Raw genomic sequence first — 57,671 nt, forward strand, 5'->3', positions numbered from 1 at the left:
GGTGCAGCAGCGGCTGGCGCTTCAGCTTTGGCAGCAGGTGCTGGCGCAGCCTGGGCCGGTGCCGCAGGCGCCGCAGCGCCCGCCACTTTCAGCTTGAGGATGAAATCGCCAGTGCCGACTTCGTCATCCAGCTTCACCGCAATGCTTTCCACCACACCGGCGGCTGGCGATGGAATTTCCATGCTGGCCTTGTCGGATTCGAGGGTGATCAGCGATTGATCCGCTTCAACGGTGTCGCCCGCCTTGACCAGAATCTCGATGATTTTGGCTTTGCCCGACGAACCGATGTCCGGGACATGAATGTCCTGAACAGTCGAGCTTGCAGGTGCAGCAGCCGGGGCCGCTGCGGCCTCGGCGGCAGGTGCGGCAGCTGGCTTTTCAGCAGCGGCCGCAGGGGCAGCAGCAGGGGCTGCAGCTTCAGGCGCTGCAGCAGCACCTTCGGCTTCCAGCTCCAGCAATTCGTCGCCTTCTTTCAAACGGTCGCCCAGCTTTACTTTCAGGCTTTTGACGATGCCGGCCTTGGGAGCAGGGATTTCCATGCTCGCCTTGTCCGATTCGAGCGTCAGAATGCTCTGATCCGCTTCGACGCGATCGCCAACTTTTACAAACAGTTCGATGACTTCACCGTCACCGCTGCCGATGTCAGGTACTCGAATGAGTTCGCTCACAAATATTCTCCTCAGCAGTCCAGTGGGTTGCGTTTTTCCGGGTTGATACCGAACTTGACGATGGCTTCCGCAACCACCTTAGGTTCGATGTCGCCACGGTCAGCCAGTGCTTCCAGGGCTGCCAACACCACGAAGTGACGGTCTACTTCGAAGAAGTGACGCAGTTTTTTGCGGCTATCGCTGCGGCCGAAACCGTCAGTGCCCAGCACTTTGAATTCCTTGACCGGTACCCACTGGCGAATCTGTTCAGCGAACAGTTTCATGTAGTCGGTAGAGGCGATGACTGGACCTTTACGGCCTGTCAGGCACTCTTCAACGTAGCTCAGCTGAGGCTTCTGGCCAGGGTGCAGGCGGTTGTGACGCTCAACGGCCAGGCCGTCACGGCGCAGTTCGTTGAAGCTGGTCACGCTCCATACGTCAGCGCCGATGTTGAATTGTTCACGCAGGATGATGGCCGCTTCACGTACTTCACGCAGGATGGTGCCGGAGCCCATCAGCTGCACGTGGTGCGCCGCTTCCTTGGTGTCTTCTTCAAGCAGGTACATACCTTTGACGATGCCTTCTTCAACACCGGCCGGCATGGCTGGCTGCTGGTAAGACTCGTTCATCACGGTGATGTAATAGAAGACGTCCTGTTGCTCTTCGGTCATCTTCTTCATGCCGTCCTGAATGATCACCGCCAGCTCATAGCCGTAGGTCGGATCGAAGGTGCGGCAGTTCGGGATGGTGGCGGCCAGGATGTGGCTGTGACCGTCTTCGTGTTGCAGGCCTTCACCGTTGAGCGTTGTACGCCCGGCGGTGCCGCCGATCAGGAAGCCACGGGTACGGCTGTCGCCAGCGGCCCAGGCCAGGTCACCAATACGCTGGAAGCCGAACATCGAGTAGAAGATGTAGAACGGCAGCATCGGCTGGTTGTGGTTGGAGTACGAAGTACCGGCCGCGATGAAGGAGCTCATGGCGCCTGCTTCGTTGATGCCTTCTTCGAGAATCTGACCTTTTTTGTCTTCCTTGTAGAACATCACCTGGTCTTTATCGACTGGCTCGTAGAGCTGGCCAACGGACGAGTAGATGCCCAACTGACGGAACATGCCTTCCATACCGAAGGTACGGGCTTCGTCCGGGATGATCGGAACGATGCGTTGGCCGATGTCCTTGTCCTTCACCAGCTGTGCCAGGATGCGCACAAATGCCATGGTGGTGGAAATTTCGCGGTCGCCTGAACCGTCAAGGATGGCCTTGAGGGTGTCCAGTGGCGGGGTCGGAATGCTCAGGCTCTTGGCGCGACGCTGAGGCACGAAACCGCCCAGTGCTGTACGACGCTCCATCAAGTAGCGCGCTTCAGCGCTGCCTTCTTCTGGTTTGAAGAACGGCAGGTTTTCGATTTCGTCGTCTTTGACCGGAATGTCGAAGCGGTCGCGGAACAGCTTCAGGCTTTCAACATCAACCTTCTTGGTGTTGTGCGCAGTGTTTTTCGCTTCGCCGGCGCCGGTGCCATAACCTTTGATGGTCTTGGCCAGAATGACGGTTGGCTGGTCTTTGTGATTGACCGCTTCGTGGTACGCCGCGTAGACCTTGTACGGGTCGTGGCCGCCACGGTTGAGTTTCCAGATTTCGTCGTCGGACAGGTCCGCAACCATCGCCTTGAGTTCTGGCGTGTTGAAAAAGTGTTCACGCACGAATGCGCCATCTTTGGCCTTGTAGTTCTGGTACTCGCCGTCGATGACTTCGTCCATGCGACGTTGCAGGATGCCGTCGACGTCTTTGGCCAGCAGAGGGTCCCAGAAACGGCCCCAGATGACTTTGGTCACGTTCCACTGAGCACCGCGGAACACACCTTCGAGTTCCTGGATGATCTTGCCGTTGCCGCGAACCGGGCCGTCAAGGCGCTGCAGGTTGCAGTTGATGACGAAGATCAGGTTGTCGAGGTTTTCGCGGCCTGCCAAGGAGATGGCACCCAGGGATTCCGGCTCGTCGCACTCGCCGTCGCCCAGGAAACACCAGACTTTTTGCTTGCCGGCTGGAATGTAACCGCGCGCTTCCAGGTACTTCATGAAGCGAGCCTGGTAGATCGCCTGGATCGGGCCAAGGCCCATCGACACGGTCGGGAACTGCCAGAAATCAGGCATCAGCCAAGGGTGCGGGTAAGACGACAAACCGTGACCGTCGACTTCCTGACGGAAGTTGTTCATCTGGTCTTCGGTGATACGGCCTTCCATGAACGCACGGGCGTAAACGCCTGGAGAGGTGTGGCCCTGGAAGTAGATCAGGTCACCGCCGTGTTCTTCGGTCGGGGCCTGGAAGAAGTAGTTGAAGCCGATGTCATACAAGGTTGCGCTGGAAGCGAAGCTGGAGATGTGACCGCCCAGGTCAGAATCTTTCAGGTTCGTGCGCATAACCATCGCCATCGCGTTCCAACGTACCAGCGAGCGAATGCGGCGTTCCATGAACAGGTCGCCAGGCATGCGTGCTTCGTGGGTAACGGGGATCGTGTTGCGGTATGGCGTGGTGATGGCGTACGGCAGTTGCGAACCGGTGCGGGTAGCGAGCTCACCCATACGGGTCATCAGGTAATGAGCGCGTTCTTCGCCTTCTTTGTCGAGAACCGATTCCAGGGCGTCCAGCCATTCCTGGGTTTCGACGGGATCGAGGTCTTGCATGGCTTGCTCCAGGGCGGAAAGGCTTCCAGAATCGGTTGCCTGAGTTTGCGACTGGCCTTGTGGGCAGACGACATAAATTCTTGGATCGCCGAAAGGTTGTTTTCCGGCGTTGTGTAGTTTTACTACAAATCGTCGGCCATTTCAGCCTTTCGAGTGTGCAGGTCAGTAGTAAAACTACACGAAGTGCTCTGCTGGCGGTCTGTTGCGTTGTGGGAAAAATCGTTAATGTTGGTGAGATATTGACTTGAAAGCCTTTGGCGTAGATTTTTGCTGCCAATAAAAATCAAAATTAAGCTATTTACAACCTTTGTTGGACAGTCGGGTTTAACCGCTGTTTCTTCCTGTCACCGTACCCGGCAACCCTGTCGCCGATCAAGGATAGACCATGAGCCTTCCCTCGCTAGTCCCCATTCCCAGCCTTTTGTCGCCGTTCGCCAGCCGTGCAGAGCACGCATGGCGAACGGCGGTCGCTGACCTTGTGGACGGGCACGGGCTGGATGACTGGTCGTCGCAGCGTTGGTCTGACTTTCATCGGGTCAGTGCGGCCAGTGATTTTTTTAGTGAGCACGTATTACGTGACCCGGCGATGTTTCTGGCGCTGGTGAACAGCGGTGAGCTGGATCGCCGTTTTGCCCCCGGTGAACTGTGCGGGCAGATTGGCGCGGCTGTTGAGCAAGCCGTCACAGATGATGAACTGGGCCGTGAGCTGCGCCGTCAGCGTACCCGCCAGCAAATCCGGATTATCTGGCGTGACCTCACCCGTCAGGCCGATTTGATTGAAACCTGCCGCGATCTTTCCGACATGGCGGATGCTTCTATCGATCAGGCCTACCGTTGGTTGTATCAGCGCCATTGCCAGCAATTCGGTACGCCTATGGGGAACCGCAGTGGCGAGCCGCAGCAGATGGTGATTTTGGGCATGGGCAAACTGGGGGCGGTAGAGCTGAACCTGTCGTCGGACATCGACCTGATTTTTGCTTATCCCGAGGGCGGTGAAACGGTGGGTGCCAAGCGCCCGCTGGATAATCAGGAATTTTTTATCCGCCTGGGTCAGCGTCTGATCAAAGCACTGGACCCGATGACGGTCGACGGTTTTGTCTTTCGCGTGGACATGCGCTTGCGCCCGTATGGCTCATCCGGTGCGTTGGTGTTGAGCTTTAACGCGCTGGAACAGTACTACCAGGACCAAGGGCGTGACTGGGAGCGGTACGCCATGATCAAGGCCCGTGTAGTGGCAGGTGATCAGGTGATGGGCGCGCAGTTGCTCGACTTGCTGCGGCCCTTCGTTTATCGGCGCTACCTCGATTTCTCCGCCATCGAAGCGTTGCGCACCATGAAACAGCTGATTCAGCAGGAAGTACGGCGCAAGGGCATGGCCGATAACATCAAGCTGGGGGCGGGCGGGATTCGTGAAGTCGAGTTTATTGCTCAGGCATTTCAGCTGATTCACGGCGGGCGCGACCTCAGCCTGCAACAGCGCCCGCTGCTTAAAGTGCTGAAAATCCTCGAAGGGCAGGGCTATTTGCCCGCCGCCGTGGTGGACGAGTTACGTGAAGGCTACGAGTTCTTGCGTTACACCGAGCACGCGATACAGGCGATTGCCGACCGGCAAACCCAGATGCTGCCCGACTCCGAGCTGGATCAGGCGCGTATCGCCTTCATGATGGGCTTCGACAGTTGGACCGCCTTCCACGAACAGTTGATGGCATGGCGCGGGCGAATCGACTGGCATTTCCGTCAGGTGATTGCCGACCCGGATGAAGACGAAGACATCGATGAAGGTGAGTTGATCGTCGGAGGAGAGTGGTTGCCATTGTGGGAAGAGGCTCAGGATGATGCCGCCGCGTGTGCCCAGCTGGAAGAAGCCGGATTTGCAGATGCGCCCAAGGCCTTGAAACAACTCGCCAGCCTGCGTGCCAGTCCGCAATTGCGCGCCATGCAGCGCTTGGGTCGCGAGCGTCTGGATGCGTTTATTCCGCGTTTGCTGGCCCAGGCGGTGGAGCACGCCAACCCCGATCTGGTGCTGGAGCGCGTATTACCGCTGGTTGAAAAGGTGGCGCGTCGTTCTGCTTATTTAGTGTTGCTGACCGAAAACCCCGATGCACTGCGCCGTTTGCTGACCCTGTGCGCCGCCAGCCCGTGGATTGCCGAGCAGATTACCCGTTTCCCGCTGCTGCTCGACGAACTGCTCAATGAAGGCCGCCTGTTCAAGCCGCCGCTGGCGCCTGAGCTGGCCGCTGAGTTGCGCGAGCGTTTGACCCGCATTCCCGAAGATGACCTTGAGCAGCAAATGGAAGCGCTGCGCAACTTCAAGCTGGCCCACCGTCTGCGGGTGGCCGCCTCGGAAATCGCCGGCAGCCTGCCCTTAATGAAAGTCAGCGATTACCTGACCTGGCTGGCCGAAGCCATTCTGGAGCAAGTACTGGCACTGGCCTGGCGCCAGACAGTGGCCAAGTACGGCACGCCGCTGCGCAGCGACGGCAGCCTGTGCGACCCCGGCTTTATTATTGTCGGCTACGGCAAGGTCGGCGGGATCGAATTGGGGCATGGCTCGGATCTGGATCTGGTGTTTATTCATGACGGTGATCCCAATGCCGAAACCGATGGTGCCAAGCCCATCGACGGGGCGCAGTTCTTCACGCGTCTGGGTCAGCGAATCATTCATCTACTGACCGCGCAAACCAACTCCGGTCAGTTGTATGAAGTGGACATGCGCTTGCGTCCGTCAGGTGCCTCCGGCTTGTTGGTCAGTTCCCTGGGCGCCTTTGAACGTTATCAGGAGAACGAAGCCTGGACCTGGGAGCATCAGGCGTTGGTGCGGGCGCGTGTATTGGTAGGGTGCAAACAGGTCGGTGCCGCGTTCGAGAAGGTCCGTGCCCATGTATTGGGACGTGAACGCGATCTGCCGACGCTGCGTCAGGAAGTCAGCGAGATGCGCGCCAAAATGCGTGACAACCTGGGCACCCGCATTACGTCTGCCGGCACGGCGCAAAATGCCTTCCAGCCCACGGTGCCCTTCGATCTCAAGCAAGACGCCGGAGGTATCGTCGATATTGAATTTATGGTGCAATACGCGGCCCTGGCGTGGTCCAGGGAGCACCCGGCGTTACTGCGCTACACCGACAACATTCGCATTCTGGAAGGGCTGGAGCAGGCCGGGCTGATGCCCGCTGCTGATGCCAGCCTGTTGCGCGAGGCTTACAAAGCCTTTCGCGCCGTCGCCCACCGGCAAGCCTTGCAGAAGGAGGCCGGGGTGGTCACGGGGGATCAATTTGTGCTCGAACGTCAACACGTCCGGCGCATTTGGTCCGAGCTAGGATTGAGCTAGCTTGCTGGCTCACACACAGAGTTAAAGCTGTAAGAACGTATCCGGCGGGTCCATAAGGCCCGTCCAATTTGCCTGAAGCCGTGTGGCGCAGGTGCTGGATTCTTTGAGGAGCGTAATGATGTCGATGGCTGATCGTGATGGTGTGATCTGGTATGACGGCAAGCTGGTGCCGTGGCGCGATGCGACAACCCACGTGCTGACCCATACCTTGCACTACGGCATGGGCGTGTTTGAAGGTGTGCGCGCTTACGAAACCCCGCAAGGCGCGGCGATTTTCCGTTTGCAGGCGCACACTGACCGCCTGTTCGATTCGGCCCACATCATGGGCATGAAGATCCCGTTCAGCAAAGACGAAATCAACGAAGCGACCCGCCTCGCGGTGCGTGAAAACAACCTCGACAGCGCCTACATTCGCCCGATGGTGTTCTACGGATCCGAAGCCATGGGCCTGCGTGCCACCGGTCTGAAGGTTCACGTGATCATCGCGCCTTGGAGCTGGGGTGCCTATATGGGCGCTGAAGCATTGGAAGTCGGGATCAAGGTGCGTACCAGCTCCTTCACTCGCCACCACGTGAACATCTCCATGACCCGCGCCAAAGCCAACGGCCATTACATCAACTCGATGCTGGCCTTGCAGGAAGCGATTTCCGGGGGTGCCGATGAGGCGCTGCTGCTGGACCCGGAAGGCTTCGTGGCCGAAGGGTCGGGCGAGAACGTGTTTTTGGTCAAGGATGGCGTGATCTATACCCCGGACGTGACAGCCTGCCTCAATGGCATCACCCGTAGCACGATCCTCACACTGGCGACCGAGCACGGGTACAAATTTGTAGAAAAACGTATTACCCGCGACGAGGTGTATATCGCCGACGAGGCGTTCTTTACTGGCACCGCCGCTGAAGTGACGCCGATTCGCGAAGTGGACGGTCGTCAAATTGGTATCGGCCGTCGTGGCCCGATTACCGAAAAACTGCAAAAAGCCTACTTTGATCTAGTGACCGGCAAAACATCGAACCACCCAGAGTGGCGTACACTGGTCAAATAAAGCGATATGGCATCACAGCGGGGAGGCGAATGCCTCCCTTGCTTGTTTATGGAAACTTATGAATATTTTGATCGTTGGGCCCAGCTGGGTCGGTGACATGGTGATGGCGCAGACACTGTTCCAGTGCCTGAAACAGCGTCACCCAGAGTGTGCAATTGATGTGCTGGCCCCCGAGTGGAGCCGGCCCATCCTTGAGCGCATGCCTGAAGTGCGTCAGGCCTTGAGCTTTCCGCTCGGCCACGGCGCGCTGGAACTGGCCACGCGGCGCAAGATCGGCAAGTCCCTCAAGGGCCAGTACGATCAAGCCATCCTGCTGCCTAACTCGCTGAAATCGGCCCTTGTGCCGTTTTTCGCCGGGATACCCAAGCGCACCGGCTGGCGCGGCGAATTCCGCTACGGCCTGCTCAATGACGTGCGCACACTCGATAAAACGCGTTACCCGCTGATGATCGAGCGCTTTATGGCGCTGGCCTATGAGCCGGGTGCAGACCTGCCCCGGCCGTATCCGCGCCCGGCCTTGCAAATTGACCCGCAGAGTCGCACCGCCGCCTTGGCCAAGTTTGGGCTGACACTGGATCGCCCAGTGCTGGCGCTGTGCCCCGGTGCCGAGTTTGGCGAGTCCAAGCGCTGGCCGTCCGAGCACTACGCCAAAGTGGCCGAAGAGAAAATTCGTGAAGGCTGGCAAGTGTGGCTGTTTGGTTCGAAAAACGATCACGCCGTGGGTGAAGACATCCGCGCCCGGCTGATTCCCGGCCTGCGTGAAGAGTCGGTGAACCTGAGCGGTGACACCTCGCTGGCCGAGGCCATTGATCTGCTGTCGTGCGCGGACGCTGTAGTGTCCAACGATTCAGGCTTGATGCACGTGACCGCAGCGCTCAATCGCCCGCTGGTGGCGGTCTATGGTTCGACCTCGCCGGGCTTTACCCCGCCCTTGGCCGACAAAGTCGAGATCGTGCGTCTGGGCCTCGAATGCAGCCCGTGCTTTGAGCGCACCTGCCGTTTCGGCCACTACAACTGTTTGCGCGAGCTGATGCCGCAGCCAGTGATAGAAGCCTTGCAGCGCGTGCAGGCGTCGCCGGTAGAGGTTCAATAGTGCGCGTTCTGTTGGTAAAAACCTCGTCCCTTGGGGACGTGATTCATGCGCTGCCGGCGTTGACCGATGCGGCGCGGGCGATTCCGGGCATTACCTTTGACTGGGTCGTGGAAGAGGGCTTTGCCGAGATTCCGACCTGGCACCCGGCGGTGGGTAAAGTGATTCCGGTGGCCATTCGTCGCTGGCGCAAAAATATCTGGCAAACCCTCAAAAGCGGCGAGTGGAAGCGCTTCAAACAGAACCTGCGCGCCGAAAAATACGATTTGGTGATCGACGCTCAAGGCCTGGTCAAAAGCGCCTGGCTGACCCGTTACGTCAACGCGCCGGTGGCCGGGCTGGATAAAAACTCGGCCCGCGAACCCTTGGCCAGTCGCTTTTATCAGCGCCGTTTGGCCGTGGCTCGTGGGCAGCACGCGGTCGAGCGCTTGCGTCAGTTATTTGCCGTTGCGCTGGGTTACGACCTGCCCAAAGGGCTGGGTGATTACGGCCTCGATGTTGAACGCTTGATTGAATTACCGCGCAAGAAACCCTACGTATTGTTTCTGCACGGCACTACGTGGGACACCAAGCATTGGCCCGAAGTGTATTGGCGTGATTTGGCCGTTCGCATGGGGCACTTGGGGGTAGAAGTACGTTTGCCTTGGGGCAACCCAGTAGAAAAAGCCCGCGCCGAGCGCATCGCCAACGGCCTGCCTAACGCCGTGGTGTTGCCCAAGTTGAACCTGGCAGGCGTGGCCAAGGTGCTGGCCAGCGCCAGCGCGTGTGTGGCGGTCGATACCGGGTTGGGGCATTTGGCGGCGGCACTGGATGTGCCGACCATCTCCCTGTTTGGCCCGACCAATCCCGGTTTGACGGGTGCCTATGGCAAGGCGCAAATCCATTTGGCCAGCGATTTTCCGTGTGCGCCGTGCCTGCAAAAGAAATGCACCTACACGCCGACTGCACAGGATCAGCAGCGGTTTGATCTGAAAAACGAGTGGCCTTTGTGCTTCACCCGTTTGAACCCTGAGCGTGTCGCGAGTCGATTAAGCACGTTGTTACTGGCTGAGGAACTGCGCTGATGCAACTGGCTTTTGTGCTGTACAAATATTTCCCGTTTGGCGGGCTGCAACGCGACTTCATGCGCATCGCGCTGGAATGCCAGCAGCGTGGCCATCAAATCCGTGTGTACACGATGATTTGGGAAGGCGACATTCCGCCCGGTTTTGAAGTGCTGGTGGCGCCGGTCAAGGCGTTCCATAACCACACTCGCAACGAGAAAATGCTCGCCTGGATGCAGGCCGATCTGGCCAAGCGTCCGGTCGATCGCCTGATTGGCTTCAATAAAATGCCGGGGCTGGACGTCTACTACGCCGCCGATGGCTGCTTTGAAGACAAGGCGCAGAACCTGCGTCATTCGTTTTACCGCTTCTTCAAGCGCTACAAGCACTTTGCCGAGTACGAGCGGGCGGTGTTCGACAAGGACGCGAAGACTGAAATCCTGATGATTTCCGAAGTCCAGCAGCCGCTGTTTATCAAGCATTACCACACCCCGCTGGAACGCTTTCACTTGCTGCCGCCGGGGATTGCGCTGGACCGCCGTGCGCCGCCGAATGCGGCCGAGATTCGTGCTGAATTCCGTCGCGAATTCAAGCTGGCGGACGACGATTTACTGTTGGTGCAGATCGGTTCGGGGTTCAAGACCAAGGGTGTCGACCGTAGCCTTAAAGCGCTGGCCGCGTTGCCAGCCGAGCTGAAAAAACGTACGCGTTTATTTGTGATTGGTCAGGACGACCCCAAGGTTTTCCAACTGCAAAGCGCGACGCTGGGGCTGGGCGAGCATGTGCAGTTTCTCAAGGGACGCAGCGATATTCCGCGCTTCCTGTTGGGTGCTGACCTGTTGATTCATCCGGCCTACAACGAAAACACCGGCACCGTGCTGCTTGAAGCGTTGGTGGCAGGCTTGCCGGTCTTGGTCAGCGCGGTGTGTGGCTATGCCCATTACATCGCCGATGCTGACGCGGGGCGTGTACTGGACGAACCGTTCGAGCAGTCGCAACTCAACGATTATTTGACCCACATGTTGTCCGATGATGCTGCGCGCGCAGCCTGGAGCCGTAATGGCCTGGCCTACGCGCAGACGGCCGACCTCTATAGCATGCCGCAGCATGCTGCGGATGTGATTCTGGCGGAGCAACACTGATGAAACTGATACTTGCCGAACCGTTCAAAAGCTTGTGGGCCGGACGCGACGCGTTCACCGAAGTCGAGCGTCTGGAGGGCGAGGTGTACCGCGAACTGGAAGGGCGTCGGACCTTGCGGACCGAAGTCGACGGGCGTGGTTATTTTGTAAAAATCCACCGTGGCATTGGCTGGGGCGAAGTGTTTAAGAACCTGCTGTCGGCCAAGTTGCCCGTGCTGGGGGCCGGTCAGGAGTGGCGGGCCATCCAGCGCCTGACTGAAGTCGGCGTGCCGACCATGACCGCCGTCGCGTATGGCGAAAAAGGCAACAACCCGGCGACTCAGCATTCGTTCATCGTCACTGAAGAGCTGGCACCGACGATCAGCCTGGAAGACTTCACCCTCAACTGGGTCAAGCAACCACCGCAGCCCCAGCTCAAGCGCGCGCTGATCGCCGAAGTGGCACGCATGACCGGCATGATGCACCGCGCCGGTGTGAACCATCGCGACTGTTACATCTGTCATTTCCTGCTGCACACCGATAAGCCGGTGACCGCCAACACGCTGCGCCTGTCCATCATTGACCTGCACCGTGCGCAAATTCACCGGGTGATCAGCAACCGCTGGCGTAACAAGGACTTGGCTGCGTTGTATTTCTCGGCACTGGACATTGGCCTGACGCAGCGCGACAAGCTGCGTTTTCTGCGCGGTTATTTCCAGCAGCCGCTGCGCCAGATCCTGCGTGATGAAGCCAACTTGCTGAAATGGCTGGAAGGCAAGGCGAGCAAACTCTACGCCCGCAAACTGCGTCACGGAGATGCACTGTAATGGCAGGTTGGAACCTTGACCCGGCATACAGCGCGCTGGCGGCGGACTTTGGCAGTCTGGATGCCGTGTTTGCCTTGCAAGGCGAGCACCTGACCCGGGATCCGTTGTCTGAAGTGATTCGTGTCGAGCGTGGCGGGGTCAATTACTACGTCAAACGCTACACCGGCGCAGGCAAAGGCTTGCGCCGCTACGTGGGACGCCCACGGGTGAAGTCGGAGTGGCAGAACCTCAAGCGCTTCGCCAAGTGGGGGATTCCCACGGCTGAAGTGGTGGCGTGGGGCCTTGAGCGCAGCGGCTTTGCCTACGCTCGTGGCGCCATGATCACGCGTGAATTACCCAACACCCGCGACTTGTCAGACTTGGCCGATACTCACGATCCGTTGCTCAAGGATCGCGCATGGGTCGATTGCGTCAGTCGTCAATTAGCACATTGCACCAAGACCATGCATGACCACCGCTTCACTCATAACGACTTGAAGTGGCGCAACTTGCTGATCGACGAGCAGCCAAAGCTGTACCTGATCGACTGCCCGAATGGCGATTTCTGGCGCGGCTTCTGGCTCAAGTACCGCATTACCAAAGACCTGGCGTGTTTGGACAAAGTGGCTAAATACCACCTGTCTTACACTCAGCGTTTACGCTTTTATTTCCAATACACCGGGCGCTCGACGCTCAACGCCGCAGACAAGGAACGGGTCCGCCATATCGTGCGTTTTTTTGAGGGCCGGGAATGACTGATTTTGTCGCAGACGCCGACCGCGCCCTGCTGGAACGCAATGGGCTGGCTGATTTTGATGCGCTGTGGAACCTGCAACTCGATGCGGTGGACGAGCCCAACACCAGTGGCGGCGGCTGGAGCCGTGTTTTTCGTCTGGATTGCGAAGGTCAGGGTTTCTACCTCAAACGTCAGAGCAATTACCTGACGCGCACGTTGCACAGCCCGTTGGGCGAGCCGAGTTTTGCCCGCGAGTTTCGCAATATTCAGCGTTATCAGCAGTTAGGCATCCCAGCACTCGAAGCCGCGTTTTTTGGCGAGCGCAAAGTGCCGGGCGAGCGACGGGCGATTCTGATGACCCGTGCGCTGGATGGCTGGAACGACCTTGATTCATTGCTGGCCCAATGGCCGCAACTGACCGAGCAACAGCAGCAGGCCATTGTGTTGGCCTGCGGCCAACTGGCGCGTCAGCTGCACGCGTTGCGTCAGGTTCACGGGTGTTTCTATCCCAAGCATATTTTCTTGCAGGCTGACGGCGACGCCTACCGCGCGCAATTGATCGATCTGGAGAAAACCCGACCTTTGCTGCTGGGTCAGCGCGATCGTGTCAAAGACCTCGAACCGTTATTGCGCCGCGCCCATGTATGGAGCGAGACCGAGGTGCGCGCCTTGCTGGCCGCCTATCTCGATCAACCCCACGACAGCGCTCTGGTGAGCGCCTGGCTAGAGCGTTTGAACGGTCGTCGCACTCATAAGGAAACTCGCTGATGCGCTTATCCGAACTGCAACACGCCGGGCGTTCGCCCGGCTTGCCGCTGAGCATTGAACTGGCAGACGCTGCCGGGCCTGCGCAGTTGCAAATGCTGACCTTGCTGCGCGTGCTGCCGGGTCAGCGGTATGTGGGTGCGGGCGTGTGGCGCGGGCGTACGGTGCTGGCCAAGTTGATGGTCGGCAGCAAAGCAGCGCGTGAGTTCGTGCGTGAACTGGCGGGTGTGCGACTGCTGGCCGAGCAAGGTCTGACCACCCCCAAATTGCTGGCTGACGGCTTGTTGGACGGCGAGGGCGGCTGGCTGTTGTTCGAGTTTCTGGACGGCGCGCAAAGCCTCGATGAAGCCTGGAAGGCGGTGCAGGATTTGCCGGTGCTGGCGGATGAACAGCAAGCGGTGCTGGGGCAAGCCCTGGCGGCGATTGGCCAGATGCACCTCAAGGGCCTATGGCAGGAAGATTTACATCTGGACAACCTGCTGCGTCACAACGGTCAGTTGTACCTGATCGATGGTGCGGGTATTTGTGCTGAGCAGCCGGGTAAACCGCTGTCTCGTGACAAAGTGCTGGAAAACCTCGGGGTGTTTTTTGCGCAACTGCCTAAATCCCTTGAACCGTTCACTGAAGAGTTGCTGGTGCATTACCTACTGAGCAACGGCGAAAACGCGTTGCCACTTGAAGCCCTGCTTAAACAGGTCGACAAAGTCCGCGCCTGGCGGTTGAACGATTTTCTGAACAAAACCGGACGCGATTGCACCCTGTTCAGTGTGCAGAGCGGGCCGTTCGTCTTGCGTGCTGTGCGTCGCGAGGAAGAGGCCGCAATGCTGCCGGTACTGGCCAATGCCGATACCTTGCTGGGCAACAGTCATCTGTACAAAACCGGCGGTACAGCAACCGTGGGCAAGGTTGAGGTCGCGGGGCGCCCGCTGGTGGTGAAACGCTACAACATCAAAGGTTTTGCCCATTGGCTGAACCGCTGTTGGCGGCCGAGCCGGGCCTGGCATTCGTGGCGTGAAGGCAATCGTCTGGCCTTCCTCGGCATCGCCACGCCCAAACCGCTGGCGCTGCTGGAAACACGCTTTTTATGGCTGCGCTGCAAGGCGTTTCTCGTCACTGAATACCTGCCGGGCCCGGACATCATCGAGCGTTTTGCGCCTTATCAAGAGCGCGGTGATGCCCCTGAGTCCGAGTTGCAAGCGCTGGATCAGTTGTTTGCTGACCTGATTCGCGAACGCATCAGCCATGGCGACCTTAAAGGTCACAACGTGTTTTGGGACAACGGCCGCTGGGCGCTGATAGATCTGGACTCGATGTGCCAGCACTCATCCTTGAGCAGCTTCGCCAAGGCCTACGCCCGCGACCGAGCGCGCTTTATGCGCAACTGGCCGGTGGGCAGTGCCCTGTATCAGGTGATTGATCAGCGCTTGCCCAAAGGGATGTGAGGCACAAGGCATCTTGGGGCAGGGGCGCTTAAAAGCTGTACTGCGCCCCGGCGCCCGCATACCAAGAACGGCCCGGTGCCGCCTCGTAATAGCGATTATTGCTGTCGCCGACAATCACCGACCCCACGTATTGGCGATCCAGCAAGTTGTCCAGACGCAGGGTCTGGTGGAAGGTCCAGTGTTCAACCTTCTGTTCAAATTGTGCGCGCCAGTTGAAGACGGTGTAGGCCGGGGCCGCTTTTTTCGTGTTGGTGTCTTCAACGTACACCTTGCTGCGGTACATGCCCTCGAATGCGGTGCTCAACCAGTCAGTGGGCTTCCAGTTCACTTCAGCGAACAAGGTGGTTTGCGGTACGCCGGGCAGGTAGTTGCCTTTGTCTACTTCCTTTCTGTTGGTCCCGGTGCCACTTACGAAGTCGCTGTCATAAGTTGCTTGAAGACGGGTATAGGCCAAAGTTGTTGTCCAGTGCTCGCTCAGTTGGCTTTCGATACCCAGTTCAAAGCCACGACGCAGCGTGCGGCCAGCGTTTTGATAGCTAGTTCTTCCGCCTTCGGAACCTGCAACAACTAATTCATCCTCTGTGGTGATCTGGAAAACAGCGGCATTAATGCGAGTGTTATTAAGTTGTGCTTTAAGGCCAACTTCGTACTGAGTGCTTTCAGAAGGTTTTAGACCGAAGTTAAAACCTTCCTGCCCGCCCGGCGCATAAGCAAGTTCTGCCTGTGTCGGGGTTTCGAAGCCTTTTCCTGCACTAACATACCCATGTAATTCAGGGGTAAAGGCGTACATCACACTGATGGAAGGCGTGGCTTTTTCGTAGCGCTTGGTGCCGCTGGCGTCGCCGTTGCTCAAAAAGTGATCATCGACATCCATTTCCATCGTGCTGTAACGCAAGCCTGTTTGAACTGTCCAGTTATCGATGGCCCAATTGGCTTGTACGAACGGGTCAAGACTACGAGCCGTGTCTACTTCGTCGCGGCGCATCTCGCCTTTCACGCCAAATTGCTCACCATTGTAGTTTTGATAACCGTGTCGATTATCTCGGCTTTGATCGAAGTCTAGGCCGCTGATAATTGTCAGATCTCCCGGTGCACTTGTTATAGGTTGAATCCAATGTACATTGGCCCCGTAGAATTTACGGTCGAACTGCACAACACCTCCACCACGTTCGTTGGCCGGGTTTAATGTTGTGGTGTTACCTATGTACTTGGGTATCGCCAAATACTGAATCACACTCCGCGTGCCGGTATACGCATTGACCTGCAAGGTCGCGTCACCGATGTAGCGTTCGTAGTTCATGCCCAGTTGTTGGTGGTCGATGCTTTTGCGGGTGTTGTAGATCAGCGCGTTGGGCGTCACCGAGCGAGGGTCGGCCTTATACGCTTCCCAACTTTGCCCCAGCGGATCTTGGGTACCGTTCTGCTCAAGGCTGCTGTAAATCAGTGCCAGTTTGCTGTCTTCGTCGGGCTTGAGGTTGAGCTTGGCAAAGGTCTGGTCGCGGCGCGCGGCGCTGTGCTCGCGGTAACCATCGGTGTCCATACGCGAAGCGTCGAGTACAAAGCCCACGTCATCAACCGCACCTTCAGCCGTCAGGTGGTTTTTGCTCATGCCGTCGCTGCCCACCAGGGTTTCGGCGCCAATACGCGGCGGACCTTCGCCGTCACGCGAGAACATTTGGATCACGCCACCCGCGTTGCTGCCGTATAAAGTCGCCGCCGGGCCGCGCAGTACTTCAATGCGCTCAGCGGTGTCGAGGTTAAATGTGGCTGCTTGCCCCTGACCGTCCGGCGTACTGGCGGGAATACCGTCGGCAATCAATTTGATACCGCGCACACCAAATGCCGAACGGGCGCCAAAGCCACGGGATGAAATTTGTAAGTCCTGTGCGTAGTTCTGTCGGTTCTGCACCACCAGTCCTGGTACGCGGGACAGTACCTCGGACGCATTGATGCCGAGCTGGCCGTCCTGAATCTGCTCCTGATTGATGCTGTCGACCGAGTACGGCACATCAAAGCTTGGGCTGGCGCTGCGTGAGCCGGTAATGACGCTAGGGTCGAGTTCCAGCGGCTCGGCAACACTGAGGGTCGTCAGGCAGAAGCCGGGCAGCAGCAGGGCGAGGCGAACAGGTACAAAACATTTCATGGGCGGTTTCAGGATTCCGTGTGAAGCGACCCGTCCGGGCGACGGGTATCAGGCTAGCAGAGGGCGCGCAGTTTAGCGGCTGACGGGGGGATATCCAGCAAAACTAAACGACAAGGACGACTTGGTGTCGTCCTTGGTTAACGAGCAGCGAGCTGAACGGTTATTGCACTTGAATCATGCTGTTGGTGTTCTGCAAGTCACGGATCAACTGCTTCAGTGCGCCGTAGCGTTTCTGGTGAATAGTCGGCCAGCTTGCACGCTCGATGAAAATCAGGCCATCGGCGTCTGTGTGCACGGGAGTGTGAATAATTTCGTGGTTGCTGGCGCGATGAGTCAATTGCGGTCCGGCGGCTGAGTCATTGTCGAGTCGGAAGTAACCAGGGGCTTTAAGCCTGTCATTGATTTGCGCGAGGGTAAGTGCTCGAGGGCGAGGTTTTGTGCCGGGTATATCAACCTCTAGCCAGTAGTCATTCTTTAAAAAGTGGTAGTCGCGCCCCGGGAGATTGGGTGGAACGACTTCACCCAGGGCCTGACGCAAGCCTTGGCTGGTGCCTGGAACTGAATCCGAAACGCGAAGGCCAATAGCGCCTTCAAGTTCTGCCAATCCGGGAATACCTTGAAACGTATTGGCATGGGTGTTGCCGGTTAAGGCAATCCATTTATGGCCACCGGTCCGCGTTTGGTCGGCACGGATAATCTGCGATGCGAAGTAACTGAACATTTCACCGCGATTGAGCCAAGGGGTTTCACTTAGCGTGCCTCTTTCGTGATAACTGGCCGCACAATCAAGGGCTTTGACTTCTATGCCGTGCCGGCGAGCCTGACGCACCAGTTGGCTGAAGTTGTAGCGACTTGATGGGTCAATACCGTGGCCTAAATCCTGATTTGTCAGAAACTCATCCAGCCTCAGAGATATTTTTCCGGTCTTGAAAAAGTCATCCAGCAGGCTCTGGTGCATATCCGTTTGAAGGTGCTCCAGATAAATGACTTTGACGTCGCTTTTGGCAAGTTCAGCCATGTTGTCAATCAGGAGTTTTTTGCCTGATTGGTGGGCGTGAGCTTCCCCTAGAATGATCCCTGGGGAATGTTCGTGGAGGCTTTTAAAGAGGTCTGGGGCAGAAGTATTGCTGGCCAGTTGCGGCCGTGTCACCTGTGGTTTTGCCGGTTTTGATACGAAGAAAGTTTTTGCATCGGCGAGCAGCTTGACTCTCATTTTTTTGAACGCGCGATGAGCAATACTGAGTTGCGAGGTCAAATCTACAAAGTCTCTGTCCCCTATGAATAGGTTTGTGTGATCTCTGATGATGCCGTGAAGTGTTTCCTTGTATTCATCGGGGATGTCGTAATCGCTGTATTTGATCGCGGGTAAGTCGACTGAAGGACTTGCACGATCCAGCGATAAAGGTTCCCAGCGCTTGGCGCCGTCAGCAAGTTTATGTTTGATTTCCCATTGTCCTGCCGTGCGCCGAACTTTGTATTGGGCGCTAATGCCACTGCTCGAACCTGTTGGTCGCTGCAAGTAAAAGTTACGGCCCAGCCAACCCCTATAGACCTCCAGGATCACGTCGTTTTGCTGGATATACAGCTTGTTGTTGACGCGATACAGGCCTTGTTCATCAGGGGGGCTGCGGCTTAGATCAAGGTCGCGAACCTGCGCGCTTTCTATCACCCGTTGAACACTGAGTTTTTGTTTCAGCAGCGGTGTTGTCGGGTCTACATCCCATAGCCCGGCCGAGAGTTCCCGCAAGGGGATGCTGTACGTCGCGTTAGGGTTGCGCGCATCCAGCGCACGCCACAGTTCATCCAGATTATCGTACTGACTGCGGTAGAGATTGCCTCGCGTGTCCTTGGTGTAATAGGCGGCCGGGCGGCTGCCTGAAGGCGCCTGTTCAAACACTCCGACGCCAAATTCATCGCCCGTACGCAGTTGGAGCCCCGTAGCCGGGCGCGTGCTGGCAGCGCCCAGGCTTAACGTGGCTCTGGGCTGACGGATACGCTGGCGTATGGACTTGCTGAAAATCGCCGACCCGGTGAAGTCCGAGGCGCCGTCGGTGAGGTGTGTGATGGACTCCATAAAATGCAGCAATGCTTCGTGTTTTTCGTCACGTTGCAGGGCGTCGATGCCTTGGAGTATCTGATAAATAAAACGTGACAGGACGATGGGGAGTAGCACTCGCGTCGGCAGCACGAACGATACGATATCGATCACCGTCAGGGCGGTGTCTTTAGCGGTATTGAGATTGCTTTCCCAGGTGGAAGTCGATTGCTCGTCGGCATCGTGGATGGCGTGCAAGGCTTCTGTATCGTAGGAGGCTTCAAACAAGTTATGGCCGATGCCCTGAAGTTGCAGGTTGCTGTCGGTCAAGCCTTGTTCCAGCAACGGTTTGATATAGGCCTGTTGAGCCAATGTCACGCGGCGCATTACGTAGGCCCGCCAATGGGGATGTGACAGCTTCTGACCCAACTCATTGCGTGTATTGGCAACCAGAAACCAGCGTTTATCCGGGGCGTCGGGGGTGTAACACAACAGCTCCCTTGAGGCCGTCGAACTGAAAACCAGAACGCCAGGCAATGGCTTGTAACGCATCATCAGAAGATGGGCCTTGACCTGTTCGCCGTTGATCCGTGGGCGCGTGCTTTCAACGGGGTGGGCCAGTGCGGTCTTGACCCATTCTGTTTGCTCGGCGTTTAAGGTGCCGGACAGCGTTGCTTCCAGCAGGTCCAGGTGTAGCTGGGCTTTTTTGACGGCAACATAGCGCTCTTTGCGCCAATGGGCCTGCGCTGAGTTGATCAACAGGTTGTTCAGATTTCTTTTGTAGCTTTCGCCGATATCCAATTGGCGGACCAGTGTTTTGACGTACTGGGAGGCCAAGATGGGATGCGTCCTGCCCGTGCTGTCCTTGACCTGAGCGGTCAGGGTAAAGGTCACATCCCAGATGCCGACGTTGGCCAAGGCCAGCTCACTCAGGCTGCGACGGGTTGTTTGGTAGCTGATCACCGGCCCGGTTTTGTCCAGACTGACACCCGCGGCAAAGCCTGAACCGCTGATCGGATTAAACAGCGGGCCTGTGCGCACAGCTTCTGTGGTGGAGATGTAAATGGTGTCGGGATTAACCTCGATGCCGTGGTCTTTTTTGATCTGTTGTTGGAGCTGAATGCGGGCGTAGCCCAGCAGTGTGTGTTTTTGACCGATTTCGCCAAGGGGCTGAGCGTCGGGTGTCACAGACGCTAATCGCTCGTGGTTCAAGCGTTCGACAGCCAATCGCCACTGGGTTTTTTGTTCGTCAGGTGCGTTTCTTAACCAGCCAGGTAGTTGGCTTTCGAGTAGTCGGGTGTAACGGTTGTTTAAAATATTGGCAGGTTTGAGGGGCAGGCTTGAGTTCAGAAACAGATCCACGTATTCGGACAATTGATCAAGGGTGGTGTCGTATTTGTGTGTGCGCGCGATCGACCACGCATGACGCAGATCGCGCTGTTGTTTTTCGATCAGTTGGGTGCTGTAGAACGTGGCAACCCTTTCGTCCTCGACGGGGCTGTAGTCGACGTGCTCGTGAACCAGAGCGCGGGCGCGGTCCTCTGTTAACAGGCAATCGAACAATAACTCGCGCTGGTAAGGGTCTTTGATTCTGGCGCCTAACTCCTGTGAGAGGGCGGCGATTGAATCGAATGTTTCCAAGCCGACATTTGGGGTGTAAAGCACCACCGAGCGTGGCGTGGCGTCCTTGATGATGAGCTCGTCGTGGAACTCGGCAGACACGGTAGGCAGATGTTTAGTGGTGATTACAAAGGCACCGTGCAAGAAGGTCGGCCTCTGCACAGGGTGGCCATTTAGAACCATTGTGTAGCAGCCATAACTTCCGGGTTGTAAGGGTGGATCCGGTGCGACGGGCGTGGCAAACACATGCTCGACAAGCTCCAGGCCGTTGGCGCTGAATGTGCCGTCTGCATGACGTAAGCGGGCTTCGCAGAGAATCAGATTCACGGCGAACCGCGATAGCCACTCCTTGGGTGTCAGTGCGTTGAAATCTTGATGGGGTGTTTTCCAGAAGTCGCTCAGGGCGTCCCGTACACAACGCTCAGGCGAGCGGGTGGCAAACTCAAGGTATTTTTCTAGCTCGGGTGCGCTGATGGCCGCGGCCAGATCTTCATCCTCCAGTGTGTAGGCGTAGTTATAAACGCGAGTTGCGCCTTGCACAAAGGTCGGGATCTGACCTGTCACAAAGCACTGGTCGATCAAGGCTGTGAGCTTTTGGCTGACGATGGTTGGAGACTGGCCGGGTTCTGGTTGGGCCTCTTCATTGATGTAGAGAAAATCTGTGCAAATGTCTTCAGGTAACTGGGCAAAAAACATCCGTAAACGGTGGTCCAGGGATGTGTCCAGGTTGGGAAGCGCGTTAATGAGAGAGCGCAATTTGGGCTCAGCCACGTTGAGAAAATCCAGGGCGTTAGACATGTGTTTTTCCTGTCAGCTGACGCGAACGTCGGTGTATTCACAGGAAATCTCAAAGCACTCATGCATAGGTCTTATATAAAGCTAGCCTTGAGAATTGTTTGAGAAGGATCGACGGGGCTGGGCTGGGCAAATCGCGCAGGGTCATTCCCGGCGTCTTTACGCTATAATCCCGCCCTTTAGTTGTTTCCCGCTGTAAAGGGAGCACACCATTTTTCTCAGGCGCCCGCCGCCTGCCTGCAACTTTAAGAGGCACAACCTGTGGCATTGACGATTCTTGGCCTGTCCGGCGCCCTGAGCCATGACCCCTCCGCCGCCCTGTATATCGACGGCAAGTTGGTCGCAGCGGCCGAAGAAGAGCGTTTCGTACGCGATAAGCATGCAAAGAACCGCATGCCTTACGAATCTGCAAAGTTTTGCCTTGAGCAAGCTGGCATCAAGCCTTCAGATGTTGATGTCGTGGCCATTCCGTTCGCGCCGATCAGCTTGTTCGGCAAGGCGCGCTGGCACTACGCCAAGCGCTATTGGTACGCCCCGGACCGCGCCCTTGACGCGATCCTGATGGGCAACCGTCGCTACAAGCGCTATCGCAACAAGATTGTGTTCTGCCTTGAGCAACTGGGTTTTGATCCGAAGAAAATCAAGATCGAACCGGTTGAGCATCACCTGGCGCACGCTTCCAGTGCTTACCACTGCTCGGGTTTCAAAGAGAAAACTGCGATTCTGGGCATCGACGGCAAGGGCGAATACGCGACGACCTTCTTCGGTTATGGCGAAAACGGCAAGATCACCAAGCTCAAGGAATTCTTCGATCCTGACTCATTGGGCGGCTTGTACGGCGCTATCACCGAGTTTCTCGGTTTCGAGATGCTCGACGGCGAGTTCAAGGTTATGGGCATGGCGCCGTACGGCGACGCCAGCAAATACGATTTCTCGCGTCTGGCCTCGTTTGAAAACGGCGAACTGGTGATCAACACCGAGTACGCCAACGTCATCGGCCTGCGTCGCTACAAAGAGAACGGCAAGGGCTTCTACTTCTCGCCAAAACTGATCGAGTGGCTGGGGCCAAAGCGCGAAGGCGATATTGCCGACGAGCCATACATCCACTACGCGGCCAGCATGCAAGCGCTGTTTGAAAAACTGTCGCTGCAAATGATTGATTACTACCTGGGCGACATTCTCAAAGAGACGGGCAAGCTGGCTTTTGCCGGTGGTTGCGCGTTGAACGTGAAGCTGAACCAGAAGATCATCGCCCGTCCTGACGTGAAGGAGCTGTTCGTTCAGCCTGCATCCGGTGATGCCGGCACGGCGGTCGGCGCAGCGGCCTATGTGTCGCACGCGCGGGGTGTGCCGGTCGAGAAGATGGAACATGTCTACCTCGGCCCTGCGTACAGCAACGAAGACGTGATCGCTGCGTGTGCCCGTCATCCGGGCAACCCTGCATGGCGCAAAATCAACAACACCCCTGAGAACATCGCCAAGATCATGGTCGACGGTAATCCGGTGGCTTGGTTTCAGGGCCGCATGGAGTTCGGTCCTCGTGCGTTGGGCGGGCGTTCGATCATTGGCTGCCCAAGCAGCTCGGGCGTGGCTGACCGCATCAACGAACAGATCAAGTTCCGCGAGCGCTGGAGGCCTTTCTGCCCGTCGATGCTCGACACCGTGGCCCCGCAGATGATCAAGGTCGATCATCCCGCACCGTTCATGACCTTCACGTTTGAAGTGGCTGAAGAGTGGAAAACCCGCGTGCCCGAGGTTGTGCATGAGGACGGTACGTCCCGTGCCCAGGTGCTCAAGCGCGAATACAATCCGCGCTACTACGACATGATGAAGGCGCTTGAAGTGCTGACCGGCAACGGCGTGTCGCTGAACACCTCGCTCAACCGTCGCGGCGAGCCAATGGTCTGCTCGCCGACCGACGCGTTGAACATGTTCTTCGGTTCCGATCTTCAGTACCTGATCATGGAAGACATTCTGGTCGTTAAAGAAGGTGCGCCGACTTATGAATCGCTCGACTGAGCGTCATGTGCTGCAGTTCTGTCACGGCTATGACGGGCCGTTTCTGGACTGCGCGCGCCAGTACGCCAGCCTGTTTGCAGGCAGCGGGTATCGCGTCACCACGGTCTTTTTGACCGGGGCGGCCGATCCCGAGGTGGCCGAGGGCTGCGCTTCTGACGAAGTGCTGTTTATGGAGTTCAGCTCCAGGGACATTCGTGGCCTGAAGCTCGGTGCGATCCGCAAGCTGCGTAACATCGCAGCCTCGCGGGATTTCAGCTTTTGCATCGCTCATCGCTTTAAGCCGGTGTATGTCGCGTTGTTGGCGACCCGTTTGCCGGTGATTGGCGTGCATCATGCGTTTGGCGACTATCAGCGTCGCAGCCGCAAGCTGTTTGCACATCTGTTTCGCAAACGCTTGAGCCTGCTCGGTGTGTCAAACGCTGTGCGCGATGACATCCGTAAAAGCCTGCCCAAGTGGCCGAAAGGTCGCATCAGCACGCTGTATAACCGCATTGATATCGATGCGGTTCAAGACGGCCAGTTGCCTCGTCATGAGGCCCGCCAAGCGCTGGGTTTGCCTGACGATGCCTTTATCGTCGGTAACGTTGGGCGACTGCACCCGGATAAAGATCAAGCCACGCTGATTCGAGGCTTTGCCAAGGCATTGCCTGCGCTCCCTGAAGGCAGCTTGCTGGCAGTTCTCGGCAAGGGTCGTCTGGAACAGGACCTTAAAGAGCTTGCCAACGAGCTGGGCATCGGTGATCAAGTCAAGTTCCTTGGGCAAGTGCCCGAGGCGCGCCGTTTTTTCCGTGGGTTTGATGTGTTTGCCCTGAGTTCTGACCATGAACCGTTCGGTATGGTGCTGCTGGAAGCGATGGCGGCCGGCGTACCTTTGCTGGCGACTGCCTGCGGCGGGGCAATCGAAGTTGTGGAAGGCGTGGGCATTCTGTTCCCGCTGGGCGATGCCGAACGTTTGGCTCAGGGCCTGCAACATTTGGCGGTGCTCACCGATGAGCAGCGCGAAGACTGCGCCGAGCGTATGTTGGGCCGCCTGCATGAGCGCTTCAGTGATGAAGCCGTTCGCGATGCGTTCTGGCGCTTGCCGCAAGTCACCGACCTAACTGCGGAGTCTTGATGCTCAATCGTTTTCAAGGCTGGCGCGAGCGTGGCTGGAGCGTGATTGACGCTCCAATCTATGCCGATGCCTGGCAGCGTTTTGGTGGCAGTGTTGCCACGCACCCTCTGGTTGTTGAGCGTTTGGCGCATTTGGCCGGGATCCCCGTGCGCTATCTGGCTTGGGAGCAGGGCGGTGAGTTGCAAGCGGCTATCCCGACCTGGGGGCGGGATTTGGCATTGTCCAAGGATGTGCTTAAGCGTCAGGGCAAAAAAGGCCTGTTTGACCTCGGTAACGCCGAGATTATCTTGCCTGCGGCGGCTGATGCTGCCGCGCCGTTACGTCATCGGGGCCGTTATTTGTCGCAGCTCAATGAAGGACGCTTCGGCAATCTGGTGCTGCAAGCCGAGCAATTGGCGATGTCACGCACTCCGGAGGAGCTGTCCAAGAAATTCCGGTACAACCAGCGGCGTGAATTACGGTTGCTGGAAGAAGCTGGTGGCGTGATACGTCCTGTCAGCGAGCTGTCCAGCGTCGAACTGGCGACGATCTACTGCGATCTGTTTTTGCGTCGTTGGGGGTTTGTAGCGACAGGGGCCGAGCGTATGGCCGAGGTGATTGAGTTACTGCGCGAACTGTTGATTGGTTCAGTGATCTACCTCAACGATGCGCCGATAGCCATCCAGCTGGTGTACCGGGTGGAGTCGCCGCAGTGGATCAGCGTCGAATACGTCAACGGTGGTGTAGACCCCGAAACACGAGCCTTCAGCCCCGGTAGCGTGTTGAGCTTTCTCAACACCCAGTCCGCTTGGGAGCAGGCGCGTAGCGTCGACAAGCCTCTGCGTTTCTCGTTCGGTCGTGCCGACCGCGAGTACAAGGAGCGTTGGTGCAACCCGGTGCCTGTTTATCGGGTGTGAGTCGAGGCAACGCAAAACTGGCAGGCGCTGGCGGTCGGCGCCCGTTACGGGACACATTATAAGAGCCATTTCATGAGCCAACCGGTCAGTCGCAAACAACAACTCCTTAAACGTCATCGGCGCTACAAGCGGTTTGGCTTGCTGGTGGCGTTGCTGGTGCTGATCATCTGTGCGGTGCTGCTGCCCTGGTGGGCGACACTGTTAGTGGCGGTGCTGAGCTGGGTCGCGCATGAGGCCTGGTTTGCCGACCATTTGTTCTACTCACCCAAAGATGATTACCAGTACCAGTTTCCTGCGGACAGCCAGCGACCGGGCGTCAGGCTGGAAAAAGGCCGATTGCATGCTGATCTGCCGCTTTGTTTGGTCGGTGACGAAACGATCATTCTTGCACTTAAGATCAAAAGTGGTTGGCTAGGGCGCTTTATCGACCCGTACATAAACCTTGCGGGTGGCGAGGCAAGCGACCAGCAGACCTTCGAACGTGGAGTCAATGGCCTGCGTTATCTGAATTTAAGTGGCAGTGCTTCAGCGCTGAGTGCTGGCGAGTTGCGCCTTCGCGGGCATTTTTGTCGCTTTCAAACCCCGCAGCTTTGGGTTTTTCGCGAGCCTGATTATCGTCAGCAGCGGGTCATGGTTATTGCGCCTCACGCCGACGATGCCGAATTGGCGGCATACGGGTTGTACAGCCAAGCTAAAGACGCCTGGATCGTCACATTGACGGCTGGCGAAATCGAAACTGAGCATTATCAGGACATGGGCCTGGGTCATGTAGAAGCAGCCCGTTTAAAGGGGCGTCTGCGCGCATGGGACAGTTTGGCCGTGCCGCGCTGGGCGGGCGTGCCCGAAACTCAATGCGCACAGTTGGGCTACTTTTGCATGCAACTGCATGCCATGCAGGCAGCGCCAGATGAACCGATCGCGTCACGCGAAGCCGACCTGTGCGATACGCGTCTGTTTCGCCAGTTCAACTCGTTCCCGCTACCCGGCGATGTGGATGGTGCGCCCACCTGGAATAATTTGCTGGCGGACTTGCGTGCATTGATCGTGCAGGCTCGCCCCGAAGTGATCGTTTTACCGCACCCGACACTGGATCCACACCCTGATCATGTCTGCGCACAGGCGGCAGTATTTGAAGCGCTTCAAGGGCTTGAGTGGCAGCCGCTCACCGTCCTGGGGTATGCCAACCATTTGCATGATAATGACCGCTGGCCGATGGGGAGTAGCGGGGAGGGGATCACCTTGCCGCCGGTTTTTGATCCTGAGCAGGTGCTACAGCCCTACAGCGTATCGCTGAACCTCGCCCATCAACGCGACAAAGCCATGGCGTTGGGCATGATGCACGACCTGCAACCACCCGCGCCGTTCAAGCGGCGGCTTCGGCGTTTGTTACAAAAGCTTTTGGCGGGCAGAAAGCCTTCGCCTTACGGCGAAAATGAATTCTTTCGTAAAGCAGTGCGACGCCATGAGCTGTTTTGGCGCCTTTCGGCACCGCAAGGAAAACCATGAAAGTTCTATTTCTAGTACAGAAAGACCAGCGTGCCATTCTGGATCGCTTGTATGAGGGTGTTGCGGCGCATTGCGACTGTGATATCCGTTGGCTGAGCAGTGATGAGCAGCGCCATTTGCGCCGCTATTTTCATCGCGAGGTCGATGTCAGCCGTTACGATCGGATTGTATTTTTTCTGCGCTTCAAACAGGAAATCCGGCAAGTTAGTTTTATTCGCACGTTGCCCAATCTGGTGATTCTTGAGCACGACGCTTACCAGAATTACATCGAATGCAAGTACACCGGCAAGTTCAGTGCGCATTACCGTCAACTGCCTTGGGCCCGAGTCATCAGTTCTGGCTTTATGGTCACTCAACGCCTGCGCGAGGAGGGGTTCGACGCGGTTTTCGTGCCTAAAGGTTACGATCAGACGTTGTTACAGGACTTCGGACGCGAACGCGACATCGAACTGGCCTTTGTCGGCAGCACTAACAGCGTGGCCTACAGTGGCCGTAAAGCCTTGCTTGATGAATTGGCCAGTGTTGAGCCGCTGGTGGTGACACGTACCAAGTCCGGCGATGAATACCGTGACACCCTCAACCGAATCCGTTTTTTTGTCAGTGCGGATGTAGGCATGGGTGAATACATGATCAAGAATTTTGAAGCTATGGCCTGCGGTTGTGTGCTGCTGGCCTTCGATCAGGGCGAAGAAGAAAACCGCGCGCTGGGTTTCGAAGATATGCAAAACGTGGTTTTTTATCGAACCATTCCCCAGTTGCAGGAAAAACTGGCCCGTTTGCGCAGTGACCCGCAGTTAGCCGAGAGCATTGCTCGTCGAGGGCGTGACCTGGCTGTTTCAGGTTACAGCTTCGCACGCATTGGCCAGCGTATCGTTGAGGCGATACAACCGCCTTTACGGAGCCATCCACCCCTGTCCTGGTGGGATCGTGTGCGTTTGAAGTCAGGTTTTTAGGCTCGCCCTACAAGGGCTTCAGTAATGCCTGAAAGGGATTTACCAATTATTACAGGAGAAGGGCGTGCAGTTCAGCCAAGAAAGTGATGTCACCCTGGTCGTGACCAGTTGCGGTCGTTTTGATTTGCTCAAGCTAACGCTCGACAGCTTTGAGCGTTTCAACACTGCCCCGATTCGTGAAGTCATCATCACTGAAGACTCTGGCGACGAGGCTGTACATGCGGTTGTTCCACCCAGCTGGGCCGGACACTGTACGGTCTTGGTCAACAAGCCGAAATTGGGGCAGTTGGCATCTATCGATCTGGCCTACTCTAAAGTAAGCACTGCTTATATTTTTCATTGCGAGGACGACTGGGAGTTCTACCGTCCAGGCTTTGTCGAGGATTCAATCGTCATCCTTGAGCATAAACCGAACGTTTTACAGGTCTGGTTGCGCAGTTATGCCCACGACTTGCGCATTCACAGCCCCTATCTGCATTACGGCAAGCGTGAAGTGGTCGCCGGTGTGGCGTGCTATCCGGTGCTGTCCGATAAGCCTGAATGGCAGAGCTTTTCGCTGAATCCGGGATTGCGTCGTTACAAGGATTACCTTTTGTGCGCGCCCTTTAGCGGTCATGGTGGCGAAAAAGCGCTATCCAAGCGTTATGCAGAACTGAACCTGATAGCCATGGCGCTGGAGGCCGATGCGGTCTTGCACACAGGTTTTGGGACTCATGTCGAAGTGCCTGAAGAACGCCTGCGTAAAGCTCGACGAAGCCGTCGAGAGCGCATAAAACTATTCGGTGCCGTGTTATTGGGTGTGGTGATTGGTATTGTGATCAGCTAAGCCTATGGGGGTTAAGGCCTTGATGTCGAAGCCGCGAGGAAGTGTATGAAAAGTGTCATCAATGTGATGTGGTCTGGAGGGCCTGCCTACGCGTCTGTACACAAGGTTCATCTACAGATTCTCGCGCAGGCAACTCCTGGAACACTGATCAAAACCTGGCTGCTGCAGGACAAGGCAACGGCATGCCTGGGAGTGCTGGGAGAAGTAAAAGCCTGGCATTTGGCGTCTCGATTTTTGAAGGGTCGCGGAGTCTGGATGGTGTCCCGTCCATTACGTAACCGGCTTTTTTACAATGCTTTACTCAAGCATCAAGCCCGACTGGTCTTGCTGGATGGTCTGGGCGTGGCGCGTGCGCTGCTACCTGCCTTGCGTGATTTGCCTCAGGTGCGTGTCGTGGTTGTGTTTCATGGATCAACGCGGCTTGACCGTAAGGATGTGAACCTGTTTCGTCAGTTTGCCCCTGAGCAACTGACGTTATGCGCCGTGTCGCAGACATTGGCGTCCTCGATTGAAGCGACAATGGGACTGGCGGTTGTGCCTCTGCGCTGCATGCTGGACCCGCAAGCCTTCAAGCAACAACTGTTGTCGCGGGAACAGGCGCGCCAAGTGCTGGGGACTGGCGCACGCCATCAGCAGGTGTTCGGCGCAATTGGCCGACTGGTTGAGTCCAAGGGGTTCGATACGTTAATCAAGGCGTTTGCTCAAAGCTTGCAGACCCGCCCTGATCAGTTGTTGCTGATCATCGGTGAAGGACCTGCCCGCACTGCACTGGAAGCCACGGTTAGCGCTCTGGGCCTGCAAGACAAGGTGTTGTTGCCGGGACACATGGCGAACGTAGCCAGCTTGTACCGGGCTTTCGATTGGGTCGTGATTCCGTCACAAGCAGAAGGTTTAGGCTTGGTAGTACAGGAGTCGGTTATCGCGGGAATACCGGTGCTGGCCAGTAATCTGACAGTTTTCCATGAGCAGTTAGGGGACGCGGGTTATTACATACCCGTTGACGATGTTGCTGCCTGGACCAAAGCCATTGATATGACCGCCTCCCTTGTGACAGAAGAAGTAGCATCAAGCCAGTATGCAGCGCTTGATCCGCAAAGCGCATGGCAACGTTTTAGGCTGGCATGCGCTGACGAACTATCAGTCGTTCAATAAAGCGCTTTCAAGTGCCTGAGCAGGAAATTTGTGGCTCAGGTTTTCTCTCTGGATGTAGCGCAAGAAGTGTTGCAGGTTGCGCCGGGCTAATTTTTTAGAGAGCGGCCCCTTGAAAAAGCGCATGTCAGCTACGTCAATCAAGCCCCATTCATGTTGCGGTGTAATCACGATATTGCCCAAGTGTAATGAGCGGAAGTAAACACCGGCGTTGTGCAGCTTGCGTATCAGCTCGATAAGCTTGGGCAGGTTGTCTTCCCAGTCAAAGCCATTTTTCTCTGCAATTTGACGCAGGGTTTCGCCTGGCAGCGGTTCATACAGAACCGCCGTCTTGCCCGGTTCGTCCAACTGATAAAAGGCCAGCACGGTGAGCGTTGGAATGCCAAGTTTCTTCAGCTTGGCGGCGTTATCAATAAAGCGTTTCGAATAAGGCCGTAACAAAGCAGAGGAGAAAAGGCGCTTGCGACGAAACACTTTCACGATATTTCCGTCATTCAGCAGGTAGACTTTCGCGCCGAAGCTGTCGGCCTCAAGAACTTTGGCGCCCTCAATCATTTGATTCAAGGCGGCTTGTGGAAGCCGTGAGCATTGCATCGTTAAACCCTAGCGAGCAGTCAGACCGGCAATGATGCCGAAAAAAACAGGTTTTAACCATGCCAGGGTGGCAGGCGATCGATTTTAGGAGCGGTATTTATGTACGAACGTCGCTGGGCGCAATTCCTTATGACCATAGGTCTATTGTGGTTTATGTTAGCGATTGCATTTGCGCCCACCAATAAGCTGTATCAGCAAGGGTTGGTGGCTTTTCTGTGGTTACCGACGTTGCTTGTAGCGTGGTCGGCGCGTGCCCGCATCGTCGAGGTCTGGAAAGGCCAGCGGGCTTTATGTTTTGGGCTTTTGGGGTTGGCAGCCTGGGCTGTCATCAGCTTGAGTTGGAGTGGTCAGCCTTTAAATGAAGCCAAGCCGCTTGCCTATATCGCTGTGTTTGTTCTGTCATTTCCAATTCTGGCCAATGGTCGCCCAGAACGCATTGTGCGTCTGATGCAGTGGGCTGGCCTTGGGCTCTCCGCCAGTGCATTGATTGCAATCGTTCGTTTTTACTTTATCGATGGAAACGCCTGGGTAGGTCGCCTTGAAGGGCTTGGTCAGTTGTCTCACCCGATTTTGGGCGCTTACGCGATCGGCATCGTAGGCATTTTGATGCTGCACTGGGTGCCTCAGCAGCGCGCGATGCAGGCCTTGTGGTTGGTTGCATTGGGCTTTTTGGGACTTTTTGTTGTGCTGACTCAAAGCCGTGGCGCGGCGCTGGCGCTGCTGCTCACGGTGCTTTGCATGCCATTGTGGCGACCTGATCGGCGTACTGTGACGATTGCAGTGTTGGCACTGATCGGTGCAATGGCTGTGTTCTGGTATATGCAGGCGCTCGTGCTTGAACGCGGGGCATCTTACCGCCCGGAAATATTCATGGGCAGCTTGCAGATGATCAAGGAGCACCCCTGGACAGGATTGGGCCTAGGGACTCACTTTACCGTCTCTGCGGTCGGCATAACCTTTGATCATTCGCATAATTTATTCACCAGTGTGGCAATTGAGCTGGGGTTGCCGGGGTTGTTTTTCTGGTGCATTGCCTGGTTCTCGGTGTTTTTCTATGCGTGGCGTGCCCGGGCCACCTTACTGGGTCAAGGCGTTATAGGCGCTTGGGTTTTCTCGATGCTGGCCATGCAGTTTGATGCGGCCAGTTTGATGGGAACTCCGCGCGCCGAATGGTTCATTACGTGGCTGCCAATAGCCCTTGCGACTCTTTTGTCGGCTAATAAGGCGTGCAGTGGCGCCTGTGATAAAATTTCGCGTTTTCCTTAATTCAGTGAGCTCCACGATGAGTGATGTACCAGCGGAACAGAGTTCAAGTCTGAAAATTTATTTTCGGCTCTTGGGCTATGTCAAACCCTACATCGGCCTATTCCTGCTGAGTATTGTCGGGTTTCTGATTTTCGCTTCGACACAGCCAATGCTTGGCTACATCCTCAAGTATTTCGTCGATGGCCTGTCCAATCCCGATGCAGTGCTGTTCCCGTCTATCCCCTATTTGCGGGATCTGCGACTGTTGCAGGCCGTGCCGATATTGATCGTCCTGATTGCCGCATGGCAAGGTTTTGGATCGTTTCTGGGTAACTACTTTCTGGCCAAGGTGTCGTTGGGGTTGGTGCATGATCTGCGGGTTCAGTTGTTCAATAACCTGCTGACATTGCCCAACCGCTATTTCGACAAGCACAACTCAGGTCATCTGATTTCGCGAATCACCTTCAACGTCACCATGGTGACCGGTGCTGCTACCGATGCCATCAAAGTGGTTATCCGGGAAGGCATGACCGTTATCTTCCTGTTTGCTTCGTTGCTGTGGATGAACTGGCGGTTGACGCTGGTGATGATCGCCATCTTGCCGCTGATCGCAGTCATGGTGAGCACGGCCAGCAAGAAATTTCGCAAGCAGAGCAAGAAAATTCAGGTAGCAATGGGCGATGTGACCCACGTGGCCTCTGAGACCATTCAGGGCTATCGCGTCGTTCGCAGCTTTGGTGGCGAGACTTACGAAGAAAAGCGCTTCCTTCAGGCCAGCCTCAGCAACACTGAAAAGCAACTGCGCATGACACGTACCGGGGCGATATACACCCCGATGCTGCAATTGGTGATTTACATCGCCATGGGCATCCTGATGTTTCTGGTGCTGTACCTGCGCGGTGATGCTTCGGCCGGCGACATGATTGCCTACATCACCTTGGCCGGTTTGTTGCCCAAACCGATTCGCCAGTTGTCGGAAGTCAGTTCGACCATCCAGAAAGGGGTAGCGGGCGCAGAAAGTATCTTCGAGCAGTTGGACGAAGAGCCTGAAGTCGATACCGGCACCATTGTGCGTGACCATGTCACGGGTCGCCTGGATGTGCGTAATCTGAACTTCACCTACCCGGACACCGAACGCCAGGTTCTCAAGGATGTAACCTTCTCGGTTGAACCAGGGCAAATGGTGGCGCTGGTGGGTCGCTCCGGCAGTGGTAAGTCGACACTGGCCAACCTGATCCCGCGCTTCTATCACCACACTTCAGGTGAAATCCTGCTCGACGGCGTGGAGATCGAAGACTATCGCTTGCTTAACCTGCGTCGCCATATTGCGCAGGTAACCCAGAACGTGACCCTTTTCAGCGACACTGTGGCCAATAACATTGCTTATGGCGACTTGGCGGGAGCGCCGCGTGAAGCGATTGAAAAAGCTGCGCGTGATGCCTACGCGATGGACTTTATCGAGCAACTGCCGCAAGGGCTGGATACCCCTGTGGGTGAGAACGGCGTGCTGCTGTCCGGTGGTCAGCGCCAGCGTTTGGCCATTGCGCGAGCCTTGCTTAAAAATGCACCGTTGCTGATTCTCGACGAAGCCACCTCGGCCCTCGATACCGAATCCGAGCGTCATATTCAGGCGGCCCTCGACCATGTCATGAAAGGTCGAACGACGTTGGTGATTGCTCACCGCCTGACGACCATCGAAAAAGCCGATCTGATTCTGGTCATGGATCAGGGTCAGATTGTCGAACGCGGCACTCATGTCGAGTTGATGGCGCTGAGCGGATATTACGCACGTTTGCACTCTATGGGCCTGGATACCCCGCAAGCCGCGGGTGATATGACCTAGGCTCTGTACGCAATGTATCTGCGCTCGGTTATGCGGCGTTGAAAACAGGCTCGGAATGCTCATTTACAACCTGTAAACTCCGCTTCCTCGCCTGTTTTCGCCTTGCCTAACCTTCGCTCGAAAACATTTCGTACAGACCCCTAGGATGTAAACCAGGCCTGTGGGGGCTGACTCCCGCAGGTTTGTTTAAGCTTGGCCGGGCTTTTTAGCCCACCTCTGATTCTCATTCGTTGCGATTAACAGGTGAACTGACCAGCGTTCACCCTGTGTTAATATCGCGCCCCTGTTCATTTTGTATGTGGGTTCTCCATGAAGTTGTCCATGCCGCGATTCGATCAAGCCCCTGTCTTGGTGGTAGGCGATGTCATGCTCGACCGTTATTGGCATGGCGGGACCTCACGGATTTCCCCTGAGGCGCCGGTGCCGGTGGTCAAGGTCGAGCAAATCGAAGACCGCCCGGGCGGTGCTGCCAACGTGGCTCTGAACATCGCTGCTCTGGGCGCACCGGCCTCTCTGGTGGGTGTGACCGGCGACGATGAAGCCGCCAACAGTCTGGCCAACAGCCTTGAAGGTGCCGGTGTTCGTGCACTGTTCCAGCGCATTGCCCATCAGCCAACCATCGTTAAGCTGCGGGTGATGAGCCGTCACCAGCAACTGCTGCGTATCGACTTTGAAGAACCCTTTGCCACCGATGCACTGGCGTTGGGTGCCGAAGTAGAAAACCTGCTGGAAGGCATCAAGGTGCTGGTGCTTTCCGACTACGGCAAAGGTGCACTGAAAAACCATCAGGTTCTGATTCAAGCTGCACGTGCCCGAGGCATCCCCGTGCTCGCAGATCCCAAAGGCAAAGATTTCTCGATCTATCGCGGTGCGAGTCTGATTACACCTAACCTCAGCGAGTTTGAAGCCATAGTCGGTGGTTGTGCCGATGAAGGCGACCTGGTCGCGAAGGGTGCCAAGCTGATGGCAGACCTGGATCTGGGTGCTTTGCTGGTGACTCGCGGCGAATCGGGCATGACCTTGTTGCGCCCAGGCTTTCCTGCCATGCACTTGCCTGCTCGTGCCCGGGAAGTGTTTGACGTGACGGGTGCCGGTGACACGGTGATCTCAACCTTGGCAGCGGCTATTGCTGCCGGAGAAGAGTTGCCTCACGCGGTGGCGTTGGCCAATCTGGCGGCCGGCATTGTGGTGGGCAAGCTGGGTACGGCGGCCATCAGTGCTCCTGAGCTGCGCCGTGCGATTCAGCGTTCAGAAGGTTCGGAGCGCGGCGTAGTCACCCTCGATCAGTTGCTGTTGGCGATTGATGATGCGCGCGCCCACAACGAAAAGATCGTCTTTACCAACGGTTGCTTCGACATTTTGCACGCCGGGCATGTGACGTATCTGGAACAGGCGCGGGCCCAAGGCGATCGCCTGATCGTTGCGGTTAACGACGATGCGTCGGTAAGCCGTCTGAAAGGGCCGGGGCGTCCGATCAACAGTGTTGATCGTCGCATGGCGGTGTTGGCCGGTTTGGGTGCGGTGGATTGGGTGATCAGCTTTCCTGAAGGCACCCCGGAAAACTTGCTGACTCAGGTCAAGCCTGATGTTTTGGTCAAGGGCGGCGATTACGGTATTGACCAGGTGGTCGGTGCGGACATCGTGACGGCTTATGGCGGCATCGTGAAAGTGTTGGGATTGGTTGAAAACAGCTCGACCACGGCTATTGTCGAGAAAATACGCGGTCAGTAAGAGAAAAGCCCCCTCACCCCAACCCTCTCCCGGAGGGAGAGGGGGCTGATTAGTGTTGACCTTGAATCTGCGTGCGGTCAGTCCTACTCCTTGGGTGAGGGGGAGCTGATTAGTGTTGATCTTGAATCTGCGTGCGGTCAGTCCCCTCTCCCTCGGGGAGAGGGTTAGGGTGAGGGGCTTTGGGTCTCAGTACTTTCTTGAATATCTGCCGAGCCTTGCCCGTCAGGCGCCTGAGGCCTGATTCTTTCTCCGGCGCACTCAACCCCTGCTGCTTGAGCCAGTCTTTCCAGCGAATGCGTTCATCGCTGACCACCCAGCCCTCCTGCGGCGCAAAACTTTCAGCCAAATGTATACCGCGTGTATTGACCGGGTGCAGCCTGTCCTTGTGCAAGGTGTAAAGCTCGGCGCTGGGTAATCCGTCAATCAGCGGCATCAAGTAAAGGTCTGGACGCTTGCGATCGAGCCTCGCCACCAGTTGATCACCCTCCAGACGCTCATCGACGTGCAGCAAGCTCAGCGATTTGGCCTCTTTGGGAACCTCCAGCCGCAAGTCGTAAATCAGTTGCAGCGAAGCCGTCGGCAGATGCACATAGGCCCGCGGGCGCTCCAGCAACGTCTGGCTGCCACAACGGACTGCAAGCGCCGCGCCCGACAAGGGTGTCAGTAAAAAGGGCAGGGCCTCGCGATAATGGAGCGCGCTGGCATAAGGTGCAGGCAGCCAGGTTTCCTTGAAACGCCCGCTGAGCCACCCCTCAGGGGTTTCGAGCAAGCACTCTTCAGCGACTTCCTGGATGGCGGTATGCAACGGTAAGTTGATCTCGTGGGCCGGAACATAACCAGAGATCAACTTAAGTACCACGTCGCCCCGGTCCTGACGGCGTTGGCGAACCAGCACCCAATAGTCACGCCCCTGCCAGTTCAACGTCAGGCGGATCGATACCCCGAGATTGGCCAGCTCTACACCAAAGCGCGTGTTGTCTGCCACGTTGACTTGACGGCGTTTGTGCAACGTTTGTGCAAAGTTGAGTGGCATGCCAATGCTTTGATAGCTCAAGCCTTCCGGCGTGGCCTCGACAAACAAAGACAGGGTTTTAAAGTCGTTGGGGTTCTTGCGGATGAGCGAACGCGGCATGTCGGCTCCTTCTTGCGTCGGGGTCGGCCGCGTCGGCGGCATTAGGTTTGGCGCAGAACCTGCGCAACGATCGCCACGTTATGGGCCAGGTGCAACGGGTTAATGGTGCCGACAATAGCACTGGCAACACCCTGATGGCCAAATACCAGTTCAAAGCTGGCTCTCACCGGATCAACACCGGGGCTCAGGCAGACATGCCCGCTGGCCAGCGCTTTTTTGACCAGAATCGCTTTGCCATGGGCAGCGGCATAATCAATCACCGGCTTCTCGGCTTGCTCATTCAGGTTGTACGTGACCATGGCACAGTCACCTGTTTCAAGCGCTTTGAGTCCACCTTCAACAGTTTTCCCCGAGAGGCCGAACCCGCGAATTTTGCCTTCGCGTTTAAGGGCCGCGAGGGTTTCATACACTTCGTGATGCTCAAGAATAGCCAAGTCGTTGCCGTCCGAATGCACCAGTACCAGATCAATGAAGTCTGTTTCGAGACGTTTCAAACTCCGTTCAACCGATAATCGGGTATGGGCTGCGCTGAAGTCATGACTGGACTCGCCGTGGGTAAATTCTTCGCCCACTTTACTGATAATGACCCAGTCCTTGCGCTGGCCGCGTAACAGAGGGCCAAGGCGCTCTTCACTGCGACCATACGCGGGGGCAGTGTCGATCAGGTTAATGCCCAGATCGCGACTGAGCTTGAGCAGCACGCGGGCGTCGTCGTCGTCCGGGATCTGAAAACCGCTGGGGTATTTCACGCCCTGATCGCGACCCAGTTTGACAGTGCCCAGCCCAAGCGGCGACACCATAAGACCGGTGCTGCCCAGTGGACGATGTAAATCGTGCAGCGTTGGCTGACTCATGGCAGCAGTTGCTCCCACGCGGTTTTCGCCAATGGCGGACGAGGCAGTTGTGGCAGGACAGGCGCATTGCCTGGCCGGATGCCGTCCTGCTCCAGCGCTTGCAATACCCGGTCGGAAAAGTCCGGAGCCAGCGCCAGCTTGGTGGGCCAGCCCACCAGCAGGCGGCCCTGATCGGCTATAAACGCATTGTCCGGTCGTACCAGTCCCGATTGTGCAGGCTCGGCACGATTGACTCGCAGTGTGGCCCATTGCGCTTGGCTCAGGTCAACCCACGGCAGCAAGTTGCCCAGTTCCTTTTGGGCGACGGCAATCTGTTCGGCAGGCTCGCGCGCGACGCCCTCGGCTTCGGCAATATCGCCACCCAGATACCACACCCACTCGCCATTGGCCGCAGGATGAGTGGTGACGGTGATGCGCGGTTTTGGTCCGCCACCCAGGCAATGCGCGTAAAGCGGTTTGAGGGTCGGGCCTTTGACCAGCACCATATGCAGAGGGCGAAGCTGTTGTGCAGGAATGCTGATACCGGCGCTGGCCAGCAGCTCGGCATTGCCTGCCCCCGCGCTGAACACGATGCGTTGAGCGTGAATTTCGCGATCATCAATGCGCAGGCCGATCATTTCACCGTCTTCAATCAGGGGCTCGATGGATTGCGCCGCGAGCAGCCCGTCTCCGGCCAGTTCCGCCAGACGCTCAATCAGGCTGGGCACATCGACCACCAGTTCAGCCAAGCGATAAACTTTGCCCTTGAAACGCGGATCTTGCAGGGCTGGCGGCAGTTGATCGCCTTTAACCTGATCGACCCGGCCACGCACGGCCTTGCTGGCAAAAAAGCTGGTGAGGTTGCCCGCCAGTGTGCCGGGCGACCAGAGGTAATGAGCTTGAGAGAGGATGTTGACGCCGCGTAAATCCAGCTCGCCCTCACCGGCAAGGGCTTCACGCCAACGGCGCGGCATATCGGCAATGGCTTCCGATGCGCCTGTCAGCGCGCCATGCAAAGCATATTTTGCTCCGCCATGAATGATGCCCTGAGACTTGACGCTTTGCCCGCCACCCAGGCTGTCGCGCTCGACCACAATCGTGGAAAAACCCTGTTTGCGCAGGCGAGCGTTGAGCCAGAGGCCGGCAACACCAGCGCCGACAATCAGCACGTCGGTGGAAATAACAGATGGCATGGGCGACCTCAGCGTTGAAAGACAAGGCTGGGAGTATACAGCCTGATCCGGACTCTGACGTTCTGTCGGCAGTAAGGCTAGAGGGGTTTAGTGGCCCGCCGTTTTGGAAAATAACTGGATCACTACCACGCCCAGAACGATCAGGCCCATGCCCAGGATGGCCGGGACATCGAGTTTTTGCCCGTAGATAAAAAGCGCAGCGACACTCACCATCACGATGCCCATGCCCGCCCATACGGCATACGCCACGCCCACCGGAATAGTGCGTACCACCAGCGTCAGCATCCAGAACGCTGTGGCGTAACCGGCGATAACCAAAATCAGTGGCAGCGGCGTGCTGAAGCCCTTGATGGCTTTCATCGAGACGGTGGCAATCACTTCGGCACAAATGGCGATGGCCAAATAGTAGTAAGCGTTCATGGTGATGTCCTGAAAGGGGAGGCGGGGCAATTTATCAGCAAGGGATTCTAGTGGTTGTAAAAGTGTGTAGGCGTTTTAATTACGACAGCTTCAGTGGGCTCTTTAGTCGCTCGCCAGCTAACTGATCGCCCTCTTGGTTTTCAAGTAAACTCTGCGCCCATGAATAGAACTCTTTACACCTTGCTGTTTCATCTAGGCCTGCCGTTGGTGGCGCTTCGTTTATGGCTGCGAGCGCGCAAGGCGCCAGCATATGCTCAGCGTGTCGGGGAACGCTTCGCTCTTGATTTACCCGTGATGCAGCCCGGCGGTATATGGGTGCATGCCGTATCGGTAGGCGAGAGTATTGCCGCAGCGCCGATGATTCGTGCACTGCTCAAACAGTATCCGCAGTTGCCCATAACGGTGACGTGCATGACGCCTACCGGATCGGAGCGCATCCAGGTCCTGTTCGCAGATGAGCCGCGAATCCAGCATTGCTATTTACCTTATGACTTGCCTTGGGCCGCGGCCCGATTTTTGAAATGTGTGCAGCCAAAACTGGCCGTGATCATGGAAACCGAACTGTGGCCAAACCATATCCACCAGTGCGCGAAACGGAGTATTCCGGTTGCCTTGGCCAATGCGCGGCTATCAGCCAGATCTGCCAAGGGATATGCGCGCTTTGCCAGGCTTACCCGGCCAATGCTCCAAGAAATGAGCTTGATTGCTGCACAAACTGAAACGGAAGCTGAGCGTTTTCGTCAGTTGGGAGCACGCCCCGAATGCGTTGAAGTGACCGGATCTATCAAATTCGATCTGACGATTGATCCACAGCTGTTGATTAAGGCCCGTGAGCTGCGTGAGCACTGGCAGGCCCAGGATCGCCCCGTGTGGATTGCCGCCAGTACCCACGCCGGGGAAGACGAAATCGTGCTCTGCGCCCATCGACAACTGCTCGCTCATTATCCTAATGCGCTGCTGATTCTGGTGCCGCGTCACCCTGAGCGGTTCAACTCGGTCTTTGAACTGTGCCAACGTGATGGCGTCGTGACGGTGCGCCGCTCAAGTGGCGGGCCGGTCACTGCTGCGACTCAAGTGTTGCTGGGCGACACAATGGGCGAGTTGCTTTTTCTATATGCACTGGCGGATAGCGCATTTGTCGGCGGCAGTCTGGTTCCCAATGGTGGGCACAACCTGCTGGAACCGGCGGCATTGGCCAAGCCCGTGTTGAGTGGTCCGCATCTGTTTAACTTTCTCGATATTGCTGCTCAATTGCGTGAAGCGGGCGCTTTAGAGGAGGTCGAAGACGCGCAGGGGTTGGCAGTTGCCATACAGCGTTTGTTTGAATTGCCGCAAGACGCCCAGCGCATGGCCGAAGCAGGATTGATCGTGATGAAGGCCAATCAGGGGGCTTTGCAGCGTTTGTTAGAGGGGTTAAAGCGCTTGATGTCGCGTTAATCCCTCTGCAGGGGGTTAGGCTCAAGTAGCCAGTGGCAGAAACTCACGCTCCGCAAGTTTTTTACCTATTTGGCCGCGATGAATATTCACAATGGCCTGCCCGCTTTTAGCGGTAGCCAGCTGCGTGAAGTAACTGAGTGTGCGCTGTTCTTTGGTCTTCAAATGGGCAAGCGAGTAATCCGCTTTAGGGGTGTCAGCTTGGGCATAGTGAAAATGGGCATACCAAAGCGCAGCCCCCTGACGGTCGTTGATGGCATATTCCTGTATGTAATCCTGGCGCTCGCCCTGTAAGTGTATCCGGCGGCCAAGGCCTGCAATCTGTACACGCTCTTGATCAAGCAGGTAGCGCAAGTTGCCGTCGGTCGGGGGCAGCTCCAGGCTCAACTGGATACGTAACGCCTTGCCTTCATCGATCATTTGAGTTGCGCCACGCACCATATTGTCGACCAGCAATTGGTCTGCGGGCAGCCTTGTGTCCTGAGGTTGAGCCAGTAGAGCGCCGTGCAGTTCAGTGGCCAGTTTTTTAAGCTTTCCGGCCTCATGGTTCAGCAGTTCCTCCACTTCTACGGGGTGTTGTGATTGCCTTTTATATTGCCTGGCCTTTTGAATATGCCCATCGAGCATGTCAAAGAGTTTGCGCGCATCTCCTTTAATGATGTTCAACATCCGTTTTGCAGCAGGGGCCTCGGCGCGCTGGGTGACTATCTCGACCCACTCATCTCCGTGTTGCGAATAGGTGGAGAGCAGCTGATTGTCATAACTGGAGCGTAATTCAATGACTTCAATTGGCCACTCGCTTCCCGCGGGCTTCACTTCACCAATCAACGGGCCTTTTTTGCGGGTATTGATCACCCTTTTCTGTGGTCTGCCCAGCGAGGACGGATTGCGTTTTCGTGCCCGTTTTTGCAACGTTAGGGGGGGGGCGATTTCCGCAGCCAGCTGCTTAACAACGTCTTGGTAAAGCTCTTTCACCAGCACTTGAAGCTTGTCGAAGTAGTCAAGTTCCAGGTCCTCGGCATTGACGATGCTGATGCCTTGCAAGGCGTCCAGAGCTTGACCATATTGCTTGACCAGGTTGTCCAAAACTTCGATGCGGTTGCTGGTGCTAAGCTCAAGCGTATTAAGCTCGTTGTGGGTCCGTACCTGTTCTTTGAGGGGATCTATTGCCTCATCCAGGCTGCTCTCGACCAGGGTGACGGCTGACACTTTTGAGCTGGTCAGTTTCAGGCAACTCAATTGAACGCCTTTAAGAGTGAGGCTGGTGTGAGCATTCAGAGGTAGTTCCGAAAAAAGGTTGTTGGCATTTTCGGTGCCCTCGCCTCCGAGGGCGTACAACTGCTCCCCATAAGTACTTCTGAGTTCCAGCTTGGCAATAGTGCGGTCTGTGACTTCGATTTGTTCTTTGAGGTAGCGGATGAAACCTTCAGGATCAGCTTCTCCGGCTACATCCACTCCCCGGTCTGGGGTGGTGAACTGAGGCCACTTGGCTTGCAAGCCCCTTTGTTCATAGGACGAGAGCGCCAGGGATGAGGTCTGGTTTTTAAACGCCTTGCCAAGCAGGGAGATCACGATTTTTTTTGGGAAGGGTATGTTGAGTTTAATTCGTTCTTCAGTGCTATCTAACAGTTGCAATAAGGCGCTCAGCTGTTTCTGCAGGGAGGTTGCGAATTGCTCACGCATATTGGCCAACTGCTCAGCACTAAAGCGTGGGTCGGCGATGGCGCGTTCAAGTATTTGATGTGAAATGTTGACCGCTCGGTGCAGAGTGAATTCTTGCAAGTGAAAAGCTTCTAGCTCAGCCTCCAGAGCTAGTCTGCGAGCGGCGTTTTTTTGTTGAATACCCGCTATTGTTTCATTTGGCGCCCCGCCTTGCAGGCGCAGGCGCAAATCAAGAGACCAGTTGCCGTTGCTGTCAGCGCGCACATTGGGGCCGTGGTGGTCGATGCCTGAAGGGGCAATGATGACACCCGTGTTGCTTGCAGAGATGTGGACGGCAAACAGGTCTTGGCCGATCAGCACGTGCCATTGTTTATCGATCTCGTACAGACCCTTATATAAACCACCGGTTGCAGGTGCTGGCAGCGGGAGAGTGTACGGCACCTTCAGCAGGTCCAGCCGTTCGCGCTGACTGTGGGTAAGGCGGTTGCGGGCGCTCGAAAAGCTGAAATCCAGGGTGGTGCTTTCTGTATTGGGGAACTCACCCGCTAAGGCAACAATGCCCTCAACAACTTTAGGGGGCGGCGGAGCGGGCCATTCGTCCACGATGGAAGCGGGCATGAACGGGTGCAGTGCTTGTGCTCGGTTCACTGCCGTCAAGGGTGTGGGTTCAGGTGTTACGGAGGGGAAGAGGTGAAAGAGCAACATGCCCAGATTGAGCAGCACATCGGCTACCGCGAGTTCGCGGGTGGCGGAGTCGTTGCTGGCCAGCGCGGGGATGTCTTGGTTGACAGAGCTTGCAAGGCTGAATAGCCAGCCCGCCAACATTAACGGACGAGGCAAAGCGGGTATCAGCAGTAAGCTGTTGAATATCAGCCCACCGCCTTCGAGCAGTACGGCCCAGCGGCTTTCACTGTTCGACACGGATTCAGCTTTGGCCTGATCCACCAGCGCCCTGGCGTTACTGCCATACAGAAATAGCATCAATTGACCGTTTTGCAGATATTGCAGAAGCTCGCTACTGACCCCGTCAGTTGCCAATTCAGCGGGCGCCGGAATTTCGAGGGGCGAAAATTCATCGCCCAGCCCAAACCGAACGTAATGCGGCTCTTTGAACCCCCCGTTGTCGTAGATGGGGCGGGCACTGTCACTCAGCCAGGTCAGTACGCTGTTCTGCAAATCCCCGGGGTGCGCAATGGCATCCAGCAGTGCGGCACGCGTTGGGAACTCAATCAGTGACTGTGCATAAAACGGGCGGTACAACACGTGTGGCCCGACGTGAATGTCAAGGGGCTCAATGATGTACATATTGCTCACGACATCCGGGGTGGCCTCATGTTTACGCACCAGCGCCAAGTGCTTCATCACGATGGCTTGCCCTTCAACCTCACGGTCGGCCGCCAGCGTCTTCATCACGGCGGCGACATAGCGTGCGCCCACCGGAGTCATGCCGTTCTCATGTTTGAGACTGAACTCCAGTGCCTGTAGAGGCAGTAGTAAACGCACATGTTCAGAGAACAGTCGCTCACGTAATTTCGCATCCTGTGTTGCACTCAACAGCAGGTCTTCAAGTCGTGAGGGATAGGCTTCACCGATATTGACCTGTTCAATAAGGCCGTTGCGATCGGTTATGTAGTTGGGTGTAAGCCAGAAAGGCAGCGACAGTCCTCGACGATGCCGTAATGTCAGTTCGCCTTTAGGGCGGCCACTCAGATTTTTCAGCGCCAGATCGGTGAGGCTCATGGTTACGGGCTCTTTGATACCGATCGTGCCGAAGGGGCCGGTCACTGTGACAAAGGTCAGTTCAATGTCATCAGGATGGAATTGCTCAATGACAATGTGTTTGAGCATGTCGTGTTCGAACTGCTCTTGGTCCCGTTGCATCTGCTGATGCAGAACGTCGGCGGCATAGGTGCGGATGTCTGTTATTTCGCTGAGGTACGTTCGCCCTTGGCTATTTTTTTTGGCGCTGGATAACGCCAGGCAGTATTGACGGTAAATGGACTGATCAGCGATAGACGCATTTTGTAGCCAGTCGGGCAGGTGCTGCTTGAGTGAGTCAAGGGTTTGCGGGTTGGCGTTAGGGGCTTCTCTGAAAAAATCAGACGGATCGACAATGTCGCGATAGGTAGATTCCAATGTCTCCCAACCTATATGGGCCGGTAGTTTGATCGATCCCAGCAGTTCCAGTTGGCGGTTCAGTATCGCCGCGGCATGGGTTTCGAAAGCATTACCGTCCAATTCGTAGCGCTTGATTCTTACTTCATCCGCTTGATAGAGGCGAGCGAATCGCTTGGCAATGGACTGGGAGTGGGACGCCGAAGTTCTATAGGCACTGATTTTGCCGTTGGAGTTGTACACCAGTGTTTGATTTGCATTGACCAGGGCGATTCTTGAGCTCACGGCGGAGCGACTGACACCAGCGTTCGTAATCGTTGCTTTCAGTAAATAGACCCGAGTCGCATTTTCGCCGTATTGAAGAATCCGGTCTTCCCGTTCAGGACAAATAAGCACTTGGTTAATCGCCGAGCGCTCTCTGTCAGACAGGCCGGTATGGTGGAGCGCACTGACGGTCAGGGTGTCTTTGAACACATCACTGATCCACAGCCAGCGACTGGTGCAAATATGTGAGTGCTGTTCCCAGAAGTCACTCACTGCACCTTGAAGGACGATTGGCACACGCCACGTTAGCTCCTTGATAAGGCCTTCGATCACCTTCATATCCAGAGTGCCATCGGCAGGTTCAAGCCTGTCCGGCATGTGCTCACTGAGGTAATAAGGAGAGTTGTGGGCAGGACTAAAATCAATGGCATTACCGCTGCCCAGATACGCCATTACCCAAGGCATTAACGGATAAAAATGGTAATTGCCCCCTGAAACCGGCGTGGCGACTTGAGTGTTGTGCAGGTCAAACACCAGAGAGGGGTAGCGTTGCCCGATAGCCTCTGCAAGCGTTGTGCGAACGATGGTGACGAGTGACGGTGGGTTGGCGAATTGTGCTTTTACAGCGTTTGCCATCGGCACGACGGGCGTGATGGGGGATGAAGCGTCGGAAGGTAGCGGCATGAGTGTTCCTGTCTTGAGTTCACAGAGGTCAAACGACCGGAGTCGTATTTACCGCTGTGAACCTCAAGTGCAGGTGGTAGTGGGATATGCGCTGTGTACCACGACGCGTATACCAACCCTTCAGTTGCCCGGTGAACGCATGTCCGCTTCCACGGCCTTGGCCAAGTCCGGAGGCAGAAAGTCCTTGTCCGGGTTGTAGTCGGCTTTCAAATATTGCGCCAAGGCTTGCAGGTCGCCAGGGTTCAACGTGCCAGCTGCTTGCTTGAGACGCAGGTTGTCGAGAATGTAGTCATAGCGGCTGTTGTTGTAATCACGCACCGAGTTGTACAGCTGGCGTTGAGCATCAAGCACGTCGACGATATTGCGCGTACCCACCTGATAGCCGATTTCAGTCGCTTCAAGCGCACTTTGATTGGAGATGATCGACTGTTTACGCGCCTTTACCTGCTCAACGTCGGTATTCACCGCGCGGAAATAATTACGCGTATTTTCGACCACCTGGCGGCGCAACTGCTCGCGCTGTTGCTCGGTCTGATCAAGGCGCGAATACGATTCACGCACTTGTGAACTGGTCAGCCCGCCGCTATAGATCGGTATGTTCAACTGAATGCCGATGCTGCGTTGCGATACATCACCGCCATAGCGCTGGTTGAAGGCATTGGGGTTGCTCAGGCCGAACCCGTCGTTGTCGCCGGTTTTGTACTGTGCCACCGCATCGAGGGTCGGCGCGTGGCCGGCCTTGCGTTGCTTGAGGGTTTCTTCTGCTGCATCCACCGCATAGTTGCTGGCAAGCAATTGAAGGTTTTGCTGCCCGGCGGTGTCGACCCACAATTTGGCGTTGTTGGGTGACGGCGGCAAGATCGGCAAGGAGTGGCGCATGCCTTCAATCGAGTTGTATTGACGGTTGGTAAGCGTCACCAGTGCTTCGAAAGCGTCTTCAACCTGGCGCTGAGCCAGCATCCGGTTGGCGCGTGCGGTGTCATAACTGGCCTGGGATTGCAGCACGTCGGTCTTGTCCGACAAGCCCACGTCAAAACGTTCGCGAGACTGGTCCAGCTGGCGCTTGAAGGCTTCTTCTTCAGCTTTGGTGGCGGCCAGTGTGTCTTGGGCGCGCAATACCGAGTAATAGGCATTAGCTGATTGCAGAATCAAATTCTGTTCGGTCGCCGACAGCTGCAAAGCAGCCTGCTCATTGACCGATTCGGCCGCCTTCAACTGGAACCAGCGATCAATCCTGAAGATCGGCTGCGCCAAGGTGGCCTGATACACCACGGCACTGCGGGTGGTGGTCAGTGATGGCTGATCAATAGCCGTGCGCACGTTGGTTGACTCGGCACCACCAGAAAGGTTGGGCAGCAAACCGGCGCGGGCCTGCGGGACTATTTCTTTCTGTGCTGCGTAATCGGCGCGTGCCGCCGCCAGATCAGCGTTGTTGTCGACCGCTTCGTGGTAAACGCTGACCAGACCGTTTTGAGTGGATAACGGGGCGGTGGTGTCCAGAGCCATTGCGCTGGTCGCCCAAGACACGGCGATAGCCAGTGATAGTTTGCGCAGCATGAGCGATCCCTAGTTCAAGAATGCGATAAATAAAGGCCCGAGTCCGACTCGCGGTTTCAAGACGTAGCGAGTGTAGTTGCCGTGACACCTTGCAACAATGCCGTTGTTGAACCTTTTATCCCGGCATGAATGGCGGGGGTTGGCGTTGGGCGTTATTGCCTCTAGACTGGCCGGGTTCTTGTCGGGGTGCCTTGCTATGAGGCTGAGATCGAATAATTTCGGATCCCGTTGAACCTGATCAGGTTAACGCCTGCGTAGGGAACAAGATTTCTCGTCTCCCGGCGAGTCCTCTTGAGTGCTGTCCGGGATCGATTGGTCAAAAAATGATCAGTCGTTCGAGGTTGCCACTCAGCATCCAGTCCTTGGGTGCGTCCGTGCTTTTTTCAGGTTCTCCCTCCGACAATCCGCCTGGATGCAGTCTGGAGAGCCGTGATGAGTACAAAATCAAAAATCGCAATCAACCTCAGTGATTCAGCCAAGGTCGACGAACAGTCGGTCAAGCCCTTTACCCGCTCGCAAAAAGTCTACGTACAGGGTTCACGCCCGGACATTCTGGTGCCTATGCGTGAAGTCAGCCTGGATGTCACGCCGACTGATTTTGGCGGCGAAATCAACGCCCCGGTATTGATCTACGACACCTCCGGCCCCTATACCGACCCGTCCGTAGAAATTGATGTGCGCAAAGGGTTGGGCGATGTGCGTTCGGCGTGGATCGATGACCGTAACGACACCGAGCGTTTGCCGGGCCTGAGTTCGAATTTTGGCCAAATGCGCCTTGAAGACGCCGAACTGACCAAACTGCGCTTCGCCCATGTGAAGAACCCGCGTCGGGCCAAAGCAGGTGCCAACGTCAGCCAGATGCACTACGCACGGCAGGGCATCATCACCGCCGAGATGGAATACGTCGCCATCCGTGAAAACATGAAGCTGCAAGAAGCCCGTGCCGCCGGCTTGCTTGACCAGCAGCACGCGGGTCACAGTTTCGGTGCCAACATCCCGAAAGAAATAACCCCTGAGTTTGTGCGCGACGAAATCGCCCGCGGTCGCGCCATCATCCCGGCCAACATCAACCACGTTGAGCTGGAGCCGATGATCATTGGCCGCAACTTCCTGGTGAAGATCAACGGCAACATCGGCAACAGCGCGCTGGGCTCCTCTATCGAAGAAGAAGTGGCCAAGCTCACGTGGGGCATTCGCTGGGGTTCGGACACAGTCATGGACTTGTCCACCGGCAAACACATTCACGAAACCCGCGAGTGGATCATCCGCAACTCGCCCGTGCCGATTGGCACCGTGCCGATTTATCAGGCGCTGGAAAAGGTCAACGGCGTGGCCGAAGACCTGACCTGGGAATTGTTCCGCGACACGCTGATCGAACAGGCCGAGCAGGGCGTCGACTACTTCACCATTCACGCCGGGGTGCTGCTGCGTTATGCGCCGCTGACCGCCAAGCGTGTGACCGGGATTGTGTCCCGTGGCGGTTCGATCATGGCCAAATGGTGCCTGGCGCATCACAAAGAGAACTTCCTCTACACCCATTTCGACGAAATCTGCGAAATCATGAAAGCCTACGACGTCAGCTTCTCGCTGGGCGATGGCTTGCGTCCCGGTTCGATTGCCGACGCCAACGACGCGGCGCAGTTCGGTGAGCTGGAAACTCTGGGCGAGCTGACCAAAATCGCCTGGAAGCACGACGTGCAATGCATGATCGAAGGCCCCGGCCACGTGCCTATGCAGTTGATCAAAGAGAACATGGACAAACAGCTGGAGTGCTGTGACGAGGCGCCGTTCTACACCTTGGGGCCGTTGACCACCGACATTGCGCCGGGTTACGACCACATCACCTCGGGCATTGGCGCGGCAATGATCGGCTGGTTTGGTTGCGCCATGCTCTGTTACGTCACGCCTAAAGAACACTTGGGCTTGCCGAACAAAGATGACGTCAAGACCGGGATCATCACCTACAAGATTGCGGCCCACGCCGCCGACTTGGCCAAAGGCCATCCCGGTGCGCAAATCCGTGACAATGCCTTGAGCAAGGCGCGTTTCGAGTTCCGCTGGGAAGACCAGTTCAACCTGGGGCTGGACCCGGACACGGCGCGTTCATATCACGATGAAACCTTGCCAAAAGACTCGGCCAAGGTCGCGCATTTCTGTTCCATGTGCGGGCCGAAATTCTGCTCGATGAAAATCACCCAGGAAGTGCGGATTTACGCGGCTAACCAGCGTATTGACGCCATCGACGTCGACGTGGCTAAAGGTTTGGCTGAACAGGCAGAGCGCTTCAAGCAGGAAGGCAGCCAGTTGTACAAAAAAGTGTGATCTGAACCGCTAACCCCGTAGCAGCTGCCGAAGGCTGCGTCCGATTGCGAAGCGATCGTAAAACCTGAGCGTGCGGTCTACGAGATGCACCGCGATCTCTGAATTTACGACGACGGCCTCGCCGGACGCAGCCTGCGGCAGCTGCTACAGGGTCAGTGTTTATCCTGCTCTTCTTGAGATTCATACCTTGAACACACCCAGTACTTACTCCCCAGACCTTGCTGTCCCTTTGGACAAGCGGGTTTTCGGCGGTCGCGATCTGTTTTCCCTGTGGTTTTCTCTGGGCATTGGCCTGATGGTGTTGCAGACCGGCGCGCTGCTGGCACCGGGTCTGGGGCTATCGGGTTCGTTATTTGCAATCTTTCTCGGGACGCTGGTGGGCGTGTCGTTACTGGCGTCAGTCGGGGTCATCGGCAGCGACACCGGCCTGTCGTCCATGGCCGCCCTGAAACTCAGCCTTGGCAGTCGCGGCGCAATGCTTCCCGCATTGCTCAACGTGTTGCAACTGATCGGCTGGGGTTCGTTTGAAATCATCGTCATGCGCGACGCCGCCAGTTTGTTGGGCGCGCGGGCATTCAGCGACACCAGCCTGTGGAGCCAACCCTTGTTGTGGACGCTGTTCTTCGGTGCCCTGGCGACCTTGCTGGCCGTCAGTGGGCCGCTGACCTTTGTGCGTAAAATTTTGCGCAAATGGGGTATCTGGCTTTTGTTGGGCGCGTGCCTGTGGCTGACCTGGAACCTCTTCAGCAAAGCCGATTTGCCTGCGCTGTGGGCGCAAAAGGGCGATGGTTCGCTGCCCTTTGCCGTGGGCTTTGATATTGCCATCGCCATGCCGCTGTCGTGGTTGCCTTTGATTGCCGATTATTCACGCTTCGGCAAACGCGCCAAAAGCGTATTCGGGGGTACGGCGCTAGGCTTTTTGATTGGCAACTTCTGGTTGATGAGTCTGGGCGTGGCTTACACCTTGGCGTTTGCTCCGAGCGGTGAAGTCAATGCGCTATTGCTGGCGCTGGCCGGGGCTGGGTTGGGGATTCCTTTGTTGCTGATTCTGCTGGACGAGTCGGAAAACGCCTTTGCCGATATTCACTCGGCGGCGGTCTCCAGCGGGCTATTGCTGCGGTTGAAGGTCGAGCATCTGGCGTTGATCATCGGTGTGATCTGCACCTTGATTGCTTGCTTCGCGCCACTGGCGCAGTACCAGAACTTTTTGCTGTTGATCGGCTCGGTGTTTGCGCCGTTGTTTGGCGTGGTGCTGGTGGACCACTTTATCCTGCGTAAACGCAGTGCTCAGGTGGCGCCAAGGTTATTGAGCGGTTCGGCGTTATTGGCCTGGTTGGGCGGGGTGGTGACGTATCACATGCTGGCGAATTTTATGCCGGATGTGGGCGCAACGTTGCCGGCGTTGATGCTGGCGGGGGTGTTGCAGTGGGTGTTGGGGCGTAAACATTAAAAGCCCCTCACCCTAGCCCTCTCCCAGAGGGAGAGGGAACAGACCGCGCACAACCACAAGAACACCACAAATCAGCCCCCTCTCCCTCTGGGAGAGGGCTGGGGTGAGGGTCGCTCTGGTTTAACCCTCGGCCGGCACCCACTCAGGCTTCAAAATTCCGCGCAGTCGCGAGTATGGGATGCTCAGTTCAACATGCCCTTCGGAATACGGTGCGATGCTGTACACGTCGTATTTAAGCACTACGTTGTCTTTGAGCAGGGCCACGTGAGGGGTTTTCTGGAATGGCCAGTTCTTCACGTACTCCGGGTCGCTGCCGTAGTGGGTTTTGATCAGCCAGTTGTTGTGCGCCACCTTGGCCGCGCCCCAGAAGGCTTGCTCCTGACCAGGCAGCAACATGTCCTGCAGGGTCACTTCTTTCTGGGCTGTGCGCGAGTAGTTGATAAAGCCGCGCCCCGGCATGCCGTGTGCGCCGCCGGTGTCCAGGTAGCTGGACAGCTCGATCACCACCAGATCGTCATGCTGTTCGCGTACTTTGGCCTGCAGGTAAGTGCTGTTGCGGGGTTGCGCTGTGCGCAGAAACTGTTCGCGGTAGGCGTCCAGTGAAGGCGCGAGCTTTTCGTCAGGCGAATTCACGGTCATTTGCAGCAGGCGCTTTTCGATCAGTGCGTCGAGCTGCGGCGCATCGGCAAAGTGCAAGGTGTCAATATTCACCAGCGGGCAATCCTGGCCCTCACAACCTGTCTTGACTTGCTCCGAGGCGTCCTGGGTGAACGCCATCGGCTTGGGCTGGAAAACACTCTGGCAAGCGCCCAGTGTCAAAGCTATACACGCCATGGAGGCAAATTTTAAAAGCGACATGGTCGTCCTTCATCAACGAAAGTAAAGGTGAAATTATGCGTGTTCGACTGCCAACAAAGGCGTCAGTTCGCCACTAAGCTTAGGGATGTCAATTAGAGAGGGTTTGCAGGCGATCCGTCTATCCCCGTAGCAAAAAAGAGGCTACATGCTGAACATCAGGCGCGTTAGGATGCGCGATGCTTGGGGTTCGCCCCGGTAAGAATTCGCCAGCCAGAGGTTTGCAATGACTGATATCACCCGCGCCACGCCCAGCGCTGTCGAGGTCGTAAAACGCGAAGAGTGCTTTAAGGGCTTCTACAAACTTGATCGCGTTCACCTGCGCCATGAACTCTTTGCCGGCGGCATGAGCCGTGAGATCAGCCGCGAAGTATTTGTGCGCCACGATGCCGTGTGTGTGCTGCCCTATGATCCGCAGCGTGATGAAGTGGTGCTGATCGAGCAGTTCCGCGTCGGTGCGATGGGCAAGACCGATACTCCGTGGTTGATCGAACTGGTCGCTGGCCTGATCGACAAGGCCGAAGAGCCCGAAGAAGTGGCTCACCGCGAAGGTGAAGAAGAGGCGGGGCTGACGTTCTCGTCGCTATGGCCCATCACGCGCTATTTCCCGTCGCCAGGCGGCAGCACCGAATTTGTCCATTTGTACCTGGGCCGCTGCAGCACTGAAGGCGTGGGCGGCTTGCATGGACTGGAAGAAGAAGCAGAAGATATCCGTGTGACTGTTTGGGCGTACGAAGATGCGCTGCAAGCAGTACGAGATGGACGTATTTCCAATGCAGCGAGCATTATCGCCCTGCAATGGCTGGCGCTTAATCGCGCTGAAGTGAGGGGGTTATGGCAGTAACGGCGCGACGCGATCGCTATACGGTCGATTTGATTGGTTTGCAGGCAGCCTGCGAGGCTAACTTTGCACGCTTGATGCGCTTGCTGCCCGATATGCGTGAACAACCCAGTGCGCGGCGAATTGCGGTGACGCAGGGCGACCAGATGCTGGGCGTCCTGACCCTTGAAGTGGTGCTCGATTGCCCGTACACCAGCACTCTGCGCGTGCGTCAGGAACACAGCTTGCCCTGGTTGCCCGTGCCTGAATTGCAGGTGCAGGTTTACCACGATGCACGCATGGCGGAAGTGATCGGCGCAGAACATGCGCGACGTTTTCGCAGTATCTATGCCTATCCCAATGTGGCCATGCATCAACCGGATGAAAAGGCCCAGCTCAATATCTTTTTGGGTGAGTGGCTCAGTCATTGCCTGACCTGCGGTCATGAGTACGCGCAAGTCCGATAAAGATCTATCTCATGTCTTCGCTCTTATATAACCGTGACCCGGAGAAATCCCCTTGCCCAATGTCTCCACGCTGACCACCCTCGATCCGGTGCTGCTGGTGCAACTGACAGACAGCCATTTGTTTGCTGACGCAGACGGTTCGCTACTGGGGCTTAAAACAGCTGAAAGCTTGCAACGAGTGATCGATCTTGTGCGCGCTGAACAGCCCGTGGTCGACCTGCTTTTGGCAACGGGGGATTTGACTCAGGACGCAACCGTTGAGGCGTATCAGCGCTTTCGTCAGATGACCGACGTGCTGGCAGCCCCCGCGCGCTGGCTGCCGGGCAATCATGATGACCTCATACCCATGGCCGAAGCCGCCGTGCAAAGCCGTTTGCTGGAACCTGTGGTCGATATTGGCAATTGGCGCATTACGCTGCTCAACTCGTCTGTTGCGGGCAAAGCTCACGGCTATCTGGAAGACGATCAACTGCAACGGCTCGCTCAAGCCCTGAGTGAGGCGCCCGAACGTCATCACCTGGTTTGCTTGCACCACCACCCTGTGCCCATTGGCTGCGAGTGGATGAACGCGATCAGTTTGCACAATGCCACTGCGTTCTGGACCGTTGTCGACCGCTTCCCGCAGGTGCGCGCGGTGCTGTGGGGGCATGTGCACCAAACATTTGATCAGGAACGCAACGGCGTGAGGCTATTGGCCACACCTTCAACCTGTCTTCAGTTCGAGCCGGGTAGCACGGACTTCAAGGTCAGCACCCAGGCACCGGGGTATCGCTGGCTGCGTCTGTTGCCTGATGGTGATGTGCAGACCGGCATCTCGCGGCTGGCAGATTTCACCTTCAAGCCCGATTACAGCGCCAATAATTACTGAGTGTTGCAGACCGGATATATCCCGATGCCGAGTCAGGCTAAACTGCGCGTCTTTGTTGATGTAGCGTTCGGCTAACCTGTACTCGGGAGTGATTGCATGTCCGGTTCCATTTTGTACATCCACGGTTTCAACAGCGCGCCCGAGTCCACCAAAGCCAGCCAGCTCGCCACGGTGATGCAGCGCATCGGCCTCGGTCATCACTTGCAAGTGCCGGCTTTGCATCACCATCCGCGTGAGGCCATTGCCCAATTGCAGGGGGCAATTCAGGAGCTTGGCAGGCCGCTGCTGGTCGGCAGCTCGCTCGGCGGCTACTATGCGACCTATCTGGCCGAACAGTTGGGCCTCAAGGCCCTGCTGATTAATCCAGCCGTCAGCCCGCATCGGATGTTCGACGGCTATCTGGGTACGCAAACCAATCATTACAGCGGCGAAACCTGGGAGCTGACGCTCGACCATGTGGCGGCCCTTGCCGAACTTGAAGTGCCAGCCCCTCAGGACCCGCAGCGTTATAAGGTATGGTTGCAAACAGGCGATGAAACCCTGGACTACCGCTACGCTGAGCAATACTACAAGGCGTGTACCTTACGTATTCAGGCAGGCGGTGATCACAGCTACCAGGGCTTCGCCCAGCAGTTGCCCGAGCTTCTGACATTCGCCGGCATCAGTGCACACCGCTTTCAAGCCATCGACTTTGCGGCCCTTTAGGCGCCCCGGTCATGGCCTTTATTCTTAATTTACGACTAACGACGAGACCTTATGGCCACTCCCAGCGCTAGCTCTTATAACGCCGACGCCATCGAAGTCCTCTCGGGCCTCGACCCGGTGCGCAAGCGCCCCGGCATGTATACCGACACCAGCCGGCCCAATCACCTGGCTCAGGAAGTCATCGACAACAGTGTCGACGAAGCCCTGGCCGGTCACGCCAAATCGGTGCAAGTCATCCTGCACGCTGACCACTCGCTGGAAGTCAGTGACGACGGGCGCGGCATGCCCGTGGACATTCACCCCGAAGAAGGCGTGTCGGGTGTCGAGCTGATCCTGACCAAGCTGCACGCGGGCGGCAAATTCTCCAACAAAAACTACCAGTTCTCCGGCGGTCTTCACGGCGTGGGTATTTCGGTGGTCAACGCGCTGTCGACGCAGGTCAGGGTCAAGGTCAAGCGTGACGGCAACGAATACCAGATGACCTTTGCCGATGGCTATAAAGCCACCGACCTTGAAGTCATCGGTACGGTCGGCAAGCGCAACACCGGTACCAGCGTGTATTTCGCGCCGGACCCCAAATACTTCGATTCGCCCAAGTTCTCGGTCAGCCGTCTCAAGCACGTGCTCAAAGCCAAGGCCGTATTGTGTCCGGGGCTGCTGGTCAGCTTTGAAGACAAAAGCACCGGCGAAAAAATCGAGTGGCATTACGAAGACGGCTTGCGCTCCTATTTGGTCGACGCGGTCAGTGAATTTGAGCGCCTGCCCAACGAACCCTTTTGCGGCAGCCTGGCGGGTAATAAAGAAGCCATCGACTGGGCGCTGTTGTGGTTGCCCGAGGGTGGCGACAGTGTTCAGGAAAGCTACGTCAACCTGATTCCAACGGCCCAAGGCGGCACTCACGTCAACGGCCTGCGTCAGGGCTTGCTCGACGCCATGCGCGAATTCTGCGAGTTCCGCAGCCTGCTGCCCCGTGGCGTCAAGCTGGCGCCTGAAGATGTCTGGGAGCGCATTGCCTTCGTTGTTTCGATGAAGATGCAGGAACCGCAGTTCTCGGGTCAGACCAAGGAGCGCTTGTCATCGCGCGAAGCGGCGGCATTTGTATCGGGCGTGGTCAAGGATGCCTTCAGCCTCTGGCTTAACGCCAACCCTGAGCTGGGGATGCAATTGGCGGAGTTGGCGATCAACAACGCCGGGCGTCGCCTCAAGGCCAGCAAAAAAGTTGAGCGCAAGCGCATCACCCAAGGCCCGGCCTTGCCGGGCAAGTTGGCGGATTGCGCCGGGCAGGACCCGATGCGCTCCGAACTGTTTCTGGTGGAAGGTGACTCCGCTGGCGGCTCGGCCAAACAAGCGCGGGACAAAGAGTTTCAGGCGATCCTGCCCTTGCGCGGCAAGATCCTTAATACCTGGGAAGTCGATGGCGGCGAAGTGCTGGCCAGTCAGGAAGTGCACAACATTGCCGTGGCCATTGGCGTCGATCCGGGCGCTGCTGACATCAGCCAGCTGCGCTACGGCAAAATCTGCATCCTCGCCGACGCCGACTCCGACGGCTTGCATATCGCCACCTTGCTCTGCGCCTTGTTCGTGCAGCATTTCCGTCCGTTGGTGGATGCCGGTCACGTCTATGTCGCGATGCCGCCGCTGTACCGTATCGATTTGGGCAAAGAGATCTACTACGCCCTCGATGAAGCCGAGCGCGACGGGATTCTTGACCGTCTGGTGGCCGAGAAGAAACGCGGCAAGCCACAAGTCACACGATTCAAGGGGCTGGGCGAGATGAATCCGCCACAACTGCGTGAAACCACCATGGACCCGAACACTCGGCGTCTGGTGCAACTCACGCTGGAAGACTTCGCCGCCACTTCTGAAATGATGGACATGCTGCTCGCCAAAAAACGCGCGGGTGATCGTAAAAGCTGGCTCGAATCCAAGGGCAATCTGGCGCAGGTTCTGACTTGATGGGCAGAGCGTTACTGCTGGGTCTGTGCTTGAGCGCTGCGCCGGTGCTGGCCGATACATGGCCTGAGCTGGTGCTGCAAGCCGAGCATCCGGTCGAAGGCATGCGCGGCGGCAACCTGTCCGGGTTGGCGCTGTGTCAGGGTGAGATGTGGACGGTGTCTGACCGTGATGATGATCAGATTTACCGGCTCGATACCCGCTATGCCGAATGGCAAGCCGAAGCGTTGAGTATCGACGTGCCGCCACCCCCCGAAAGCGGTTTGCCGTGGGGTGTGCGCATGATGCACAAAGCCGTCAGCCCGTTGCGCGGTGGCGACCTGGATTTCGAAGGCATCAGTTGTGACGAGGCGGGCAACCGTTATGTCGTCAGCGAAACCCATGCGGCGGTACTGCAAGTGCCGCCTATTGGTGAACCTGCCTGGCTCAAGATCGACCCGGCGTTGGTGCGTCAGGCGCGAGGCAGTGGCATGTTGCTGCATTTCAATGCGTTGTTTGAAGGCATTGCCGTCAACCCGCAAGGCACCCAGCTGTGGCTGGCGGCCGAGCGTGAACGCCGAGGCTTGCTGACCCTGCGCAAGCAACAAAGCGTATGGAACTGTGAAGGCGGGTGTGTGGTGATGAGCGAGGGTGGGCTTGAACAGCCGCCCGCTCGCTTAAAGGCCAAGGCGCAACAAAAGGACTTTGCCGATCTGGCGCTGTTCGACGGCAAGCTGTTTACCCTTGAGCGCATGGCCTACCGCATTTGCCGCCGTACACCAGCCACCGGGGCAGTGGAGCGCTGCTGGTCGTTTGCCAACGATGCATTGACCGATGCGCGGCGCTACAACTCCGGTTATGGCACCGCCGAGGCGCTGAGCCTGGACGCCAAAGGCGCTTGGATCGGTGTGGATAACGGCAACCATGTACGGGCGGATGGCGAAAAGCGTCCTATCGTCTGGCGTTTTGCTGCCCCGCAAGGTGGCTGGGGCGCCAAGTCATGAGCCAGCAAGCACCGGGAAAAGGCATGGGACGTGTGTTCATGATCGTCGCCTGGTGCGCCGGTCTGTATCTGGCGACACAGTTTTTCGGGCGCTGGGAACAGCGTCAGGACAACCCCAATACCGACGTCATCTCGCAACAGGGCGAGGGCTTCATTGAAGTCAAACTGCTCGCCAATGTGCAGGGGCACTTTGTTGCCAGTGGCCGTATCAATAACGTGCCGGTGGAATTTTTACTCGATACCGGAGCCACCGATGTGGCGGTTCCGCTGGATCTGGCAGAACAACTGGCGCTGCCCAAAGGCGCGCCTGTCACCTTGAGCACGGCCAATGGCCGCGCGCAGGGCTATCGCACTCAAATCGACCGCCTGCAACTGGGGGCCATTGTGCTGCGCAACGTGCGTGCAGTGGCGGCTCCGGGGCTTGAAGGCGAACAAGTGCTCCTGGGCATGAGTGCGTTGAACAAACTCGAATTTACCCAGCGCGGCGGCACCATGCTGCTGCGCCAGACAACGAACTGAATGAGGTCCGCATGAGCGACTCCCTTGATCTCAGCCTGGACGGCGTAGAACGCCGGTCACTGGCCGACTTCACCGAACAGGCCTACCTCAACTATTCCATGTACGTGATCATGGACCGGGCCTTGCCGCACATCGGTGACGGCCTTAAACCCGTACAGCGGCGTATTGTTTACGCCATGAGCGAATTGGGGCTGGATGCCGATTCCAAGCACAAAAAATCGGCGCGTACCGTCGGTGACGTGCTCGGTAAATTTCACCCCCACGGCGAC

42 protein-coding genes and 1 riboswitch (1 of these 43 running past the window's edge) are annotated in these 57,671 nt (G+C 56.9%); of the genes, 30 read left to right on the forward strand and 12 right to left on the reverse strand.

The genetic code is table 11. The features are described 5' to 3' along the window. Both GHN86_RS16010 and aceE read right to left on the reverse strand, forming a co-directional pair. On the reverse strand, nucleotides 1–668 hold a 668-nt coding region (locus GHN86_RS16010; protein ID WP_323369982.1), incomplete at its 3' end, for a biotin/lipoyl-containing protein. A gap of 11 nt (nucleotides 669–679) precedes the next feature. After that, nucleotides 680–3,325 (reverse strand): pyruvate dehydrogenase (acetyl-transferring), homodimeric type, encoded by a 2,646-nt coding sequence (gene aceE / locus GHN86_RS16015; protein ID WP_153380836.1) that lies wholly within the window; start codon nucleotides 3,323–3,325, stop codon nucleotides 680–682. A gap of 385 nt (nucleotides 3,326–3,710) precedes the next feature. On the opposite strand from aceE, the gene glnE reads away from it, so the two are divergent. From glnE to GHN86_RS16060, 9 genes are all read left to right on the forward strand, one after another. Then, nucleotides 3,711–6,653, forward strand: coding sequence for a bifunctional [glutamate--ammonia ligase]-adenylyl-L-tyrosine phosphorylase/[glutamate--ammonia-ligase] adenylyltransferase (gene glnE, locus GHN86_RS16020; protein ID WP_153386920.1), 2,943 nt, complete (start codon nucleotides 3,711–3,713; stop codon nucleotides 6,651–6,653). Nucleotides 6,654–6,771: 118 nt separating this feature from the next. Further along, complete coding sequence (locus tag GHN86_RS16025; protein WP_122785134.1) at nucleotides 6,772–7,695, forward strand: branched-chain amino acid transaminase; 924 nt, start codon at nucleotides 6,772–6,774, stop codon at nucleotides 7,693–7,695. Nucleotides 7,696–7,753: 58 nt separating this feature from the next. Beyond that, nucleotides 7,754–8,788, forward strand: a complete 1,035-nt coding sequence (gene waaF / locus GHN86_RS16030) for a lipopolysaccharide heptosyltransferase II (RefSeq protein WP_153386922.1) — start codon at nucleotides 7,754–7,756, stop codon at nucleotides 8,786–8,788. Then, a complete protein-coding gene (waaC, locus tag GHN86_RS16035; RefSeq protein WP_323369438.1) occupies nucleotides 8,788–9,849 on the forward strand; it encodes a lipopolysaccharide heptosyltransferase I in 1,062 nt (353 codons plus the stop codon). Before waaF ends, waaC begins: the two co-directional genes overlap by 1 nt. After that, complete coding sequence (locus GHN86_RS16040) at nucleotides 9,849–10,970, forward strand: glycosyltransferase family 4 protein (protein ID WP_153380830.1); 1,122 nt, start codon at nucleotides 9,849–9,851, stop codon at nucleotides 10,968–10,970. The genes waaC and GHN86_RS16040 overlap by 1 nt, the downstream gene beginning before the upstream one ends. Next, nucleotides 10,970–11,776, forward strand: a complete 807-nt coding sequence (gene rfaP / locus GHN86_RS16045) for a lipopolysaccharide core heptose(I) kinase RfaP (protein WP_153380827.1) — start codon at nucleotides 10,970–10,972, stop codon at nucleotides 11,774–11,776. Before GHN86_RS16040 ends, rfaP begins: the two co-directional genes overlap by 1 nt. Continuing rightward, a complete protein-coding gene (locus tag GHN86_RS16050; RefSeq protein WP_153380825.1) occupies nucleotides 11,776–12,510 on the forward strand; it encodes a lipopolysaccharide kinase InaA family protein in 735 nt (244 codons plus the stop codon). Before rfaP ends, GHN86_RS16050 begins: the two co-directional genes overlap by 1 nt. Then, nucleotides 12,507–13,259, forward strand: a complete 753-nt coding sequence (locus GHN86_RS16055) for a lipopolysaccharide kinase InaA family protein (protein WP_153380823.1) — start codon at nucleotides 12,507–12,509, stop codon at nucleotides 13,257–13,259. The genes GHN86_RS16050 and GHN86_RS16055 overlap by 4 nt, the downstream gene beginning before the upstream one ends. After that, nucleotides 13,259–14,698 (forward strand): lipopolysaccharide kinase InaA family protein, encoded by a 1,440-nt coding sequence (locus GHN86_RS16060; RefSeq protein ID WP_153380821.1) that lies wholly within the window; start codon nucleotides 13,259–13,261, stop codon nucleotides 14,696–14,698. The genes GHN86_RS16055 and GHN86_RS16060 overlap by 1 nt, the downstream gene beginning before the upstream one ends. Nucleotides 14,699–14,726: 28 nt before the next feature. Here GHN86_RS16060 and GHN86_RS16065 read toward each other — a convergent pair whose 3' ends face one another. Continuing rightward, on the reverse strand, nucleotides 14,727–16,841 hold the full coding sequence (locus GHN86_RS16065) for a TonB-dependent receptor family protein (protein ID WP_153380819.1): 2,115 nt from the start codon (nucleotides 16,839–16,841) through the stop codon (nucleotides 14,727–14,729). 160 nt (nucleotides 16,842–17,001) lie between these two features. Continuing rightward, nucleotides 17,002–21,294, reverse strand: a complete 4,293-nt coding sequence (locus tag GHN86_RS16070) for a membrane-targeted effector domain-containing toxin (protein ID WP_153386924.1) — start codon at nucleotides 21,292–21,294, stop codon at nucleotides 17,002–17,004. Nucleotides 21,295–21,552: 258 nt separating this feature from the next. Between GHN86_RS16070 and GHN86_RS16075 the strand changes: the two genes are divergently transcribed. From GHN86_RS16075 to GHN86_RS16105, 7 genes are all read left to right on the forward strand, one after another. After that, nucleotides 21,553–23,310 carry a carbamoyltransferase gene (locus GHN86_RS16075; RefSeq protein WP_122785124.1) on the forward strand — a complete coding sequence of 586 codons (1,758 nt, stop codon included), beginning with the start codon at nucleotides 21,553–21,555 and terminating at the stop codon, nucleotides 23,308–23,310. Further along, on the forward strand, nucleotides 23,294–24,424 hold the full coding sequence (locus GHN86_RS16080; RefSeq protein WP_153380815.1) for a glycosyltransferase: 1,131 nt from the start codon (nucleotides 23,294–23,296) through the stop codon (nucleotides 24,422–24,424). Before GHN86_RS16075 ends, GHN86_RS16080 begins: the two co-directional genes overlap by 17 nt. Beyond that, nucleotides 24,424–25,320 (forward strand): GNAT family N-acetyltransferase, encoded by an 897-nt coding sequence (locus GHN86_RS16085; protein WP_153380813.1) that lies wholly within the window; start codon nucleotides 24,424–24,426, stop codon nucleotides 25,318–25,320. The genes GHN86_RS16080 and GHN86_RS16085 overlap by 1 nt, the downstream gene beginning before the upstream one ends. Before the next feature lie 72 nt (nucleotides 25,321–25,392). Further along, nucleotides 25,393–26,826 (forward strand): PIG-L deacetylase family protein, encoded by a 1,434-nt coding sequence (locus GHN86_RS16090; protein WP_153380811.1) that lies wholly within the window; start codon nucleotides 25,393–25,395, stop codon nucleotides 26,824–26,826. Then, a complete protein-coding gene (locus GHN86_RS16095; protein ID WP_153380809.1) occupies nucleotides 26,823–27,779 on the forward strand; it encodes a glycosyltransferase family protein in 957 nt (318 codons plus the stop codon). Before GHN86_RS16090 ends, GHN86_RS16095 begins: the two co-directional genes overlap by 4 nt. Nucleotides 27,780–27,843: 64 nt before the next feature. Beyond that, the gene (locus GHN86_RS16100) at nucleotides 27,844–28,605 is read left to right on the forward strand and encodes a glycosyltransferase family 2 protein (protein WP_323369437.1); all 762 of its coding nucleotides are present in this window, start codon (nucleotides 27,844–27,846) and stop codon (nucleotides 28,603–28,605) included. Between the two features lie 45 nt (nucleotides 28,606–28,650). Continuing rightward, nucleotides 28,651–29,757, forward strand: coding sequence for a glycosyltransferase (locus tag GHN86_RS16105; protein WP_228384913.1), 1,107 nt, complete (start codon nucleotides 28,651–28,653; stop codon nucleotides 29,755–29,757). On the opposite strand, the gene GHN86_RS16110 is transcribed toward GHN86_RS16105, so the two are convergent. Beyond that, nucleotides 29,743–30,348, reverse strand: a complete 606-nt coding sequence (locus tag GHN86_RS16110; protein ID WP_153380805.1) for a toluene tolerance protein — start codon at nucleotides 30,346–30,348, stop codon at nucleotides 29,743–29,745. The genes GHN86_RS16105 and GHN86_RS16110 overlap by 15 nt on opposite strands. Before the next feature lie 99 nt (nucleotides 30,349–30,447). Between GHN86_RS16110 and GHN86_RS16115 the strand changes: the two genes are divergently transcribed. From GHN86_RS16115 to hldE, 3 genes are all read left to right on the forward strand, one after another. Beyond that, nucleotides 30,448–31,614 (forward strand): O-antigen ligase family protein, encoded by a 1,167-nt coding sequence (locus tag GHN86_RS16115; protein ID WP_153386926.1) that lies wholly within the window; start codon nucleotides 30,448–30,450, stop codon nucleotides 31,612–31,614. A gap of 16 nt (nucleotides 31,615–31,630) precedes the next feature. Further along, on the forward strand, nucleotides 31,631–33,436 hold the full coding sequence (msbA, locus tag GHN86_RS16120; RefSeq protein WP_153380802.1) for a lipid A export permease/ATP-binding protein MsbA: 1,806 nt from the start codon (nucleotides 31,631–31,633) through the stop codon (nucleotides 33,434–33,436). A gap of 309 nt (nucleotides 33,437–33,745) precedes the next feature. Further along, nucleotides 33,746–35,167, forward strand: a complete 1,422-nt coding sequence (gene hldE, locus GHN86_RS16125) for a bifunctional D-glycero-beta-D-manno-heptose-7-phosphate kinase/D-glycero-beta-D-manno-heptose 1-phosphate adenylyltransferase HldE (protein ID WP_153380800.1) — start codon at nucleotides 33,746–33,748, stop codon at nucleotides 35,165–35,167. Nucleotides 35,168–35,276: 109 nt separating this feature from the next. On the opposite strand, the gene GHN86_RS16130 is transcribed toward hldE, so the two are convergent. The 4 genes from GHN86_RS16130 to GHN86_RS16145 form a co-directional block, all read right to left on the reverse strand. Further along, on the reverse strand, nucleotides 35,277–36,299 hold the full coding sequence (locus GHN86_RS16130; RefSeq protein WP_153380798.1) for a metal ABC transporter ATPase: 1,023 nt from the start codon (nucleotides 36,297–36,299) through the stop codon (nucleotides 35,277–35,279). A gap of 41 nt (nucleotides 36,300–36,340) precedes the next feature. After that, nucleotides 36,341–37,153, reverse strand: a complete 813-nt coding sequence (locus GHN86_RS16135; protein ID WP_153380797.1) for an aldo/keto reductase — start codon at nucleotides 37,151–37,153, stop codon at nucleotides 36,341–36,343. Beyond that, nucleotides 37,150–38,325: an NAD(P)/FAD-dependent oxidoreductase gene (locus GHN86_RS16140; protein ID WP_153380794.1), complete on the reverse strand. Its 1,176-nt coding sequence runs from the start codon at nucleotides 38,323–38,325 to the stop codon at nucleotides 37,150–37,152. The genes GHN86_RS16135 and GHN86_RS16140 overlap by 4 nt, the downstream gene beginning before the upstream one ends. 87 nt (nucleotides 38,326–38,412) lie before the next feature. After that, nucleotides 38,413–38,745, reverse strand: coding sequence for a DMT family transporter (locus GHN86_RS16145; RefSeq protein ID WP_153380792.1), 333 nt, complete (start codon nucleotides 38,743–38,745; stop codon nucleotides 38,413–38,415). 159 nt (nucleotides 38,746–38,904) lie between these two features. On the opposite strand from GHN86_RS16145, the gene waaA reads away from it, so the two are divergent. Beyond that, on the forward strand, nucleotides 38,905–40,182 hold the full coding sequence (waaA, locus tag GHN86_RS16150; protein WP_153380790.1) for a lipid IV(A) 3-deoxy-D-manno-octulosonic acid transferase: 1,278 nt from the start codon (nucleotides 38,905–38,907) through the stop codon (nucleotides 40,180–40,182). Between the two features lie 21 nt (nucleotides 40,183–40,203). Here waaA and GHN86_RS16155 read toward each other — a convergent pair whose 3' ends face one another. Continuing rightward, nucleotides 40,204–44,904, reverse strand: coding sequence for a dermonecrotic toxin domain-containing protein (locus tag GHN86_RS16155; RefSeq protein WP_153386928.1), 4,701 nt, complete (start codon nucleotides 44,902–44,904; stop codon nucleotides 40,204–40,206). A gap of 120 nt (nucleotides 44,905–45,024) precedes the next feature. Beyond that, the gene (locus GHN86_RS16160) at nucleotides 45,025–46,461 is read right to left on the reverse strand and encodes a TolC family outer membrane protein (RefSeq protein ID WP_153380786.1); all 1,437 of its coding nucleotides are present in this window, start codon (nucleotides 46,459–46,461) and stop codon (nucleotides 45,025–45,027) included. 172 nt (nucleotides 46,462–46,633) lie between these two features. Further along, a riboswitch (TPP riboswitch) is annotated at nucleotides 46,634–46,739 on the forward strand. 154 nt (nucleotides 46,740–46,893) lie between these two features. Here GHN86_RS16160 and thiC point away from each other — a divergent pair. Then, nucleotides 46,894–48,783, forward strand: a complete 1,890-nt coding sequence (gene thiC / locus GHN86_RS16165) for a phosphomethylpyrimidine synthase ThiC (protein WP_153380784.1) — start codon at nucleotides 46,894–46,896, stop codon at nucleotides 48,781–48,783. A gap of 187 nt (nucleotides 48,784–48,970) precedes the next feature. After that, entirely contained in the window at nucleotides 48,971–50,233 is a 1,263-nt protein-coding gene (cytX, locus tag GHN86_RS16170) for a putative hydroxymethylpyrimidine transporter CytX (protein WP_153380783.1), read from the forward strand. Nucleotides 50,234–50,353: 120 nt separating this feature from the next. Here the strand turns inward: cytX and GHN86_RS16175 are convergent, their stop codons facing one another. Next, entirely contained in the window at nucleotides 50,354–51,091 is a 738-nt protein-coding gene (locus tag GHN86_RS16175; RefSeq protein WP_153380781.1) for an RsiV family protein, read from the reverse strand. 223 nt (nucleotides 51,092–51,314) lie between these two features. Between GHN86_RS16175 and GHN86_RS16180 the strand changes: the two genes are divergently transcribed. The 8 genes from GHN86_RS16180 to parC all read left to right on the forward strand — a co-directional run. Then, a complete protein-coding gene (locus tag GHN86_RS16180) occupies nucleotides 51,315–51,932 on the forward strand; it encodes an NUDIX domain-containing protein (RefSeq protein WP_153380779.1) in 618 nt (205 codons plus the stop codon). Beyond that, entirely contained in the window at nucleotides 51,923–52,375 is a 453-nt protein-coding gene (locus GHN86_RS16185; RefSeq protein ID WP_153380777.1) for a DUF1249 domain-containing protein, read from the forward strand. Before GHN86_RS16180 ends, GHN86_RS16185 begins: the two co-directional genes overlap by 10 nt. Before the next feature lie 52 nt (nucleotides 52,376–52,427). Beyond that, entirely contained in the window at nucleotides 52,428–53,243 is an 816-nt protein-coding gene (cpdA, locus tag GHN86_RS16190; RefSeq protein WP_153380775.1) for a 3',5'-cyclic-AMP phosphodiesterase, read from the forward strand. Between the two features lie 96 nt (nucleotides 53,244–53,339). Next, a complete protein-coding gene (locus GHN86_RS16195; RefSeq protein WP_153380773.1) occupies nucleotides 53,340–53,948 on the forward strand; it encodes a YqiA/YcfP family alpha/beta fold hydrolase in 609 nt (202 codons plus the stop codon). A 51-nt stretch (nucleotides 53,949–53,999) separates the two neighbouring features. Further along, nucleotides 54,000–55,904: a DNA topoisomerase IV subunit B gene (gene parE / locus GHN86_RS16200; protein ID WP_153380771.1), complete on the forward strand. Its 1,905-nt coding sequence runs from the start codon at nucleotides 54,000–54,002 to the stop codon at nucleotides 55,902–55,904. Then, nucleotides 55,904–56,884, forward strand: coding sequence for an esterase-like activity of phytase family protein (locus GHN86_RS16205; RefSeq protein ID WP_153380769.1), 981 nt, complete (start codon nucleotides 55,904–55,906; stop codon nucleotides 56,882–56,884). Before parE ends, GHN86_RS16205 begins: the two co-directional genes overlap by 1 nt. After that, nucleotides 56,881–57,402 (forward strand): retropepsin-like aspartic protease family protein, encoded by a 522-nt coding sequence (locus tag GHN86_RS16210; protein ID WP_153386930.1) that lies wholly within the window; start codon nucleotides 56,881–56,883, stop codon nucleotides 57,400–57,402. The genes GHN86_RS16205 and GHN86_RS16210 overlap by 4 nt, the downstream gene beginning before the upstream one ends. Before the next feature lie 11 nt (nucleotides 57,403–57,413). Continuing rightward, nucleotides 57,414–57,671, forward strand: the start of a protein-coding gene (gene parC, locus GHN86_RS16215) for a DNA topoisomerase IV subunit A (RefSeq protein ID WP_153386932.1). Its footprint extends 2,007 nt past the window's final position; the window shows 258 of its 2,265 coding nt (coding positions 1–258); its start codon is at nucleotides 57,414–57,416; the stop codon falls past the right edge of the window.

The sequence above is a fragment of the Pseudomonas helleri genome, assembly GCF_009600315.1.
In the GTDB taxonomy this organism is placed as follows: Bacteria; Pseudomonadota; Gammaproteobacteria; order Pseudomonadales; family Pseudomonadaceae; genus Aquipseudomonas; species Aquipseudomonas helleri_A.

Coding starts and splice junctions, on each gene's coding strand:
- GHN86_RS16205 (WP_153380769.1), top strand. CDS start 55,904: ATGGGCAGAGCGTTACTGCTGGGTCTGTGCTTGAGCGCTGCGCCGGTG.
- rfaP (WP_153380827.1), top strand. CDS start 10,970: ATGAAACTGATACTTGCCGAACCGTTCAAAAGCTTGTGGGCCGGACGC.
- GHN86_RS16050 (WP_153380825.1), top strand. CDS start 11,776: ATGGCAGGTTGGAACCTTGACCCGGCATACAGCGCGCTGGCGGCGGAC.
- GHN86_RS16095 (WP_153380809.1), top strand. CDS start 26,823: ATGAAAGTTCTATTTCTAGTACAGAAAGACCAGCGTGCCATTCTGGAT.
- waaA (WP_153380790.1), top strand. CDS start 38,905: ATGAATAGAACTCTTTACACCTTGCTGTTTCATCTAGGCCTGCCGTTG.
- GHN86_RS16135 (WP_153380797.1), bottom strand. CDS start 37,153: ATGAGTCAGCCAACGCTGCACGATTTACATCGTCCACTGGGCAGCACC.
- GHN86_RS16185 (WP_153380777.1), top strand. CDS start 51,923: ATGGCAGTAACGGCGCGACGCGATCGCTATACGGTCGATTTGATTGGT.
- GHN86_RS16060 (WP_153380821.1), top strand. CDS start 13,259: ATGCGCTTATCCGAACTGCAACACGCCGGGCGTTCGCCCGGCTTGCCG.
- GHN86_RS16180 (WP_153380779.1), top strand. CDS start 51,315: ATGACTGATATCACCCGCGCCACGCCCAGCGCTGTCGAGGTCGTAAAA.
- GHN86_RS16140 (WP_153380794.1), bottom strand. CDS start 38,325: ATGCCATCTGTTATTTCCACCGACGTGCTGATTGTCGGCGCTGGTGTT.
- GHN86_RS16085 (WP_153380813.1), top strand. CDS start 24,424: ATGCTCAATCGTTTTCAAGGCTGGCGCGAGCGTGGCTGGAGCGTGATT.
- GHN86_RS16155 (WP_153386928.1), bottom strand. CDS start 44,904: ATGCCGCTACCTTCCGACGCTTCATCCCCCATCACGCCCGTCGTGCCG.
- GHN86_RS16080 (WP_153380815.1), top strand. CDS start 23,294: ATGAATCGCTCGACTGAGCGTCATGTGCTGCAGTTCTGTCACGGCTAT.
- waaF (WP_153386922.1), top strand. CDS start 7,754: ATGAATATTTTGATCGTTGGGCCCAGCTGGGTCGGTGACATGGTGATG.
- msbA (WP_153380802.1), top strand. CDS start 31,631: ATGAGTGATGTACCAGCGGAACAGAGTTCAAGTCTGAAAATTTATTTT.
- glnE (WP_153386920.1), top strand. CDS start 3,711: ATGAGCCTTCCCTCGCTAGTCCCCATTCCCAGCCTTTTGTCGCCGTTC.
- GHN86_RS16090 (WP_153380811.1), top strand. CDS start 25,393: ATGAGCCAACCGGTCAGTCGCAAACAACAACTCCTTAAACGTCATCGG.
- GHN86_RS16065 (WP_153380819.1), bottom strand. CDS start 16,841: ATGAAATGTTTTGTACCTGTTCGCCTCGCCCTGCTGCTGCCCGGCTTC.
- aceE (WP_153380836.1), bottom strand. CDS start 3,325: ATGCAAGACCTCGATCCCGTCGAAACCCAGGAATGGCTGGACGCCCTG.
- GHN86_RS16175 (WP_153380781.1), bottom strand. CDS start 51,091: ATGTCGCTTTTAAAATTTGCCTCCATGGCGTGTATAGCTTTGACACTG.
- GHN86_RS16145 (WP_153380792.1), bottom strand. CDS start 38,745: ATGAACGCTTACTACTATTTGGCCATCGCCATTTGTGCCGAAGTGATT.
- GHN86_RS16105 (WP_228384913.1), top strand. CDS start 28,651: ATGAAAAGTGTCATCAATGTGATGTGGTCTGGAGGGCCTGCCTACGCG.
- GHN86_RS16055 (WP_153380823.1), top strand. CDS start 12,507: ATGACTGATTTTGTCGCAGACGCCGACCGCGCCCTGCTGGAACGCAAT.
- GHN86_RS16025 (WP_122785134.1), top strand. CDS start 6,772: ATGTCGATGGCTGATCGTGATGGTGTGATCTGGTATGACGGCAAGCTG.
- thiC (WP_153380784.1), top strand. CDS start 46,894: ATGAGTACAAAATCAAAAATCGCAATCAACCTCAGTGATTCAGCCAAG.
- GHN86_RS16115 (WP_153386926.1), top strand. CDS start 30,448: ATGTACGAACGTCGCTGGGCGCAATTCCTTATGACCATAGGTCTATTG.
- GHN86_RS16110 (WP_153380805.1), bottom strand. CDS start 30,348: ATGCAATGCTCACGGCTTCCACAAGCCGCCTTGAATCAAATGATTGAG.
- hldE (WP_153380800.1), top strand. CDS start 33,746: ATGAAGTTGTCCATGCCGCGATTCGATCAAGCCCCTGTCTTGGTGGTA.
- GHN86_RS16040 (WP_153380830.1), top strand. CDS start 9,849: ATGCAACTGGCTTTTGTGCTGTACAAATATTTCCCGTTTGGCGGGCTG.
- GHN86_RS16160 (WP_153380786.1), bottom strand. CDS start 46,461: ATGCTGCGCAAACTATCACTGGCTATCGCCGTGTCTTGGGCGACCAGC.
- GHN86_RS16195 (WP_153380773.1), top strand. CDS start 53,340: ATGTCCGGTTCCATTTTGTACATCCACGGTTTCAACAGCGCGCCCGAG.
- parE (WP_153380771.1), top strand. CDS start 54,000: ATGGCCACTCCCAGCGCTAGCTCTTATAACGCCGACGCCATCGAAGTC.
- GHN86_RS16210 (WP_153386930.1), top strand. CDS start 56,881: ATGAGCCAGCAAGCACCGGGAAAAGGCATGGGACGTGTGTTCATGATC.
- GHN86_RS16070 (WP_153386924.1), bottom strand. CDS start 21,294: ATGTCTAACGCCCTGGATTTTCTCAACGTGGCTGAGCCCAAATTGCGC.
- GHN86_RS16130 (WP_153380798.1), bottom strand. CDS start 36,299: ATGCCGCGTTCGCTCATCCGCAAGAACCCCAACGACTTTAAAACCCTG.